We start from the raw sequence: 56504 nt of genomic DNA on the forward strand, positions 1-56504 counted from the left end.
GGCCTCCGTGTCGAAGAGGCGGACCGAGACCGTGTCGCCGTCGTCCACCAGCGCCGGGTACGCCTTCACCGGCTGCCCGGCCCGGCGCGTCTCGAGCCGCGCGCCCGCGGGCCGCCGCGGCCATGGGACTCGGCGTCGGCGGCTCGATGCGGCAGGAGGTGTACCGGGACGACCGGCCGCTCGGCGACTGGTCCGAGGAACCGGCCGGCCGGGTGTTCGTCCACCTGGTCACGCCCCCGGAGTGGCGCCGGATCACCGGCGAGGCGCCCCCGCCGTCACCGGTGGACCGGGCGGCGTACACGCGGGCGGGCCTGCCCTGGTACGACTACTACGACGAGGACGCCGAGGACCTGGCCCCGGCGGACACCCTGGAGGGCGTCAAGCCGGTCGGCGAGTGGCTCGGGGACGATCTGGACCCGTGGCAGGCGCCGTCCGCCGGCCAGGTGACTCCGCTGAAGGACGCGCCGGGCAAACCGGTCGAGGACGGGGAGTGGTGAGCCCGCTCGCTCCCGCCCCCGCGATTGCACCTTGCGCAACGCCCGTTGCCCGGCTTGCCCTTGGTGGTGTCCGCAGGCCAAGGTGACTGTCACGAGCGGGGTGACCGACGACCTGGGGTGCGGCATGGACACGGAGGCACGGACGGCGGGAGATGGATCTCCTCCGCCCCGGCGGAACCGGGAGCGCGGCGGCTGGACCAGACGCCGGTTCGTCGGGGCCGTGGCCGGTACGGCGGCCGTCGTGGCGGTGCCGGCCCCGGCGGCCCCGCCCGGGGACACGCCGGCCCCGGGCAGAGAGCCGAAGGCCGCCGTCCCGCCCCGGAAGCCGTCCGGGCCCCGCCCGCTGTACGTGGGGACCTACACCTCCGTCGAGGGCGGCGGCGCCGGCATCGGCCTGGCCTCGTACGATCCGGAGACGGGCCGGATCACCGGGTCCGGCACGCTCACCGGGGTCCCCGACCCGTCGTATCTCGCCGTGCACCCGGACGGCCGCACGCTGTACGCGGTGGACGAGCGGCAGGACGGCGCGGTGACGGCCGTACGCCTCGCGGACCGGCAGGTCCTCGGCACCCGGAGCACGGGCGGCGCGGGTCCCTGTCATCTGTCGGTGCATCCCACCGGACGCTGGCTGCTGAGCGCGAACTACGGCTCGGGCAGTGTCGCCGTGCACCCGATCGACGCCTCCGGCGCCCTGGGTGAGCGCACCGACCTGGTCACGCACACCTCCCCGGGGCCCGGACCCGGTCAGCAGGGCCCGCACGCCCACCAGTTCGTGACGAGCCCCGACGGCGGTCACGTCCTCGCCGTGGACCTCGGCACCGACACCGTCTACAGCTACCGCCTCGACCCGGGGAAGGGCACGCTCACGGAGGTGGCGCGGGCGCACACCCGGCCCGGCGCGGGACCGCGCCATCTGACCTTCCATCCGGGCGGGCGGTACGCCTACCTGGCCAACGAGGTGGACGACACCGTGGCCGTCTGCGTCTACGACCCGCGGTCCGGGCGGCTGGACATCGGCGAGCCGCAGCCGACGGGGTCGAGCGGCGGCACGAACTATCCGGCGCAGATCCTGGTGACGGCGAACGGCCGGTACGCGTTCCTCGCCAACCGGGGCCACAACAGCCTCGCGCGGTACGCCGTGGAAGCCGACGGGGCTCGGCTGCGGCTGCTCGGCACGGTGCCGGTGGGCGGGGACTTCCCGCGGCAGATCGCGTTCTCGCCCGACGGCCGGCTGCTGTTCGCGGCGAACCAGCGCTCCGGCACGGTCACCGTCTTCCACGTCGACGCGGACAGTGGCGAACTCCGCCGGGCCGGCGAGCCGTTCGAGTCACCCGTCGCCGTCTGCGCGCTGCCGCTGTAGCGCGCGGGGGCAGGTGGCGGCGGCCTGCGCCAGCAGGACGTGCATGCGCTCGGTGAGCTGGGAGACGTCATCGGCGGGGGCGTGGAAGGGCAGCCGTACGTCACCGTGGGCGCGGGTGCGCTCGATGCGCAGGGTGAGTCCGTGCCGGTCGACGGCGAGCGGTGCCACCCGGGTCGCGGCGTGCAGGCTCTCGGGCCGCACCAGGCGGGTGAGCCGCTCGACGGCGTCCGGGTGGGCGTCGGCGAGGTGGGTGAGCAGCCGGGACTCGGCACCGGCGAGGGGGTCGGGCCGGGCGGCGGTGAACTCGTCCAGGTCGACGACGACGGGCCCGGAGGACTGCCGGAGCACCACCCGGGTGGGCCGCAGGAGCAGGGTGCCCTCGGACGGGGCGAACCAGCCGGAGAGCCAGAGCCGGGCACGGACGCGGTTGCGCACGGGCACGGGGGCCACGTCGGCGAACTCCAGCAGGGCGGAGGGCTCCTGGCGCGGGGCGCACAGGGTGGCCGCGATCAGGCCGCTGTCGTCCGGCACGGTCAGCCGCACCGCGCCGTCCTCGGTCACGGTGTGCGCGCCGACGTACTCCTCGCGTACGCCGTCCGCGGTCACCGCGCACGACCACGCGGTGGCCAGCACCGAGCGTGCCCGTTCCGCCGCGCCGGGTGCGGCCGTCCAGTCCTGCGTGTCACCCATCCCGAGCCCTCCTTAGGTAAGCCTTGCCTAACCTATCGAAGATCGGGGCGCACGCCAACCACGCCCCACGGGCGGACAGGGTCAGGCGAGAACGCCGAGGAGGGCGCGGGCGCACAGGTCCCGCACCTGCTCCCGGCTCAGCTCCCCCTCGCCGCGCAGCCACTCCAGGCAGACGGCGGTGGTGAAGGCGAGCCAGCCGCGCACCGCCAGCCGCACCTGAGGAGCGGCCTCGACGACGGGCCCGAACTCGGGGTCGGCGGCGAGCGCGGCCAGGATCTGCTTCTCCTGCGCGGCCAGGGCCCGTTGGTAGACCCGGCGCACGGCCTGGTCGCCGGCCGCGTCGGCGCGGTGGAAGGCGCGGAAGCCGTGGGCGTGGGCCTCCACATAGCCCAGGTAGGTGTCGAGGCCGGCGGAGAGCTGCTCACGCGCCGGCACCCCGGGCACGGCCTCCGTCATGCGCAGCATGCGCTCGCTCTCCCGCTCCACGACGGCGGCGAAGAAGTCCCGCTTGGTCGGGAAGTAGTGGTACAGCAGCCCGCGCGACACCCCGGCGATCTCGGCGACCTGCTCGATCCACACGTCGTCGTAGGGGCTCTCCGAGAACAGCCGGGCGCCGACCGACAGCAGCTGCTCACGACGCTCTTCGGTGCTGAGTCTGCGCCGGGCGCGCTCCCCCTGGTTCGCGGGCATGCCGTCACTCTACTTGACGCCGGTTCAACAAGAGGACCACACTGGGACCACGCTATTGAATCCACGTACAACACGCGCGCGTCACAGCTTCAACCGTCCGCTGGATCAGGTTCGACCATCCGCTGGATCAAGGGAGATCGCGTCATGGCGGAGACGATGGAGACCGGGCTGCCGAAGGGTTTCCGCAGCGCCGAGCACGGCTGGCCCGAACTGCACCGCATCCCGCATCCGCCGCACCGGCTGCCACTGCTCGGCGATGTGCTCGGCGCCGACCGGCGCACGCCGATGCAGGACTCCGTGCGCTTCGCGCGCGAGCTGGGCCCGATCTTCCGGCGCCGGGCCTTCGGCAAGGAGTTCGTGTTCGTGTGGGGGGCGAAGCTGGTCGCCGACCTCGCGGACGAGTCGCGGTTCGCCAAGCACGTCGGGCTGGGGGTGGCCAATCTGCGGCCCCTGGCCGGGGACGGCCTGTTCACCGCCTACAACCACGAGCCCAACTGGCAGCTGGCGCACGACGTCCTGGCGCCCGGCTTCAGCCGGGAGGCCATGGAGGGCTACCACGGGATGATGCTGGACGTCGCCGAGCGGCTGACCGGCCACTGGGACCGGCAGCGGGCGGCCGGGCGCACGGTGGACGTGCCCGGTGACATGACCCGGCTGACCCTGGAGACGATCGCGCGGACCGGGTTCGGGCACGACTTCGGCTCCTTCGAGCGGGAGCGCCCGCACCCCTTCGTCACGGCCATGGTCGGCACGCTGACCTACGCGCAACGGCTGAACACCGTGCCCGGACCGCTGGTCCCGCTGCTGCTCCGCGCCGCCGCCCGGCGCAACGCGGCCGACATGGCCCGCCTCAACCGCACGGTCGACGGACTGGTCGCGGACCGGCGCCGGTCCGGCGGCGGCGAGGGAGACCTGCTGGACCGCATGCTGGCGACCGCGCACCCGGTGACCGGGGAGCGGCTGTCCGCGGAGAACGTCCGCAAGCAGGTGATCACCTTCCTGGTGGCGGGCCACGAGACCACCTCGGGCGCGCTCTCCTTCGCCCTGTACTACCTGGCCCGGCACCCCGAGGTCGCCGCCCGGGCCCGCGCCGAGGTGGACCGCGTCTGGGGCGGCACCGAGCGGCCCGGCTACGACCAGATCGCCAAGCTGCGCTACGTCCGCCGGGTGCTGGACGAGTCGCTGCGGCTGTGGCCGACCGCGCCCGCCTTCGCCCGCGAGGCCCGGCAGGACACGGTTCTCGCCGGGGAGCATCCGATGCGGCGGGGCGCGTGGGCGCTGGTGCTGACGCCGATGCTGCACCGGGAGCCGGAGGTGTGGGGCGAGGACGCCGAGCGGTTCGACCCGGACCGCTTCACCGCGGCGGCCGTGCGGGCCCGGCCGCCGCACACCTTCAAGCCGTTCGGCACCGGCGCGCGGGCCTGCATCGGCCGCCAGTTCGCCCTGCACGAGGCGACCCTGGTCCTCGGCCTGCTGCTGCGCCGCTACGACCTGCACACCGACCCCGGCTACCGGCTGACCGTCGCCGAGCGGCTGACGCTGATGCCGGAGGGGCTGCGGCTCCGGCTGGAACGCCGGCCCGCACCGGCCCCGGCGGTCGTACCGGTACCGGAGGAGGAGGCGGAACCGGCGGATCGCTGCCCCGCCCACGGCGAGACCGAACCGGTGACCGTCCCCGGACCGGCGCCCCGCTGTCCGGTGCACCGGGCGGGTGACTGACCGGGGCAGCCCGGTCCCCGGCTGCCGTCCGAGGGCGAGCGCGCCGAGCCGGCCGCCATCGGCGACGGCGCGGCTGCGCCCGCTGCCGCCCCGGGGCGGATCCGTCTCCTTCGGCACCGCCTCAGGCGAGCCGTTCGATCGTCTTGACCGCGAGGCCCGCCCCGTCCTCGCCGTCCATGTGCCGGGCTACCCGCGCGGCAGCCGCGGTGTATGTCTGCCGGCCGGTGACGAGGCCGAGTGCGGCGGCGAGCCGTTCGGCGGTGAGGTCGGGCAGCGGGAGCGGGTCGGGAGCGGCTCCGAGCGAGGCGAGCCGGGCGGCCCAGAACGGCTGGTCGGCGGTGACCGGTACCGCGACCGCGGGCACGCCCGCGCGCAGGGCGGCGGCCGTGGTGCCCGCCCCGGCGTGGTGGACGACGGCGGCCAGCCGCGGGAACAGCAGGGCGTGCGGCACCTCGCCGACGGTGAACACGTCGTCCCCGGCGGCGGCCAGCCCGGCGGCCCCGGACTGCAGGATGCCGCGCAGTCCGGCGCGCCGCAGCGCCTGTACGGCGATCTCGCTCAGGCGCTCGCCCTCTCCGGACGCCATGCTGCCGAAGCCGACGAGGACGGGCCGGGGCCCGGCCCCGAGGAAGTCCTCCAGGGCGGCGGGCAGCCGTGCGCCGGGGTCGACGTGGGGCCACAGCGTGCCGACGACGTCCAGGCCGGGCCGCCAGTCGGCGGGCCGGGGCACGAGCGCCGTGCTGAAGCCGTGCAGCACGGGCCAGTCCTCCCGCTCCCGGCGCCGGCGCATCGCGGCGGCGGACAGCGGGGGCAGCCCGAGCCTGCGGCGAAGTTCGGCGACCGCCGGTGCGTAGACGCGGTCGGCCATGCGCAGGGCGAACCGGCCCGCCGCCCGGTTGCCGGCCCGGCCCAGCGAGCGGGTGCCCATGACCACGGGCGGGAAGTCACCCGTCGGCGCGGTCGGCTGGAGGTACACGCCGATGCCCGGGACGCCGGTGGCCTCGGTGAGCTGCCAGCCGAGCGGGGCCGTCGTGGCCGACAGCAGGAGCAGGTCCGTACCGTCGTCGACGGCGTCGGCGAACCCCCGCCCGAGTTCCGTGACGAACGCGGCGGCCGTGCGCATCAGTTCCCGTCGGCCACCGGTGCCCCCGCGTGCCCTCGGGTCGGCGGGCAGCCGCCGGAAGCCCAGCCCGGCCTCGTGCGCGAGGGAGGCGAAGCCCTCGGTGGCGGCCAGCGTCACCTCGTGCCCGGCGCGGACCAGTTCGGCGCCCAGGCCGGTGTAGGGCGCGACGTCGCCGCGTGATCCGGCCGTGGCGATCAGGATTCTCATGGGTGCTCCTCGGGATCGGTGCGGGAGCCGTCACGGCGGGAGGCGTTGGCGTGGATCGCCTTGCTCACATAGGCGGCGAGGCCGGGGCGTTGCTGTGACGGCGGGACGAGGAGGGCGAAGGCGCGCGGGTCGGCGGCGAGGTCGTCCGCGATGCGCCGGTGCGCGTCCGGCGGGCAGGGGGTGAACCAGCGGATCAGGTGACGGCGGTGGTCCTCGGCGAGCTCCATGGCCCGCTCGCCGTCGGCGGGCTCGTCCGCGTCGAAGGCGGCGAGCAGCTCGGCCCGCCAGGCGGCGGCCTCGCTCATCAACTGCCGCCAGTCCTCCTTGGTATGGGCCCCGGCCCGTGCCATCGCCTCGCGGTACACGGCCGAGTCCTGCCATTTCAGCTGTGCCTCGGTGGCGTAGCTGAGGTCGAAGGAGATCTCGCCGAACACCTCGAAACGATCCTCCGGGGTGAGCGCCACCCCGGTCCGCTGCACCTCGATGGCCTGCTCGGCCACCTCCGCGAGGCGTTCCAGCCGGGCGATCTCCTCGCGCAACCGCCGCTGCCGGTCCCGGAGATGGTGCAGGGCGTTGGCCCCCGGGTCCCGCAGGATGACGGCGATCTCGTCGAGCGGGAAGCCCAGTTCGCGGTAGAAGAGGATCTGCTGCAGCCGGGCCAGGTCGGCGTCGCCGTAGAGGCGGTAGCCGGCGGGGCTGCGTTCGCCGGGCGAGAGCAGCCCCACCTTGTCGTAGTGGTGCAGCGTCCGCACGGTCACCCCGGCGAACCTCGCCACCTGCCCCACCGAGTAGCCCATCCGCTCGCCCTTTCGTCCGGTCACAGCCTCAAGCCTGACGCAAGGGGAGGGTCAACCCGGAGCGGGCGCCCGGCTACCGGCCGAACAGCTCGAAGGCCACCGCGGGTCTGCCGCCGAAGCGCTTGCCGGTGGCGGCGGTGGTCTCGGTCATGAAGTCCCGTACGTAGACCTCCGGGTCCTGGTCGGTCAACGCCTCTATGTAGGTGCGGTGTTCGAGCAGCGAGCGCACCGCCCGTTCCAGGCCGGGCGTGGCGTCGACGGCGTGGGTGGGGTTGCTGGAGCCGGCGACGGCCACCCAGCGGACGCCGTTCCACGGTTCGAGGCCCTGCTCGGTGAGTTCGGGGAAGATCCAGCGGTTGCCGGCGTCGGCCGCGGCGTCCAGGGTGGCGCGGCCGACGGCGACATGGTCGGGCGTGTTCCAGGCGACGCCGCCCCAGGTGTCGCGGTGGTTGAGGGTGATGACGAGTTCGGGGCGGTGGCGGCGGATCGCGGCGGCGATGTCGCGGCGCAGCGCGAGGCCGTACTCGATCACGCCGTCCCGGTGGTCGAGGAAGTCCACGCTGGTGACGCCGACGACGGCCGCGCTGGCCCGCTGCTCGCGCTCGCGCAGCGGGCCGCACACGGCGGGGTCGACGGTGTCGATGCCCGCCTCGCCGCGGGTGGCCAGCACATAGGCGACCTCGCGGCCGGTGTCGGTCCAGCCGGCGACGGCCGCCGAGCAGCCGTACTCCAGGTCGTCGGGGTGGGCCACCACGGCCAGGGCGCGCTGCCAGTCGTCGGGCAGGGGCTGGAGCTCGGTGATCTTCGCCTCGGTCATGGGCGGCAGACTAGCTGTTCCAACGCCCCGCAAGGAGCGCGGGGACCCGCGCGACCGGCCACGACGGACCCGCGGACGAACGACGGCTCACACCTCGTCGCGCACCAGCGCCAGCAGCCGGTCCAGGACGCGGGGCGCACCGGCGCGCAGGCCGTCGTGCTCGTACTCGTCGGTGACCCAGGTGCGCAGGCCGCGGATGGAGCGGGCGGTCTCCAGGGAGTGGGCGGTGTCGACGTACATGTCGTCGTGGTAGACGGCCGCGGCGACGGGGACCTCGTTGGCGGTGAGGCGGGCGGGGTCGTACAGCGGGCGCCAGTCGGTGCGGGTGGCGAGCAGCTCGGCCGTCTCGCGCAGGGGCCGCAGGGCCGGGTCGGCGTCGAACATCCAGGGGTGGACGGTCTCGCCGGTGAAGAGCACCGGGCCGTCGCCGGTGAGCGCCTTGGCCGCGTCGAACTGCGGGAACTCGGCGCGGACGCGCTCGGCGGCCCAGCCGGTGGGGCGGGCGTCCTGGCCGTAGATCGACTCGTGGACGAGCGCGTAGAGCGGGTGCGCGGCGTACGACAGCAGGGCCTGCGCCTGCTCCTGGAAGGCGTCGGAGAGGTCGAGGCCGCCGGGGGTGCGGACGAAGGCGTCCTCCAGCAGGTGGTGCAGGCGGTGGCTGCCGTCGCTCGCGCCGAGCATCAGGCCCAGGGACTGGAAGGCCTCCACCGTGAAGCGGTAGCCGTTCGGCAGGACCACGTCGTGGGTGAGGAGGTGGTCGGCGATCCGGCGGGCCCGCTCCACGTCCTGCGGGTAGCGGGCGTAGTGCGCGGTGACCTTGCGCTCGATGCGCGGGTAGGCGGCCCGGTAGACGTCGTCGGCGTGGGCGTGCAGGGAGGGCAGGCCGCCGGTGATGATCGCGGTGTGGACGCCCTCGGGGGCGAGGGAGAGGTACGACACCGTGCAGAAGCCGCCGAAGCTCTGGCCGAGCACGGTCCACGGGGCGCCGCCGGTGAGCTGGGGGCGGATGGCCTCGCAGTCACGGACGATGGCGTCGGCGCGGAAGCGGGTGAGGTAGTCGGCCTGGGCGGCGGGGCCGCCGCGCAGCGGGAGCGTCTGCCGGGTGGCGGGTGTGGAGCGGCCGGTGCCGCGCTGGTCGAGCAGCAGGACGCGGTACTCCTTCAGGGCCCGGTCGAGCCAGGCCTGACGTCCGACGAAACGATTCGCCCCGAATCCGGGACCGCCCTGCAGGTACACCAGCCAGGGCAGATCCTGCCCCGCCTTGTCGCTCGCCACCGCCTCGCGGGCGTACAGCTCGATGGTCTCGCCGCCCGGGTCGGCGTGGTCGAGGGGCACGGTGAAGTGGCGGTCGGTGAGGACGACGCCGGGCTGGCGGTAGCTGAGGCTCAACGAATCTCCCGGGACGGACGGTACGGACGCGTCCCAGTTCAGCACATGACCGGGCGCGGGCCGAGACCCGGGATCATGGATTGTTACTGAACTTCCGGTCAGCACGCGACCAGCTGGAGCGTCAGCGCGCGACCAGGCTGGAGCGGCGCACCACCAGCTCCGGCTGGAGCACCACCCGGCGGTGCTCGTGCGTCCGTCCGCCCTCGCCCTGCTCGGTCTCCTCCAGCAGCAGTTCGGCGGCGAGGGCGCCCATGGTCACGGCGGGCTGGCGTACGGAGGTGAGGGGGACGGCCGCCGCGGCGGCGAACTCGATGTCGTCGTAGCCGACGATCGCCAGCTCGTCCGGGACGGTCACGCCCGCCGCGTACATGGCCTGCAGCACGCCCAGGGCGAGCAGGTCGTTGGCGCAGAACACGGCGGTGGGGCGGTCGGTGAGGCCGAGCAGGCGGGCGCCCGCGTCCCGGCCGGCGGCCACGTCGAGCCGCTCGGTGGGCAGCTCGCGCAGCGCCTCGGGACCGAGCCCGGCCTCGGCGAGGGCGGTCAGCGCGCCGGTGCGCCGGTCACGGACCTGGTTGAGCCCGGGCGGCCCGCTGACGTAGGCGATCGAGCGGTGACCGGCGTCCACCAGATGCCGTACGGCGAGCGCGCCGCCCGCGACGTCGTCCACGGAGACCGAGCACTCGGTGGTGCCCTCGGCGACCCGGTCGACCAGCACGAACGGGATGCCGTGCCGGCGGAAGGCCTCGATGTTGCGGCCGGTGGCGTCGGCCGGGGTGAGCAGCACGCCCCGCACCCGCTGCTCGGCGAAGAGCGACAGGTACTCCGCCTCCTCGGCCGCGTTCTGCGCGCTGTTGCAGACCATCACGCCGAGCCGCGCCTCCCGGGCCGCGCGCTCGGCGCCGCGTGCCACGTCCACGAAGAACGGGTTGCCCATGTCGAGCACGAGCAGTCCCATGATCCGGCTGCGGCCGGCCCGCAGCTGGCGCGCCGACTCGCTGCGGACGTAGCCGAGCCGGTCGATCGCGGACAGCACCCGGGCCCGGGTCTCGCCGGCGACGGTGTCCGGGCGGTTGATGACGTTGGACACCGTGCCCACCGACACTCCGGCGGCGCGGGCGACATCCTTGATACCCACCGACTGGGCCATCGGGCTTCAGACCTCCAGGGAACGAGGGCGGCGGGACGACCTTCACATTACCGTCACGCAGGCAGGGCGAAGTCGGCCACGTGCAGCGCCGAGGGCGTCGTGCCGGTGGATTTCTGCTGGTACAGGAACGACAGGACGTTGTCCGCACGGACCCGGGTCTCGTCGACGACGACCTCGCCGAACGCGTTCAGCCCGCCGCCGTCGAACAGGAGCGTCCAGTCGGTGTACCCGGAGGTCTTCGACGCCGCGGCGATACGGCCGAACGGGAACACGGCGTAGGCGTTGTCGTACCGGTCCAGGACCAGCCTGGTGCGCTGGCTGGAGCCGAGCGGGACGGGGATCTCGGTCTTCTGCCAGCCGCCGGAGGCGTTCTTGCGCAGGTGGAAGGCGCGTCCGTGGGCGGTGCGGTCGGCGACGTAGTCGGTGGTGCACTGACCGAAGCGGCCGGGGACGTAGGAGATGATCGCGTGCGGCCGGCCGGCCGAGTCGGTGGACTGGCTCTCCTGGTTCATCAGGGAGTGGTCCGGGTTCAGCGGGTCGACCACGAGACCGCTGTCGCCGACGGAGACCTTGTCGGATCCGCCGGTGGTGCCGACGACGGCGCCCGCGTCGTTGCGCCAGGTCCGGCCGCGGTCGTCGGACCAGACGTAGCCGGTGTCGTGGTTGGTGATGCCGCCGCCGCTGCACATGACGGCCGCGTTCTGCTCCCGCCAGGTGAACAGGGCGTGCAGCCGGCCCCGGGTGTCGTAGTCGATGCCGTGCAGGTACATGTTCCGGGCGGTGCTGGAGCCGTGCTCGCTGGTGTACGTGCCGGTCGCGACGGTCCACTCCCCCAGCGCGGTCCAGCGCGCACCGTCGTACTCGGCGAGGGCGTTGCGGCCGTTGCCGGAGACGCCGGCGCGGTAGCTGAGCTGGAGCCGGCCCTCGGGTGTGGCGATGAACTGCGGGTAGGTGAACTGCGAGGCGAGCGCGAGTCCGTCGAGCGTCGTCCGTACGGCGCCGAAGACGGACGGGGTCCAGGCCGTGGTGGCGGGGTTGTCCAGGAGGCCGGCGACCGACTTGACGTAGAAGAAGCCGTCGCTGTGGGAGTCCATGTTCAGGTGCAGGCGGCCGTCCGTCGCGGAGACGCCCATGGAGATGACGTTGTGGGAGTCGTCGGCCTTGAGCCGGTGCGGCAGGGTGACCGTGGACCAGGTGGCGGAGCCCAGGGCCCGGCGGGCGACGACCGCGTCGCGGCTCGCCGTGTACCAGGCGGCGTACTGGTGGCCCTTGTGTGTCAGCAGGCCGTTCTTCTGGAAGGAGTTGTTGTTGACCAGGCCGTCGTAGGAGACGAAGTAGAGGGCCCTGGCGTCGAGTTGTGTGGTTCCTTCGCTGGCGACAGACGGGCCGGGGACGGCCGCCCGCGCGGTTCCGGCGGCCGGGACGGAGGCGGCGAGGGCGCCGGCCGGCACGGTGCGTCGTCTCATGTTCGGCTCCAGGGTCAGGCGAGGTGGAACACTTCGGTGAGCGGTTTCATGGCCTCGTCGGGGCGGGCGCCGTCCAGTGCTTCGAAGAACGGTGCCATCTCCTTCTGCCAACGGGCGTTGACGTCGGTGGCCTCCATGCCGGCCAGGGCGGCTTCGAAGTCCTCGGTCTCCAGGTAGCCGACGAGCAGGCCGTCCTCGCGCAGGAACAGCGAGTAGTTGCGCCAGCCGGTCGCTCTCAGGGCGTCGAGCATGTCCGGCCAGACGGCCGCGTGCCGCTCACGGTACTCGTCCAGCCGGTCCGCCCGGACCCTCAGCAGGAAACACACGCGTTGCATCAACGGCCCCCGTTGGCTCAGAAGTCGAACTGGTCGATGTTCTCGGCGTCGAACACGGTCGGCTTGCCGAGGTTGATCACGCCGTCCTTGCCGAGGGTGTACGTCGTGGCGCCGGCCTTGAAGGTCTCGCCCTCCTTGCCGCTGATCTGCCCCGAGGCCAGCGCGACCGCCGTCCGGGCCGCCAGGTCGCCGAGCTTGGCCGGGTCCCACAGCTCGAAGGCGTCGACGGTGCCGTTCTTGACGTACTTGCGCATGTCGTTGGGGGTGCCGAGGCCGGTCAGCCTGACCTTGCCCTTGTACTTGGAGCCGGACAGGTACTGGGCGGCGGCCTTGATGCCCACGGTGGTCGGGGAGATGATCCCCTTCAGGTCCGGGTGCTCCTGGAGCAGGCCCTGGGTCTGCTGGAAGGACTGCTGGGCATCGTCGTTGCCGTAGGCGATCTTGACGAGCTCGACGTCCTTGTACTTCGGATCCTTCAGCTCGTCCTTCATGTAGCCGATCCAGGTGTTCTGGTTGGTGGCGGTCTGCGCGGCCGAGAGGATCGCGATCTCGCCCTTGTAGCCGATCTGTTCGGCCAGCAGCCGCACCTCGGTACGGCCCAGGTCCTCGGCGGAGGCCTGCGAGACGAAGGCGTTGCGGCAGCCGGGGCTGGTGTCGGAGTCGTAGGTGACGACCTTGATGCCGTTGCTCATGGCCTGCTTCAGCGCGGTGCACAGGGCGCCGGGGTCCTGCGCGGAGACGGCGATGGCGTCCGCCTGCTGCTGGGTGAGCGTGTTGACGTAGCTCACCTGCCCGGCGGTGTCGGTGGCGCTGCTCGGCCCCACCTCCTTGTACGCCGAGCCGAGTTCGGCGAGCGCCTTCTCACCGCCCTTGTCGGCGCTGGTGAAGTAGGGGTTGTTGACCTGCTTGGGCAGGAAGCCGACGGTCAGCCCCTTCTTGGTGGCGGCGTTCGGATCGGCCTTCCCGGCGGAGGCGGCGGCGGAGTTGTCGTCCTTGACGTCGTTCCTGGTGGTGCCACCGCAGGCGGTGAGGGCGAGAGCGAGGGAGGTGACGGAGAGGAGGGTGACGCGCGACTTGCCCATGGCGGAGGGTTCCTTACAGGGAGGAGGAGTGGGGCGCCCCGTGAGGGGCGCGGGGGGAACTGCGCGACCAGCCACAGACGGCCGCACCTATGAAACGGACCGCTGCGAAACGGCGATCTGCCGGGCAACCCGAGGCCCGAGCACAGACACAACAAGCAGCACACCAGTCACCACAATCTGCGACTGGGCCGGAACATTCAGCAGACTCATCACGTTCTGCGACGCGCCGAGCAGGAAGACACCGGCGATGGCGCCGAAGATCGTGCCCTTGCCCCCGTCGAAGTCGATCCCGCCCAGCAACACCGCGGCGACGACCGAGAGTTCGAGCCCCGTCGCGTTGTCATAGCGAGCGCTGGCGTAGTGCAGGGCCCAGAAGACGCCCGTCAGCGCCGACATGAACCCGGTGGCCACGAACAGCACGAGCTTGGTCCGCCGCACCCGGATCCCGGCGAACCGCGCCGCCTCCTCCCCCGCTCCGATCGCGAACAGCGACCGCCCGAACGGCGTGGCGTGCAGCACGACGACGGCGATGGCCAGCAGGACCAGGAAGGGCAGGAATGCCTGCGGAAGGAAGGAGTCACCGACGCGACCGGCGGCGAAGTCCAGGTACTGCGAGGGGAAATCGGTCACCGCGTCGGAGCCCAGCACGATCTGCGCGATCCCGCGGTACGCGGCCAACGTGCCGATGGTGACCGCGAGCGACGGCAGCCCGAGCCGGGTCACCAGGAGGCCGTTGACCAGCCCGCACACCACGCCCAGCAGCAGGCACAGCGGGATGATCGTCTCGATGGCCATGCCCTCGTTCCACAGCTTGCCCAGCACCGCGCCGGACAGCCCGGCCGTGGACGCGACGGACAGGTCGATCTCGCCGGCGACGACGAGCAGGGTCATCGGCAGGGCGATCAGCGCGATCGGGAGCGTGTTGCCGAGGAGGAACGACAGGTTGAGCGCGTTGCCGAAGCCGTCGACGAAGCCGGACGACAGCAGCAACAGGACGATCAGCAGCGCGCCGACGACCGTGTCCCAGCGGACCGCGCGGGTGAGCGACTCAGGCACCGGCCTTCTCCTTCGCCATGGCGGTCCTCCTCGGGGCCGGCTTCTTCTTCAGGGCGGCGGCCACCCGCAGCGCGACGACCCGGTCGACGGCGATGGCGAGCAGCAGCAGGACGCCGTTGATGGCGAGCACCCACACGGAGCTGACGCCGAGGGCGGGCAGCACGCTGTTGATCGAGGTGAGCAGCAGGGCGCCGAGCGCGGCGCCGTAGACGCTGCCGGAGCCGCCGGTGAAGGCGATGCCGCCGACCACCACCGCGCTGACGACGGTGAGTTCGTAGCCGTTGCCGGTGCCGGAGTCGACGTTGCCGAACCGGGCCAGGTACATCGCTCCCGCGAGTCCGGCGAGCGCCCCGCAGCAGGTGTAGGCGGCCAGGATCCGCTTGCGCACCGGGATGCCGGCCAGCCGGGCCGCCTCGGGGTGGGAGCCGAGGGCGTACAGCTCCCGCCCGCTGCCGTAGTGCTTGAGGTAGTACGCCGTCGCCACCAGCACGGCCAGCGCGATCACCGCCAGCCACGGCACCGCGGAGATGCCGCCGGAGCCGAAGTCGACGAATCCGCCGGGGAGGTCGGCCGCGGTGATCTGGCGGGAGCCGACCCAGATGGAGTCGACGCCCCGGACGATGTACAGCGTGCCGAGGGTGACGACGAGGGCGGGGACCTGGCCGAGGCTGACCAGCAGGCCGTTGAGCAGTCCGGAGCCGATGCCCAGCAGGACGGCGAGGAGGACCGCGACGACCGCGTTGCCGCCGCCGTGCAGATAGGTGCCGGCGGCGAAGGCGCTGATGCCGAGCGTGGAGCCGACGGACAGGTCGACGTTGCGGGTGAGGACGACCAGTGACTGGCCGGTGGCGACCAGCACCAGGATCGTGGCGTTGAGCAGCAGGTCCTTGATGCCCTGCTCGGACAGGAACGCGCTGTTGCCGGCCTGGGTGACGGCGATCATCACCAGGAAGACGGCGAGGATGGCGAGTTCGCGCATCCTGAAGACGCGGTCGACCAGCCGGGTGCCGGCCGACCGGGGCACCCCGGCGACGGGGGGCTCGTCCGTGGTGGTCACCGTCATGCGGCGGCCCTCCCGGTGGCAGCGGCCATCACGGTCTCCTCGGTGGCGTCGGCGCGGGGGATCTCGGCGGTGATCCGGCCCTCGTGCATCACGAGGACGCGGTCGGCCATGCCGAGGATCTCCGGCAGATCGGACGAGATCATCAGGACGGCGACGCCGTCGGCGGCCAGCTCGCCGAGCAGCCGGTGCACCTCGGCCTTGGTGCCGACGTCGATGCCCCGGGTCGGCTCGTCCACGATCAGCACCTTCGGGCCGGTGGCGAGCCACTTGGCGAGGACGACCTTCTGCTGGTTGCCGCCGGACAGGGTGGCGACGGTGTCCGCGATCCGGGCGTACTTCACCTGGAGCTTCACCGCCCAGTCCAGGGACCGGCCGCGTTCGGCGCCCCGGTGCATCAGCCCGGCCCGGGCGGTCGTACGCAGGCCGGTCAGGCCGATGTTCCGCTCGATGGACAGGTCCATCACCAGGCCCTGGGCCCTCCGGTCCTCCGGTACGAGGGCCAGCCCCGCCGCCATCGCGGCGGACGGCGCTCCGCCGGTGAGCCGGCGCCCGGCGACCTCGACCTCGCCCGCGTCCCAGCGGTCGACGCCGAACACGGCCCGGGCGACCTCGGTGCGGCCTGCGCCGACCAGTCCGGCGAGGCCGACGATCTCACCGCGCCGCACCTCGAAGGAGACGTCCGTGAAGACGCCCTCGCGGGTCAGCCGCCGTACGCGGAGCGCGACCTCACCGGCCCGGACCTGCTGCTTCGGGTACAGCTCGGCCAGGTCACGGCCGACCATGCGGCGCACCAGGTCGTCCTCGGTCATCCCGGCGAGAGGCTCGCCGGCGATCCGGGCGCCGTCCCGCAGCGTGGTGACCTTCTGGCAGATCTGGAAGATCTCCTCCAGCCGGTGGGAGATGAACAGCACCGCCGCGCCCTGCTCGCGCAGGGTGCGGACGACACCGAAGAGCCGGGCGACCTCGCTGCCGGTGAGGGCCGCGGTCGGCTCGTCCATGATCAGGACGCGGGCGTCGAAGGACAGCGCCTTGGCGATCTCCACGATCTGCTGGTCGGCGATGGACAGCCCGCGGGCGGGCCGGTCGGGGTCCAGGCCGACGCCGAGCCGCCGCATCAGGGCCGCCGTCGCCGCGCGGGTGGCCTTGTGGTCGATCCGGCCGAACGCGCGCTTCGGTTGCCGGCCCATGAAGATGTTCTCGGCGATCGACAGGTCGGGGAAGAGGGTGGGTTCCTGGTAGATCACGGCGATGCCGGCGTCACGGGCGTCGCCGGGGCCGTGGAAGACGACGGGCTCGCCGTCGAGCAGCACCTGGCCGGCGTCCGGCCGGTGCACTCCGGCGAGGGTCTTGATCAGCGTCGACTTGCCCGCGCCGTTCTCCCCGGCGAGGGCGTGCACCTCGCCGGGCAGCAGCTCCAGGGAGACGTCCCTGAGGGCGCGTACGGCACCGAAGGACTTGGAGACGCCCTGCAGCGCCAGCACCGGGGCCGGTCCCGTGTCAGGCGGGTGGGTCATGGGGGCTCCTCGACGACACCGACGGAGCGGCCACGAGGACGCCACGGTGTCGTGAAAGGTTTCAACTGGATTGCCGGGACCGTAGGCACCGCAGCCATGTCACGTCAATGGGTCCGCGTCGAAAATGTTTCGATAGCCAAAGGCCACGGCGGATCACGGCGAACGGGGTCGGCCGGAGTTCTTGACACCCCTCTGGGTGACCCCTAGCTTGCCGTTCTGAATCGTTTCACATGCTCAGTCGTTCCGGCCGACATCACAGGAGCCCCGAAGTGACCGACCTCGCCGCGGTGAAGGCCGCGCTCAAGACCCAGGCCGTCGAGACGCCGTCGTGGGCGTACGGGAACTCCGGGACGCGCTTCAAGGTGTTCGCACAAGCCGGGGTGCCGCGCTCCCCCTGGGAGAAGGTGCAGGACGCCGCCCAGGTGCACGCCTTCACGGGGGCCGCCCCGACGGTCGCCCTCCACATCCCGTGGGACACGGTGGAGGACTACGCGGCGCTCGCGAAGTACGCCGAGGAGCGGGGCGTGCGGCTGGGCGCGGTCAACTCCAACACCTTCCAGGACGACGACTACAAGCTGGGCAGCATCTGCCATCCGGACGCGGCGGTGCGGCGCAAGGCCGTCGGCCACCTGCTGCGGTGCGTCGACATCATGGACGCCACCGGGTCGCGGGATCTCAAGCTGTGGTTCGCGGACGGTACGAACTACCCCGGGCAGGACGACGTCCACGCCCGGCAGGACCGGCTGGCGGAAGGCCTGGCCGAGGTGTACGCGCGGCTCGGGGACGGGCAGCGGATGCTGCTGGAGTACAAGTTCTTCGAGCCGGCGTTCTACACGACGGACGTCCCGGACTGGGGGACGGCGTACGCGCACTGTCTGAAGCTGGGGCCGAAGGCACAGGTGGTCGTGGACACCGGGCACCATGCGCCGGGCACCAACATCGAGTTCATCGTGGCGGTGCTGCTGCGGGAGGGGAAGCTCGGGGGGTTCGACTTCAACTCGCGGTTCTACGCGGACGACGACCTGATGGTGGGGGCCGCCGATCCCTTCCAGCTGTTCCGGATCATGTACGAGGTGGTGCGGGGCGGGGGGTTCACCTCCGAGGTCGCCTTCATGCTCGATCAGTGCCACAACATCGAGCCGAAGATTCCGGCGATCATCCGGTCGGTGATGAATGTGCAGGAGGCCACGGCGAAGGCTCTGCTGGTCGATCGGTCGGCGTTGGCCGAAGCTCAGGCTGCTGGGGATGTGCTCGGTGCCAACGCCGTGTTGATGGACGCGTACAACACCGATGTACGGGGGCTTCTTGCCGAGGTTCGGGAGGAGCTGGGGTTGGATTCCGATCCCATGGCGGCGTATGCCCGGTCCGGGTGGGCCGAGAAGATCGTCGCTGAGCGGGTTGGCGGGGAGCAGGCCGGGTGGGGGGCGTGAGCGTCCGCCTCTTGAGCGCCGTTGCGGGGTGCCGGTGCGTTGTGGCTTGTCGCGCCCACGCGGCGGAGCCGCAAATCGCTACAGCCCCGCGCCCCTTCGGATACTTCCCCCTTCTGACAAAGGAACCGTACTCATGACGACCCATCCCTCAGTCGCCGATCTTCTCGATCGCTGCCACCGACTCGGCTCCGATCCCCGAAACACCAACTACGCCGGCGGAAACGCGTCCGCGAAAGGCACCGGCACCGATCCCGTCACCGGCGGTGACGTCGAGCTGATGTGGGTGAAGGGGTCCGGGGGTGACCTCGGCACGCTCACCGAGTCGGGGCTGGCCGTGCTGCGGCTGGACCGGCTGCGGGCCCTCGTCGACGTCTACCCCGGTGTCGAGCGCGAGGACGAGATGGTCGCCGCGTTCGACTACTGCCTGCACGGCAAGGGCGGGGCCGTGCCCTCCATCGACACCGCCATGCACGGGCTGGTGGACGCCCCGCACGTGGACCATCTGCACCCGGACTCCGGTATCGCGCTCGCCTGCGCCGCCGACGGGGAGAAGCTGACCGCCGAGTGCTTCGGGGACCGCGTGGTGTGGGTGCCGTGGCGGCGGCCCGGGTTCCAGCTGGGGCTGGACATCGCCGCGATCAAGGAGGCCAACCCGGGGGCCATCGGGTGTGTCCTCGGCGGCCACGGGATCACCGCCTGGGGATCGACGTCCGAAGAGTGCGAGCGGAACTCGCTGCACATCATCCGCACCGCCGAGGCGTTCCTCGCCGAGAGGGGCAGGGCGGAGCCGTTCGGACCGGTCGTCGCGGGGTACGAGGCGCTGTCCGAGGGCGAGCGGCGGGAGCGGGCCGCCGCTCTCGCGCCGTACGTCCGCGCGCTGGCCTCGCAGGACCGGCCGCAGGTCGGGCACTTCACCGACTCCGACGCCGTCCTGGACTTCCTCGCCCGCGCCGAGCACCCCCGGCTGGCCACCCTCGGCACCTCCTGCCCGGACCACTTCCTGCGCACCAAGGTACGGCCGCTCGTCCTGGACCTGCCGCCGGCCGCGCCCCTCGAGGACGCCGTCGCCCGGCTGAAGGAACTGCACGCCGCCTACCGCGAGGAGTACGCCGCCTACTACCGGCGGCACGCCCGGCCCGGCTCCCCCGCCATGCGCGGCGCCGATCCGGCCGTCGTGCTGGTCCCCGGGGTGGGCATGTTCTCGTTCGGCAAAGACAAGCAGACCGCCCGGGTGGCGGGCGAGTTCTACGTCAACGCCGTCAACGTCATGCGGGGCGCCGAGGCCGTCTCGTCGTACGCGCCGATCGAGGAGGCCGAGAAGTTCCGTATCGAGTACTGGGCGCTGGAGGAGGCCAAGCTCCGGCGGATGCCGGGGCCCAGGCCGCTCGCCACGCGCGTCGCGCTGGTCACGGGGGCCGGCAGCGGGATCGGGAGGGCGATCGCGCACCGGCTGGTCGCGGAGGGGGCGTGTGTCGTCGTCGCCGACCTGAACGCCGAGGGCGCGGCGCGGGTCGCCGAGGAGCTGGGCGGGCCGGACAAGGCCGTCGCGGTCGCCGTGGACGTCACGTCCGAGGAGCAGATCGCCGCCGCCTTCCGGGCGGCCGTGCTCGCGTTCGGCGGGGTCGACCTCGTCGTCAACAACGCCGGGATCTCCCTCTCCAAGCCGCTGCTGGAGACTTCGGTGCGGGACTGGGACCTGCAGCACGACATCATGGCCCGCGGGTCGTTCCTGGTGTCGCGGGAGGCGGCCCGGGTGATGATCGCGCAGGGGCTGGGCGGTGACATCGTGTACATCGCCTCGAAGAACGCCGTCTTCGCCGGGCCGAACAACATCGCCTACTCCGCCACCAAGGCCGACCAGGCCCATCAAGTACGGCTGCTCGCCGCCGAGCTGGGTGAGCACGGGATCCGGGTGAACGGGGTCAACCCGGACGGTGTGGTGCGCGGTTCCGGGATCTTCGCCGGGGGCTGGGGGGCGCAGCGCGCCGCGGTGTACGGGGTGCCGGAGGAGAAGCTCGGCGAGTTCTACGCGCAGCGGACGATCCTCAAACGGGAGGTGCTGCCCGAGCACGTGGCGAACGCGGTGTTCGCGCTCACCGGCGGCGACCTCACGCACACCACCGGGCTGCACATCCCGGTCGACGCGGGTGTGGCGTCCGCGTTCCTGCGATGAGCGCGGGCGTGAAGTCGTACGCCGCGGTCGACCTCGGTGCCTCCAGCGGGCGGGTGATGGTGGGCCGGGTGAGCCCGGACTCGGTCGAGCTGAGCGAGGCACACCGGTTCCCGAACCGTCCGGTGCGGGTGCCGGAGGGACTGCGCTGGGACATCCTCGCGCTGTACGACGGTGTCCTGGCCGGGCTGCGGGCGGCCGGTCGGGTCGACTCCGTGGGCGTCGACAGCTGGGCGGTGGACTACGGCCTGCTGGACGCCGACGGGGCCCTGCTCGGCAACCCGGTGCACTATCGCGACGCCCGCACCGAGGGGGTCGCGGAGAAGGTGTGGGCGACCGTGCCGGCGGCGGAGCTGTACGCGGCGACGGGCATCCAGTACGCGCCGTTCAACACCCTCTACCAGCTCACGGCCGCCCGGGCGTCCAGCCAGTTCGCCCGCGCCGAGCGGCTGTTGCTCGTCCCGGACCTGCTGACGTACTGGCTCACCGGCGAGCAGGGCACCGAGCTGACCAACGCCTCCACCACCCAGCTCGTCGATCCCCGGACCCGGACCTGGTCGTACGGGGTCGCCGAGCGGCTGGGCATCGACCTCGGCCTGTTCGCGCCGCTGCGGCAGCCGGGCGATCCGGCCGGGACGCTGCGCCCGGAGGTGCTGGCCGCGACCGGGCTCACCGGTCCGGTGCCGGTGACGGCCGTCGGCTCGCACGACACCGCGTCGGCGGTCGCCGCCGTCCCGGCGACCGGTGAGCGCTTCGCCTACATCTGCACCGGCACCTGGTCCCTGGCCGGCCTCGAACTGTCCGCTCCGGTGCTCACCGAGGAGAGCCGGGCCGCGAACTTCACCAACGAGCTGGGGCTCGACGGCACGGTCCGCTATCTGCGCAACATCATGGGGCTGTGGCTGCTCCAGGAGTGCGTACGGTCCTGGGGGGAGCCGGATCTGGGGCTGTTGCTGCGGGAGGCGGCGGGTGTGCCGACGCTGCGCTCGGTGGTGGACGCCGGGGACGAGGCGTTCCTGGCGCCGGGGCGGATGCCGGAGCGGATCGCCGAGGCGTGCCGGGCGTCGGGGCAGCCGGTGCCCGGCACGCGGGCCGAGGTCACCCGGTGCATCCTCGACTCGCTGGCCCTCGCCCACCGGCGGGCCGTGCTGGACGCGCAGCGGCTGGCCGACCACCCGGTCGACGTGGTGTACCTCGTCGGCGGCGGCACCCGCAACGCGCTGCTGTGCCAGCTGACGGCCGACGCCTGCGGGCTGCCGGTGGTGGCCGGTGCGACCGAGGCGACGGCCCTCGGCAACGTCCTCGTGCAGGCCCGCGCGCACGGACTCGTCGGCGACCTCGCCGATCTGCGCCGGCTGCTCACGCGGACCCAGCCGCTGACCCGGTACACGCCCCGCGGGGACGCCGGGCGGTGGCGGGCGGCCCAGGCCCGGCTCGCCGCGCGGTGAGCCGCGGTCTCCCGTCGGCGGGGGCCCGCCCACTACCCTGCACTCGTCCGATGACCCATACCGAGGAGCTGCGATGCGTGTCGCCCTGTTCCTGACCTGTGTCAACGACACGCTGTATCCGGACACCGGCCGTGCCGTGGTGAAGTTGCTGACCAGACTGGGTGTCGACGTCGATTTCCCGACGGCCCAGACGTGTTGCGGGCAGGCGCACTACAACACCGGCTACCGGCACGAGGCCGAGCCGCTGGCCCGGCATTTCTCCGATGTCTTCGGGGAGTACGAGGCGATCGTGACCCCGTCCGGATCCTGCGGGGCGATGGTGCGGGAGCTGTATCCGCGGATGGGCGAACGGGCCCGGGCGGAGGGGCGCGGGGACGCGCTCGCCCGGACGCTGGCACCGGTGGTGCCGAAGACGTACGAGCTGACGGAGTTCCTGGTGGACGTGCTCGGGGTGACGGACGTCGGCGCCTGCTACCCGCACAAGGTCACCTACCACCCGACCTGCCACGGGCTGCGCGGTCTCGGGCTCGGCGACCGGCCGCGCCGGCTGCTCCAGGCCGTCAAGGGGCTGGAGTTGGTGGAGCTGCCGGGCGCGGAGGAGTGCTGCGGGTTCGGCGGTACGTTCGCGCTGAAGAACGCGGACGTGTCGGCGGCGATGGGCACGGACAAGGTGCGCAACGCGGAGTCGACCGGTGCCGAGGTGCTGTGCGCGGCCGACAACTCCTGTCTGATGCACATCGGCGGGACCATGACCCGGCTCGGCACGGACATGCGGCCGGTGCACATCGCGGAGATCCTGGCGAGCACGGAGGAGGAACCGGCCGTATGAGCGGGACGTTCGTGGGAATGCCGGCCTTTCCGAAGGCCGCGCACGACGCCGTGGGCAACCGGACGCTGCGCGGGAATCTCCGCCACGCCACGCACACCATCCGCGCCAAGCGGGCCAGGGCCGTCGCCGAGGTGTCCGACTGGGCGGAGCTGCGTGAGGCGGGCCGGCGGATCAAGGACCACACCCTGCGCCATCTCGACCGGTACCTCGTGCAGTTGGAGGAGTCGGTCACGGCGGCGGGCGGTACGGTGCACTGGGCCGCCGACGCCGACGAGGCCAACCGGATCGTCGCCCGGCTCGTCAGGGAGACCGGCGAGTCGGAGGTCGTGAAGGTCAAGTCGATGGCCACGCAGGAGATCGGGCTCAACGAAGCCCTCGAAGCCGAGGGGATCCGCGCCTACGAGACCGATCTCGCCGAGCTGATCGTGCAGTTGGGCAAGGACCGCCCCTCGCACATCCTCGTTCCGGCCATCCACCGCAACCGGGGCGAGATCCGGGACATCTTCCGCACCGAGATGGGCGAGTGGGGCCGCCCGGCCCCGGAGGGCCTGACGGACGCGCCCGCCGAACTCGCCGAGGCGGCCCGGCTGCATCTGCGGGAGAAGTTCCTGCGCGCCAAGGTCGGCATCTCCGGCGCCAACTTCATGGTCGCCGAGACCGGCACGCTGGTCGTCGTGGAGTCCGAGGGCAACGGCCGGATGTGCCTGACCCTGCCCGAGACGCTGATCTCGGTCGTCGGCATCGAGAAGGTGGTGCCGGCCTGGCGGGACCTGGAGGTCTTCCTGCAGACCCTCCCCCGCTCCTCCACGGCCGAGCGGATGAACCCGTACACGAGCATGTGGACCGGCACCACCGACGAGGACGGGCCACGCGCCTTCCATCTGGTCCTGCTGGACAACGGCCGCACCGACACCCTCGCCGACCGGGTCGGCCGCCAGGCGCTGCGCTGCATCCGCTGCTCGGCCTGCCTGAACGTGTGCCCGGTGTACGAGCGGGCCGGCGGCCACGCGTACGGCTCGGTGTACCCGGGCCCGATCGGCGCCATCCTCAGCCCCCAGCTCCGCGGGACGGCGAGCGAGATCGACGCCTCGCTGCCGTACGCGTCGAGCCTGTGCGGGGCCTGCTACGAGGTGTGTCCGGTCGCCATCGACATCCCTGAGGTGCTGGTGCATCTGCGGGAGCGGGTGGTCGAGGGCGGCCCGGCGGTGCGGCAGGGCAACAGAGTGGTGCTCCGGCCGGCGAAGGGGCACGCGGCCGAGCGGGCGGCGATGCGGGCGGCGCGCTGGGCGTTCACCCACCCGGGCGCCCTGCGCGCGGGCCAGCGGCTGGCCTCCCGGACCCGCCGGCTGCACCCGCGCACCCTGCCGGGCCCGGGCAGGGCGTGGACCGGCACCCGGGATCTGCCGGCCGTGCCGGAGGAACCGTTCCGGGACTGGTGGCAGCGCACGCGCGGCGGAGAGGACGGCGGCAGGTGAGCAGCAGGGAGAGGATCCTCGGCCGGGTGCGGCGCGCGCTCGCGGACGTCACGCCGGACGAGAGGCCGTACGAGGAGGCCGTGCCCCGGGGCTATCTGCGCGAGCACGGGGAGCGGACCACCGAGCGGACGGTGGAGCTGCTGGCGGAGAACCTGGCGGACTACCGGGCGATCGTGCACCGCAGTACCGCCGAAGGCCTGCCGGGCCTTGTCATGCGGCTGCTGGCCGAGCGCGGCTCCCGGCAGGTGCTGGTGCCGCCCGGGCTGCCGCCACAGTGGCTGTCCGCCGCGGACCCCGAGCGGATCCAGGACCGGGCGGTGAGCACGCCGCGGGAGCTGGACCGGGTGGGCAGCGTGGTGACCGGCTGCGCCGTGGCGATCGCCGAGACCGGCACGATCGTTCTCGACGGCTCCCCCGACCAGGGCCGGCGCCGCATCTCGCTCGTCCCGGACCACCACATCTGTGTCGTCCGCGTCCCGGACCAGGTCGTCTCCTCCGTCCCGCAGGCCCTCGAACGCGTCGACCCCGCCCGCCCGTTGACCTGGATCTCGGGCCCGTCGGCCACCAGCGACATCGAGCTGGACCGGGTGGAGGGCGTACACGGCCCGCGCACGCTGGAGGTGATCCTGCTCGGGTGAGCCCCGGTGACGCGGTCACCGGGGGGCCACGGTGACCCGTTTCCCCTCACCGGCGGGCATGCCCCGGGTGGCGCCGTTAGCGTGAGGTGATGATCCGGTTCGAGCAGGTCACCAAGCGGTATCCGGACGGTACGACGGCCGTGGACGACCTCTCCTTCGAGGTGTCCGAGGGGGAACTGGTCACCCTCGTCGGGCCCTCCGGATGCGGCAAGACGACGACCATGATGATGGTGAACCGGCTCATCGAGCCGACCTCCGGAAGGATCTTCGTCGGCGGTGAGGACATCGCGGCCGTGGACCCGGTGCGGCTGCGCCGCCGCATCGGGTACGTCATCCAGCAGGTGGGCCTCTTCCCGCACCGCACCGTCCTGGACAACACCGCGACCGTGCCCGCGCTGCTCGGCTGGAAGCGGGCGAGGGCGCGGGCCCGGGCGGCCGAGCTGCTGGACCTGGTGGGACTCGATCCGAGGACGTACGGGCCGCGCTATCCGGAGCAGCTGTCCGGCGGGCAGCGGCAGCGGGTCGGCGTGGCGCGGGCGCTGGCCGCGGATCCGCCGGTGCTGCTGATGGACGAGCCGTTCGGGGCGGTCGACCCGGTGGTGCGCGAGCAGTTGCAGGACGAGTTCCTGCGGATGCAGGCGGCGGTGCGCAAGACGGTGCTGCTGGTCACGCACGACATCGAGGAGGCCGTCCGGCTCGGCGACCGTATCGCCGTGTACGGGCAGGGCCGCATCGAGCAGTTCGACACGCCCGGTGCGGTGCTCGGGGCGCCCGCGACCCCGTACGTGGCCTCCTTCGTGGGCGCCGACCGCGGGCTGAAGCGGCTGTCGGTCACCACGATCGAGCCGGACGACCTGGAGCAGCCGCCCGTGGCCCGGCTGGACGAGTCCGCCGAACGGGCCGTCGAGCGGCTGCGGGCCCAGCGTGCCCGGTGGGCCGTCGTCCTCGACGCGCACGGCGATCTGCACGGCTGGGCCGGCATCGACGAACTGGCGGCGGGCGGCACGGTCGGGGACCTCGCCCACCGGATGACCGCCTGGGTGCCGGTGGGCGCGCCGCTGAAGCAGGCGTTCGGGGTGATGCTCCAGTACGACGCCGGGTGGGTCGCCGTGCTGGACGGGGCACGCTTCCTGGGCGTGCTGACCCCGGCGAAGCTGCACGAGGCGCTGCGCCGCTCGGTGGACGCGGACGCGCGGGGTGTGGCGCGGGGGCAGGTGCCGTTCGACTCGGTGTCGGACGCCTGAGGATCATTTCAGCAGGCCCTTGTCCTTCAGGTAGGTCCGGGCCACGTCGGCGGGCAGCCGGCGCCAGCTGTCGACCTGCTGGTTCATGGCGGCCAGGTCGGCGGTGGTGAGGACGTCGTTGAGCCTGCCGAGCGCCTTCGCCACGCCCGCGCTGCCCGCGCGCGAGCGGTTGACGACCGGGACGACGTAGTCCGCGTTCTGCAGGTGTCTGTCGTCGGCGAGCAGGACCAGGCCGAACTGGTCGAGGGTGGCGTCCGTGGTGGTGGTCAGCACCATCTGGTCCCGGCCTGCCTGGACGGCCCGCTTGGCCTGGGTGGTGCCGACGCCCTTCGGGTCGACCGCGGTGATGTCGATGCCGTACACCTTCTTCAGCCCCGGTGCGCAGTACGGCCGTTGCACACACTCGTCACCGGCGGCGAGCCGCACCCTCAGCCCCGACGCGCCGAGGTCGCTGAGGGTTCTGAGGCGGTGCTGCCGGGCGTAGCGGCCGGCGACCGCGAAAGCGTTCTGGTCCACGGCCCGGCCGGGCGGGAGGACGGTGAGCCCGCGCGGCGTGGCGAGGGCGCGCAGGGCCTTCATGGTGGCGTCGAGGTCGGGTGAGCCGACCGGCCGTGCGTCGGCGCCGTGCGTCTTGGCGTTCAGCCAGTCGGCGAAGGTGGCCGCGTACTCCGGTACGACGTCGATCTGGCCGGACTCCAGGGCCGGTTCGTACAGCTCCCGGTTGGCGACCGTGATGATCGAAGTCCGGTAGCCGGCCTGGTTCAGCAGCTGCGCGTACAGCTGGGCGAGCAGGTCGCTCTCGGTGAAGCCCGCCGAGCCGATGGTCAGGTGACGGCTGTCGCCGGGCGGTGCGGTGACCGCGCCGCGGTTCTCCAGCGAGGGGCCGGTGGAGCAGGCGGTGAGGGCGAGGAGCGCGGCCACGGTCACCGGGGTGCGGCCCCTCATCGGCCGCCCCGGACCCACACCGGTGCCAGGCGCTCGACGGCCTCGAAGACGCCTTCCACGAGCAGGGCGAACACGGCGACGAGCAGCGCCCCCGCGACCACCTGGGGGGTGCTGGCCAGATTGAAGCCCGCCGTGATGATCCGGCCGAGGCCGCCGCCGCCCGCGAGCGCGGCGATGGTGGCGGTGGCGACGAGCTGGACGGCGGCGATCCGGACCCCGTTGAGAACCAGCGGGAGCGAAAGGGGCAGTTCCACGTGAAACAGCAGCTGGCGCCCGGTCATGCCCATCCCGCGCGCCGCCTGTACGACGCTGCGGTCGACCTCGCGCATGCCGACGTAGGCGTTGGTGAGCAGCGGTGGTACGGCGAACAGCACCAGGGCCACCACCGTGGGTCCCTCGCCCCAGTTCCCGATCGGGGTCAGCAGGAGCAGGACCAGGACCGCGAAGGTGGGGACGGCCCGGCCGACGTTGGAGATGTTCACGGCGAGCGCGCCGCCCTTGCCGAGGTGGCCGAGGACGAGGGCGACGGGCAGCGCGATCAGACAGCTGAGGACCAGGCAGACGACGGTGAGCAGCAGGTGCTGGAGCAGCCGGTGCCGGATGCCGTCGTCGCCCGACCAGTGGGCCGGGTCGGTGAGCCAGTCCCAGGCGGCGGTGAGGGTGCTCATCCGCGGGCCGCCCTGGTCCAGGGGGTGATCAGTCGCTGCACGCCCAGCAGGAGCAGGTCGGCGGCGACGGCGATCAGCACGCACAGCACGGACGCGGTGAGCACCTGGGCCTTGAAGTAGGTGTTCATGCCCGCGTAGATCAGGTTGCCGAGGCCGCCGAAGCCGACGATCGCGCCGACGGTGACCAGGGAGACCGCCGAGACGGTGGCGATGCGCAGGCCGGCCATCGCGGCGGGCAGGGCGAGGGGCAGCTCCACGGTGAGCAGCAGGCGGACGGGGCCGTAGCCGAGGCCGCGCGCGGCCTGCCGGGTCTCCTCGGGGACCGCGCGCAGGCCGGCCAGGATGTTCCGCACCAGCAGGGTGAGCGAGTACAGCACGAGCCCGGCGACGACCAGGGTGGCCGAGAGGCCGTAGAGGGGCAGGAGCAGGGAGAACATGGCCAGCGACGGGATGGTGTAGAGGATCGTCGTCAGGGCGAGGACCGGTCCGGCCGCCCAGCCCCAGCGGCGGGCGAGGATCGCCAGCGGCAGCGCGATGACCAGGCCGGTCAGGACCGAGAGGACGGTCAGCTGGAGGTGCTGGACGACCGCGTCGAGCAGGATCTGGCGGCGGGTGCTCAGATAGGCGCCGCAGATCCATTCGTTGCGCGCGAGGCAGTCGTCCGGGGGCGCGGTCACGCATTCATTGGACCGGGGAGCCGGCCGGGCGGCGCGCTGGGCTGGCCCGTATGGACGGCCGACGGCCTGCTCAGTCCATCCCCGCCGCGTCCAGCAGCACGGTCACCGTCGTCGTGGCCAGGCCGTCGCCCAGGTGCTCGACCTTCGCGCCGGCCCGGGCGCTGGCGCCGTCGAAGACGAGGACGAGCTGGCGGGCGAGCAGCTCGGGGTCGCGGGCGCCGCCCGCCTCCGCATCGGCGCGGAAGCGGGCCGCCAGCCCCGCCTTGACCTCGCGGGCGATCACGCTCGCCGGGTGCTCGGGGTCCTTCAGTTCGACCAGCACGGCCAGATAGGGGCAGCCGTGGTAGTCGGCGTCCTGGGAGGCCTGCTCCAGCCGTTCGAAGACGTGCAGGATGCGCTGGCGCGGGGTCGCGGTCTCGGGATCGGGGTGTGCGAGCAGGGCGTCGTACCACGGGATGCGCCGCTCCAGGCTCGCGGCCAGCATCGCGTCCTTGCTGTCGAACAGCTGGTACATCGACCGCTTGGACACGCCCGCCGCCCGGCACAGGGCCTCGATGCCGACGGAGACGCCGTCCTGGTAGGAGAGCCGGGCGGCGGCGTCGAGCAGTCGGTCGCGGGGGGACGCCTTCTCGGTGGTGGCCATACGGCGAGGTTACCGCGGCCCGGCCGGCCGGAAACCGATCGGTGTATACCGTGGCGCGAGGGCTGAACAAGCGCTTAGATAGGAGATCGGAACCTGCCCGACCCCGGGACCCTGCTCCCCGACCCGCCGGAGGCCCCGTTGTTCACGTCCGTCGACGACGTCTCCGCCCGTCTCGCCGAGACCGGCTACCTCGCCTCCCCCGCCGTCGCCACGACCGTGTTCCTCGCCGCCCGGCTGGGCAAGCCGCTGCTGGTGGAGGGCCCCGCCGGGGTCGGCAAGACCGAGCTGGCCAAGGCCGTCGCCCAGGTGGCCGACGCCCGGCTGGTGCGGCTCCAGTGCTACGAGGGAGTGGACGAGTCCCGGGCCCTGTACGAGTGGAATCACGCCAAGCAGCTGCTGCGCATCAGCGCGGGCCGCGACGAGAGCTGGGACGAGACCCGCACCGACATCTTCAGCGAGGAGTTCCTGCTCCCCCGCCCCCTGCTGACCGCCATCCGCGGCGACGAGCCGACGGTGCTGCTCATCGACGAGACCGACAAGGCCGACATCGAGATGGAGGGCCTGCTGCTGGAGGTGCTCAGCGACTTCCAGATCACGGTCCCCGAGCTGGGCACGGTCACCGCGACCCGCCGCCCGTTCGTCGTCCTCACCTCCAACGCCGGCCGGGAGCTGTCCGAGGCGCTGCGCCGCCGCTGCCTGTTCCTGCACATCGGCTTCCCGGAGGAGGAGCTGGAGCGGCGGATCGTACGGCTGAGGGTGCCGGGCCTCGGCCAGGCGCTGACCGAATCGGTCGTCCGGGTGGTCGGGGCGCTGCGCGCGATGGACCTGCGCAAGGTGCCGTCCGTCGCCGAGACCATCGACTGGGCGCGCACCCTGCTGGCCCTGGGCGCCGGCACCCTGGACGAGACCGTCGTACGGGACACCCTCGGGGTGATCCTCAAGCACCAGGACGACATCCAGAAGGCGGCGGCCAAGCTCGACCTGGACGCGCTGTGACCGCCGTCGCCGACCGGATCACCGGCCTGGCCGGTGCGCTGCGCGCGCACGGGGTGCGGATCGGCACCGGGGAGACCGTGGACGCGGCCCGCGCGGTGGAGGCGCTCGGCCTCGCGGACCGGGAGCTGCTGCGCGAGGGTCTTGCCGCGACACTGCTGCACGGCCCGGGCCAACGCGCCTTGTTCGACTCGGTCTTCGACCTGTACTTCCCGCGCGGTGTGGGCGGCCCGCAGGACCCTCCCCAGGACCGGGAGACCCTGCGCGACCGGCTCGCCGAGGCGCTGGCCGCCGACGATCGGGCGCTGATGGCCCGGTTGGCGGCGGAGGCGGTCGACGGCATGGGCGGGTACGGGAGTTCACCGGGCTCGGACGGCTGGTCGGCGTACCAGACCCTGGACCGGCTGCGCCCGCAGACCCTGCTGGCCCGGGTACGGGCCGACGTGCGGGGCCGGGACGGGAGCGGCGCGGGGTTCGCGGACCGGCTGCTGGACGACGAGATCCGGCGCCGTATCGAGGAGTTCCGGCGGATGGTCGGGACGGAGGCCCGGCGCCGGGTCGCCGAGCGGCGCGGCCGGGACGAGATCGCGCGGCGCGGCGTCCGGCCGACCGCCGACCGGGTCGACTTCCTGTTCGCGAACCGGGACCAACTGGCCGAGCTGCGCAGGGCGGTCCAGCCGCTGGCGCGCAAGCTGGCCACCCGGCTCGCCGCGCGCCGCCGCCGGGCCGCGCGCGGCACGGTCGACCTGCGCCGCACCCTGCGCTCCTCGCTGTCCACGGGCGGGGTGCCGATGCGCCCGGTGCTGCGCCGGCGCCGCCCGGTCCGCCCGGAACTGGTGCTGCTGTGCGATGTGTCCGGCTCGGTGTCGGGCTTCTCCGACTTCACCATGCTCCTCGTGCAGGCCCTGCACGACCAGTTCAGCAAGATCCGCGTGTTCGCCTTCGTCAACCGGCTCGACGAGGTGACCGGCCTGCTCGACCACGGCCGCGCCGACCCCGACGGGCTCAGCGCCCGCATCCGCGCCGAGGCCACGCTCACCGGCTGGCACGGCAGCAGCGACTACGGCGTGGCCCTGGGCGAGTTCGCCGAGCGGTACGGCGGTGCGGTCGGCCCGCGGACCACGGTGTTCGTCCTCGGCGACGCCCGGACGAACATGAGCGACCCGAACCTGCCCGCCGTACGCGAGATCGCCCGGCGGGCCCGGCGCGTCTACTGGCTGAACCCCGAACCGGGCGACCGGTGGGGCACCGGCGACTCGGCCGCGCCCGCCTACGCCGACCTGGTCGAGATGCACGAATGCCGCACCGCCCGGCAGCTCAGCGCGCTGATCGGCCGCCTGCTGCCGGTGTGACGCGGGGCGGCCGGCCGTGATCGACTGGGCATCCGTCGCCCCATGGACCAGGAGACCCGCGATGAGCCACCCGCCCGTGCCGCTCGGCACGTACCCCACCCCTCTCGAACCGGCGCCCCGGCTGGCCGCCGCGCTCGGGCTCGGACCGGACGACCTGTGGGTGAAGCGGGACGACCTGACCGGCCTGGGCGGCGGCGGGAACAAGATCCGCAAGCTGGAGTGGACGGTGGGCGCGGCCCTCGCCGAGGGCGCGGACACGCTCGTGACCACGGGTGCCCCGCAGAGCAACCATGCCCGGCTGACCGCCGCCGTGGCCGCCCGGCTCGGCCTGGACGCCGTCCTGGTGCTGCGCGGCTCGCCGGGCGTGTCACGGTCCGGGAACCTCGCCCTGGACGGCCTGTTGGGGGCGCGGCTGCACTGGGCGGGCCAGGTGGACCAGGCGGGGCTGAACTCCGCGGCGGCCGAGGTGTGCGCGCGCCTCGGCGAGCGGGGCGCCCGGCCGGCCCTCGTCCCCTTCGGCGGGTCCAGCACGCTGGGCGCGCGGGGCTATGTGCGGTGCGGCGAGGAGCTGCGCGCGCAGCTGCCGGACCTGCGGACCGCGGTCGTCGCGCTCGGCTCGGGCGGCACCATGGCGGGGCTGGTCGCCGCCCTCGGCACGGAGTCGGTGCTCGGTGTCGACGTGGGCGCGCTGGCCGACCCGGCCGCCGCCGCGGCGGAGTTCGCGGCCCCGCTCACCGCCGAGACGGTCACGGCGGACCGGCTGCGGGTGCGCCGGGACCAGGTGGGCGCCGGGTACGCGACGCTGACCGGTCCGGCGGCCGAGGCGCTCCGGCTCGCCGCCCGCACCGAGGGGATCATCCTCGACCCCGTCTACACCGGCCGCGCCCTGGCCGGTCTCGCCGCGGCCGTCCGGGACGGCGCGGTACGGCCGGGCGAGAAGACCGTGTTCGTGCACACCGGCGGGCTGCCCGGCCTGTTCGGCCACGCCGAGGCCGTCGCCTACGCGGAGGAGTCGGCCGTCCGCCACGAACTCTGACGACCGTGGCCCGGCCCCCTGGGGCAGCACGTACGCGTGCCCCGCGGTGCGCGTGCGTCACCGCGGGGCGGGTATGGTCCGGCTCACTCCCCGGAAGCCTTGGCGTAGTCCTGTGCCATGCCTCCCGCGAAGTCGTAGACCACGGCCGGCTCGTCACCGACCACCCAGGCGTCGTGGCCGGGCGAGCAGACGAAGACGTCGCCGGGGCCGATCTCGCTCTCACCGCCGTCGTCCATGCGGATGTGCATCCGCCCCCGCACCATGTACCCGTTGTGGTGGACCATGCAGCTGTCCGTGCCCGCGATCGGTGACACGGACTCCGACCAGCGCCAGCCCGGTTCGAAGGTGGCCACCGCGAAGTCCAGCCCCGTCAGGTGGAGGGCTTCGAGGTGGCCGCGGGGGAAGTCACGCCGTTCGTCGGGCTTCTCGACCGTCTTCACTTCCAGCATGACGGTGTCCTCTCTTACGTACCCCCACGACACCATCGTCGGCCCGGCGACCCGGCCCCGCCATCCACGCCAAGGGGGACAACGATGTCAGCCACCGCAGTGATTACTCTGGCGCCATGACAGCCGGCGGCACAGCGTCGATCGCGACGGACGACACCACCGATCCGCCCCTGCGGCCCCTGCCCGCGCGGGCCGCTCTGCTCCTGGAGCAGGTCGACGCCCCGCCACGGCTGGTGGCCCACCTCAGGGCGGTGCACGACGTCGCGGCACAACTCGTGGAATGGGTCCGACGGCACTGCCCGCAGCTGGAGTTCGACGCCGAGGCGGTGCTGTTCGGCGCCGCGACGCACGACATCGGCAAGGCCCTGCACCCGGCCGAGTTGTCCGGTCCGGGCGCCCGGCACGAGCCGGACGGACGGCAGTTGCTGCTGGCGCACCGGGTGCCGGCCCACCTGGCCCGCTTCGCCGGCACGCACGCCTCCTGGACGGCTCCCGGGATCGCCGTGGAGGACCTGCTGGTGAGCCTGGCCGACAAGATCTGGAAGAACAAGCGGGTCTCCGAGCTGGAGGACCTGGTGGTCGCCCGGCTGGCCGGTGCCGACGGGCGGCAGCCCTGGGAATGGTTCATGGAACTGGACGAGGCCCTCACGGCCGTCGGGGAGGGCGCCGACCGTAGGCTGGCGTATCAGATGTCCCATCCCCTCACCCGAAGGTGACCATGTTCGCGACCTCTCTCGGCGACGACGGCGCCGAGCTGTCCCCGCTCCAGCCCTGGCAGGCCGAGGAGTTCCTCGCCCATATGGACCGGGGGCGGGAGTTCATCGGGCGGTTCAACGGGCTGCCGGACGTGGTCACGGACCTGGCCTCCAGCAAGGCGTTCCTGGAGGCGTACGCCGGGAAGGAGGCGGCCGACGCAGGGCTCATCCGCGCGATCCGCCTCGACGGCACGCTGGTGGGGGCGGTGATCCTGCGCCGGCTGGACGTGTCTCAGGGCATCGCGGAGGCGGGCTGCTGGCTGGAACCGGCCGCGGTGGGCCGGGGTCTGGTCACCCGGGCGGCGCGTCTGCTCATCGACTGGGCGATCCGGGAGCGGGGCGTCCACCGCGTGGAGTGGTGGGTGTCGGCCGGCAACGCGCCCAGCATCGCGGTCGCCCGGCGGCTCGGCATGCGCAAGGAGGCCGTGCTGCGGGAGAGTCACCCGCACCGGGGCGAGCGGCACGACGAGGAGATCTGGGCGGTACTGGCACCCGAGTGGACGGGCGACCCCGCGCACTGAACAACTCCGGCCGTGCGGCCACCGGTTGCGCGCGGCGCGTGCGGCGGAGCGGCGAGGAGGCGGGCCACGCCGGGGGCGCCGGTTCACGGCACGAGGAACCGGCGATGACCGGCGGACCCTCCGGCTCAGGCAGCGCCACGAGCGCGCCGGACTCCAGCAAACGCCCGCCGCCCGCCGCCCGGGTGACGCGGCGGCGGATGGTGGCCATCGCCGACAGCGGCAGCGGCAGCGGCAGCGGGCCATCACGGACGACGGAAGCGGGCCATCGCCCAAAACAGCCGACCATCGCCCACGGCAGAAGCGGACAAGCACGGACGGCGGAAGCGGGTCATCGCCGACGACGACAACGGGCGATCCTCGACGACGGAAGCGGGCCATCACCGACGGCGACAGTGGGCCGGCGCGGACAGCGACAGCAGGTGATGACCTCGCACCGGAAAATTCGTCGGCCGTCACCTGCAACCTCGCCCGGGGTCGGACGTCTGTCGGGGTGGAGGCCTCCACTTCGACCAGATGTCCGACCCCGAGCGACCGAAGGAACCCATGTCCGCACACCATGCCCCGCGCCCGCCCCGCAGCCGCCGGCTGCGCGCCGTCCTGGGGGTCTCCGCCGTAGGCGCGGCCCTGGCCGTCGCCGGCACCCTGACCGCCCAGGCGGCGCAGGACGACAGCCACCGCACCACCCACTCCCCCGCCCACTCCGGGCCCTCCGCCGCGCCGGCCCCGGGCCCGAAGGGCGACCACGCGACCCCGTCGCCCGTGCCGTCACCGGTCCGCACCAAAACCCCCTCGCCGGTGCCCTCACCCGTACGGACGACCAGCCCGGCACCCGCCCCCGCCACGGCCACGCCCTCCCCGGTGCCGTCCACCGCCACTCCCGAGCCCCGGCACCCGGCGCCCGGACCGCACCACCGTCACGCCACGCCGGCGCCGGTTCCGCAGCAGCACTGAGGCAGGGCCGGGTGCGGGGGAGCCGTCGCGCGGCGGCTCCCCCGCACCGGCCCCGGGAGATCCATGACGACAGCGACACCACCGGCGGCGGCCCTGCCCTGGGAGCGGCCCGGCACCCTGAGGCCCCCGGCCTCCTGGCGGCGGTTCACCCGGGCCCTGGGCATCCACGCCCTCGCCCGCACCGGCACCCGCACGGGTACGACTCCGACGGCCCCCGTCGCCGGCGCCGAACCGTCCCCCGGCATCGAGGAGCTGTACCACCACCGCCGGCTCTCCCTGGTGCGCCTGGCGGTGCTGCTGGTGGACGACCTGCCCACGGCCGAGGACGTCGTACAGGACGCGTTCACCGCGCTGTTCCGGCGGCACGGCCACCGGCTCGCGGCGCTGGACGACCCCGAGGCGTATCTGCGGACCAGTGTCGTCAACGCGGCCCGCTCGGTGCTGCGCCGGCGCAGGACCGTACGGGCGCACATCCCCGCACCCGAGGAACACGCGCCCGCCCCGGAGGAGGACGTGCTGCTGCACGAGGACCACCGTGAGGTGCTGGCGGCGCTGCGCACGCTGACCCGGCGGCAGCGGGAGGTGCTGGTGCTGCGGTACTGGTCGCATCTGACCGAGGCCGAGATCGCGGCGACGCTCGGGCTGTCGCGCGGTGCCGTCAAGTCCACGGCGAGCAGGGCCCTGGACGCCCTGGGCCGGCGCCTGGAGGGACTGCGGTGAACGAGTCCGGTACGGGGATCACGGCGACGCCGGTCGAGGCGCGGCTGCGGGCCGCGCTGGCCGCGCGGGCGCACTCCGTCGGCCCGGCCGACCTGCGGCCCCTGCGCCCGCCGACCGGGCCGGTGCGGTCCCGGCGGGTGCTGGTGCGCCGTGCGGTGGTGGGTGTGCTGGCCCTGGCCGCGGTGGCGGCGCTGGTGTTCTTCACGGTGCGCGGCGGACAGTCCCGTCCGGCCGGGCCGGCCCGCTCCCCCCACGTGCCGACCGGCACACCGTCCCAGGTCCCGAGCCCGGTGAGCCCGTCCACGGCCCAGCCAACCCCCAGCGCACGGCACCCGTGAGCCGCTCCGCCCGAGCGCCCGGCGCGGCACCCGACATTCCGCTCTTGTGCGCACCCCGGTCCGGCTCCCGCACCGATAGGTTGGGCGGCATGAGCAACCTTGACCGCGCGCCCGTGCCCAGTGTCTGCGGTGGCCGCGGATTCGTCGTCGCCGAACCGGTCCGCGAACTGCTGAGTCCCCGTCATGTGCGGCTGGGCGAGTCGACCGAGGTGCGCCGGATGCTGCCGAACCTCGGCCGGCGCATGATCGGCGCGTGGGCCTTCGTCGACCACTACGGGCCGGACGACATCGCCGACGAGCCCGGCATGCAGGTCCCGCCGCACCCGCACATCGGGCTGCAGACGGTCAGCTGGTTGCACGAGGGCGAGGTGCTGCACCGGGACTCGACCGGCAGCCTGCAGCGGATCGAGCCACGGCAGCTAGGCCTGATGACGTCGGGCCGCGCGATCAGCCACTCGGAGGAGAGCCCGCGCCCGCACGCCCGCTTCCTGCACGGCGCCCAGCTGTGGGTCGCCCTGCCCGACGAACACCGGCACACCGACCCGAAGTTCGAGTACCATCCCGAGCTGCCCACGGTGACCGCGCCCGGCCTGACGGCCACGGTGATCCTCGGCAGCCTGGACGGCTCGGTCTCACCCGGTACGACGTACACCCCGCTCGTCGGCGCCGACCTCGCCCTGCGCCGGGGCACGGAGGCCCGCCTCCCCCTCGAACCCGACTTCGAGTACGGCGTGCTGGCCATGTCCGGCGAGGTCCACGTCGACGGCGTACCGGTGCTGCCCGGCTCGATGCTCTACCTCGGCTGCGGACGCTCCGAACTCCCACTGCGCGCGGAGTCGGACGCCGGGGTCATGCTGCTGGGCGGCGAGCCGTTCGCCGAGGAGTTGATCATGTGGTGGAACTTCGTCGCCCGCTCCCAGGAGGAGATTGCACAGGCTCGCGAGGACTGGATGAAGGGGACCCGTTTCGGCGAGGTGAAGGGCTACGACGGGGCCCCGCTGCCCGCACCCGACCTGCCGCCGGTGCCGTTGAAGCCACGCGGAAGGGCGCGCTGACCTGGGCCAACGCCGGAACTGTTGTTCAGAGTTCCCGACCATGCCTCCGCATGGGCAGCCGCCACAGAATCTCGACTTTACTGACGATCAATCAGGTACCCGCGAAGCGAGGTCTGCATCACTGCGAGCGTGGCATGGGATACATCGACCGTGTGACCTTGACGGCTACCGCCGGCCCCTCAGTCGGTCTTCTTCACCGGCGCGGTCGCCGCGAGCCCGTCCGTCCGGATGCTTGTCGACACCCAACGAATCCGGGAATCGTAGAGAGGATGTCCGACGCAAGTCCGCAGCCCTGGCCCCTCGCCGTCATAAGGAGCGTCCTGTGTCTCGCCCGACAAGGGCTTCGGCACCGAACCTCTGGAAGTCGGCGAGATCCAGCCCTGCGTCCGGGGTGCCAGACGTACTGGGAGCTCTTCAGGGACCGAAGCCGCACGCGCGGCCTGGTCACCGAGCCCGGTTCGGCGGAAGACACGGGCTTCCCGACGCTGCTGGTGTGCTGCTGAGCGCCGTCAGGTGTCGTGAGCCAGCCCGTGGCGCCGTTGCTCAGTCGGCCGTTGTGCGTAGTGCCGTTTCGGCCTGGCGGATGCGCCATTCCTCCACGGTGTCCTGCTGTCGTCGAGCTCGCTCCAGCAGCCTGTCGAGCAGTGCTGGATCGAGGCGTTCGTCCGTCCCGGTGAGCCGGCGCAGGGTCTGCCATCCGGCCACCTTGCCCTCCACCCCCAGCCGCAGCGCCTCCAGCTCCAGCACGGTGCTCAGGGGAGAGCGTCGCACCAGCCGGCCGTTGCCCTTCAGCCGTGCCAGCTTTTCCGCGACCCAACCCGCGGACACCTTGTAGCGGTGTACGGGGACGCCCAGGTCCCGCATGATGCCGACAAGCGCCGTGCGGTCCTGGGCGATTTCGGTGGCGACAGGCCCGAGCGCGCGGCCGAGCGCCGAGCCACGGGCAACACGTGCCAGGTGGCCGGCCCGCTGGGTGCCTGCGGTGGCGCCGGCGAGGTGGTCGTTCAGATAGATGCCGAGCAGCTTCATGTCGGCACCGTGGGCGGGCGGGTGGCGCGGAGGTGAGCTCCGTGGTGGGGCGTTCATCAGAAGCCTCCTTCTTTGTGCGCGTGGCTGCCGTGTAACCGGGGATGCAAGAGATTCGGGCGTGCGCGGTGTGCTCACCGTCGTCGTGACGCGTACGAGGCAGGGGGTGCGGGGCGTGGAGCCGAAGCCGAATCGCACGGGTGGTTCCACCGCGCTGAGGGCGCCGAGATGGCGGCCCTCGAGGATTGCGGTCGCCGCGGTGATCAGATGCAGATCGCGGGCGCCGTACCACTCGTACCGGCCGGCGCCGACCGTGCCACGGGTGCGCACGCCCAGGAGGAGGCGGGCGACCGGATCCGTCACCACCGTCCAGAAGGGCCGAGCGGCCAGGACACCGGGGACCGCCCGCAGCAGCAGTCCCAGGGGGCCGCGCCGACCGGCGGTGAACCGGAGGTCGAGCAGCGGGCCTGCGGTGACCGTCCAGTCGGCGCCGGTGACGCGCACACGTACGGGTACGATGCGGACCTCGTCGAAAGCATAGGTACCGGCGATGAAATCCGCAGTCCGCCGGGTGGGGGCCAGCAACAAGCGGTGGCCGTCGGCCCGTTCGAGCATCAGATCGCTGAACGGCCCGAAGGGCGAGCGGGGCCAGTGGCCGAGGACAAGGCAGGCGCCGGACGCCGTGCCGATCCCGGCGATCCAGCCGTCGAAGCGCCACCAGGTGGTCCGCGGGGATCGGCGCATCAGGGTGCCTCGGTGGCGGTCCGGTTCATCCGCCCGCGGGCGACCCGAGCCTGCCGCACCGGCGCCATGCCAGGAGCCATCCGGCCTGCATCGCCGCGTCCAGCAGATAGGTCGGACGGATCCGGCCGATGGGCACGTACACCAGGTCGACGGCCAGCAGGGTCACGGCCGTCCCCAGGCCCGTACGGCGGGCATGGCGCACCCCACCGGGTGTGGTCGGGGCGAACAGCATGCTCCCTCCCGTCGTGGCCAGCAGCCCGGCCGTCGTGTACTGGAGCCATTCCTCGGACTTGGGTCCGAAGACCCACTCGAAGCTGCGCAGGTGCAGCAGCGGCCAGCCGCCGCCGACCAGGTTGAACAACCCCTGGGCCCGCGCCACGAGCACCGGGTTCATCCCGGTCTCCTCCCTGTCGGCCGCACCGGGCGTGAGACGCCGAAGCGGACCTTGTGGACGCCGTCGGAGAAGTGCACGAGCGGCTCCTGCGCGGGCCGCGGCAGCCGGCCGCCCGGGTGAGGGTCTCCTCGAGGTCTTCCAGGCGCGCCGCGCCAGCGGCCAGGGCTCGTGCTCGACGGGCGTCTGCCAGAGCACGTCGCAGCCCCGTGTGAAGGCCCGCCACCTCGACGCCACCCACACGTCCCGCCGGCTCGGCCGGAGCGGCTCGTCCGGACGGACCACCACGCGGTACGACGGCCCGCCACGCCCCGCGCCCCGGCGTAGGTCACTGCATCACCGCGGCGCGACAGCATCAGGTGCCCGAGGTGGTACGGCGCACCGATCGCACGGGCGGCCAGCATGACCGGGGAACTCACCTCGGGGGTCAGGAAACACAGCCCGTCCCCGCCGCCCCGTTCACGTACATACGTGCGCAGGTCGGTCTCCGCGAAGGAGGGCAGAGCAGCAGGTACACCCGGCAGGCGCACACCGGCCATCACGAACGGTGTAAGGCTCACCCATGCCCACTGCTCGCAGGTGTCCACGGTCAGCCCCTCCGGCAGCAGGCGCTGTACCTGCTCGGGAGAGGAGGCCCAGTGCACGAACGTCTGGGTGAGCCAGCCGGCGCGCAGTGCCGGGAGATACACACGCTGCTCCGGCGCATACGACCCCACGCGCACCGACTCCCCAGGAGGTCCGCATCAAAACTCGGCACGACCCGATGCGGACGGGCCTGGGTCTCTCACCTGCCCCCAACAGACCAGGCCGGAGTTCGGCCGACAGCGCGGGCAGCGCCCCACTCGTTGTACGCGTGTGGACGACGTACGGGGTGTTCTGGGCCAGCCGCGCCCGCGCTGCGGTTCCGCACCGAGCCGTCCTCGCCCGGCGCCTGGGGGTGATGACCCAAACCCTCGCCGTGGCGCGCCCCTGCTGGGACGTGCGGTCGACCGGGCCGTCGTCGGGGGCCGACCACCGCCGAGGTCCGGGGTGATGACTGGCCGGCCTCCGGCACGGGACAACTCGTCGTGCGGGCCGTTTCGCCGGCGACTGCCCGGGAACTCCGGAGCGGAAGAGCAGTCGACGGAGGAGTGCCCATGTCCTCGCGCCGCGACAGCCCCGACGGCCGGGCTCGGCTGACCGATGCGCTGCGGAACAAGGGGGTGGCTTTCACCCGGCGGGAACGCGAGCGGTACGGCCTGATAGGAGCGCTCCCACCCGGTGTGCTCTCCCTCGACCAGCAGGCCCGCCGGGCCTGGGAGCAGGTACAGGCGCAGTCGGACGACCTGGCGAAGAACGTCTGCCTGGAGCAGTTGCACGACCGCAACGAGGTGCTCTACCACCGCCTGCTGACCGACCACCTGACGGAACTGCTGCCCATCGTCTACGACCCCACGGTGGGGCAGGCGATCAAGCGGTACAGCCACGAGTACCGGAGTCCGCGCGGTGTGTACCTGTCCATCGACCACCCGCAGGACGTACGGCCCGCGTTCGAGGCGCTCGGCCTCGGCCCGGACGATGTCGACCTGGTGGCGGCCACCGACGGCGAGCAGATCCTCGGCATCGGCGACTGGGGCGTGGGCGGCATGCAGATCTCGGTCGGCAAGCTGGCCGTCTACACGGCCGCGGCCGGCATCCACCCGGGCCGCGCGGTGCCCGTCGTGCTCGACGTCGGCACCGACAACCAGGCACTGCTCAACGACCCGCTGTACGTGGGCAACCGGCACAGCCGGACGCGCGGCGAGGACTACGACGCGTTCGTCGCCGCGTACGTGGACACCGTCCGGCACCTGTTCCCGCACGCGCTGCTGCACTGGGAGGACTTCGGCCCCGGCAACGGCCGCAGGCTGCTGGAGACGTACGGCGAGCAGGTCTGCACGTTCAACGACGACATGCAGGGCACCGGTGCCATCACCCTGGCCTGCGTGCTGAACGCGGCGCGCCTGTCCGGCACGCCGATGCGCGAGCAGCGGGTGGTCGTCTTCGGCGCGGGCACCGCCGGCGTTGGCATCGCCGACCAGCTGCGCGACGCCATGGTCCGCGACGGCCTGGACCGCGAGGGGGCGGTGGCACGCATCTGGTGTGTGGACCGGCAGGGCCTGCTGTTGCGCTCCACCGACGGGCTGCGTGACTACCAGCGGCTCTACGTCCGCCCCGACGAGGAGTGGTCGGGCGACGGCGAGCAGCCGATCGGACTGCGGGAGGTCGTGGACCGGGTACAGCCGACCGTGCTGGTCGGCACCTCGACCGTGCACGGGGCCTTCGGCGAGGACATCGTGCGGTCCATGGCCGCGCACGTGGAGCGACCCGTGGTGCTGCCGCTGTCCAATCCCACCGACAGGATCGAGGCACTGCCGGAGGACGTGCTGAAGTGGACCGGCGGCAAGGCCCTCGTCGCGGCCGGTGTCCCGTTCCGCCCCGTGGAGCTGGACGGCACCTCGTACGTCATCGGCCAGGCCAACAACGCCCTGGTCTATCCGGGGATCGGCCTGGGGGCCGTCGTGGCGCGCGCTTCCCGGATCACGGACGGCATGCTCCAGGCGGCGGCCGAGGCGGTGGCGGGCCTGGCCGAACTGTCGGCTCCGGGTGCCCCGCTGCTGCCGCAGGTGGAGAACCTGCGGGCCTCGTCGGCCACGGTGGCCGTGTCCGTCGCCCGCCGCGCCGCCGAGGAGGGGGTGGCGCGCGCCGCGCTGGACGACGTCATCCAGCAGGTGCAGGACGCCATGTGGCAGCCGGAGTACGCATGACGCGGCACAGGCACCTTCCCCCCCGGCCGGGCGCTCGGGGACGTCGACGCCGCCCACGGCTGTCCCGCCGTCCCCCGGGGCCGGGCCCGAGCGGCCGGCCGGTGCACCGGCCTCCCGGCGGGTCCCGCGACAGACCCGCACGCGACAGCCGACCGTACCGGCGGGAAGAGGACGTGCTGAGCCGCAGGTCGGCGGCGGTGACGGCGAACCGGTGGCGGCTCGGCGAGGTGCTGGGGCGGGCCGGGGACACCGACTGGTCGCGGGCGCTGCCGGGTGCCGGGCTGGGGTACGCCGTCGGGGCCGGTGCGGTGCTCGCCGCCGCCACGGCTCTGTGGGGGCCGCGGCCAGGCATGATTGTCGCCGCGGGCGCGGTCAACGCGGGCACGGTGGGCACCACGCCGGGGCTCGCCCGGCCGCGCGCCGCCATGGGGGTGTCGCTCGCCGCGCTGGCCGCGGCGGCCTTCCTGGGCATGGTCACGGCGCGCCGGCCCGCCCTCTCCGTCGTCACACTGGTCCTGCTGGGGGCCGTCGCGGGGCTGCTCGCCCGCACCGGGCAGGCGGCCTCCACGACAGGAACACAGGCCATGGTGGGCTTCGTCATACTGGGCCGCTCGCCCCAGCCGCCGGACACCGCCGGCGTGCTGGCAGCGGGGATCGTGGCCGGAGGCCTCGCCCAGATCCTGCCGGGTCTGGTGCTGCGCGGTGCCACACCGGGCAGCGCGGTGCCACACCGGGCGTCCGCCGTGCGTCCGGGCCCCGCGCCGGACGTCGGGTGTCCGCCAGTCGGGGAGGCGGTGCGGTCGACGGGCCGCGCGCTGGTGTCCACGGATCCGCAGGCCCGCTGGCACGCCGTCCGGCTCGCCCTGGGGCTGGCGCTCGCACAGGCGGCTGCGGTGTGGCTGCTGCCGGCGCAGCGCGGGTACTGGATCACGCTGACCGTGCTGAACGTGCTCAAACCGGCCTGGGTCACGACCGCGAGCCGGGGTGTGGACCGCTGGGTGGGCACGCTGATCGGGGTGCTCGTGGTGGGAGGCGTGGCCGACGCCGTCGGCCTGCGGGGCGTCGCCCTGGTGGCAGCGGTGACGGCGCTGCTGTGGGGCGCCTTCGCGCTGCAACCGGTGAACTACGCGCTCTTCTGTGCCTGCATCGCCGGGTACGTCGTGCTCTTCCTCCAGGTCATGGCCGCTCCCCCGGGCGATTCGGCCGTCTACCGCGCTGTCGACACCACGCTCGGCGGACTGCTGGCCCTGTTTCTGCACGCCTGGGTGCGCCGGCCGGGAAGTCGGCCGAGCAGTGACCGACCGGGCCCCGGGGCGACGAGGAACGGGTGATCCGAGCGGTTTCTCCGCAGCGTTCCAGGCAACCCGTGCCCCAGGTGTCCGGGGACGGAGCAGGGCGGTGCCGCCTTGCGCCCCGTGTCATGTCTCCCGCACAGGACCAAGGATGTGATGTGTCATGTCGCAGCCCGCGCAGCAGCAGCGACCCCCCGGTACGGAAGCGGAGATGCGGCCCAGGCCCGATCACGGGGAGCACAGCTACCAGGGGTCGGGCCGGCTGTCCGGGAAGGCCGCGGTGATCACGGGCGGTGACAGCGGCATCGGCAAGGCGGTGGCCATCGCCTTCGCGCGGGAGGGCGCGGATGTGCTCATCTCCTATCTGCCCGAGGAGGAAGAGGACGCCCGCGACACCGCGCGCTGGGTGGAGCAGGCCGGACGCGAGATCGTGCTCGTGCCGGGCGACTTGGCCGACCGGGCACACTGCGGCGAGGTGATCGACCGGGCGGAGGAGGCGTTCGGCCGCATCGATGTCCTGGTCAGCAACGCGGCGTTCCAGATGACCCACACGTCGCTGGAGGAGATCCCCGACGAGGAGTGGGACCGCACCCTGGCGATCAATCTCAGCGCGATGTTCCACCTGTGCAAAGCTGCGGTGCCCCGCATGCGGCCGGGGGCGTCCATCATCGCCACCACCTCGGTCAACTCCGACATGCCGCCGCCCGCTCTCCTGCCCTACGACGTCACCAAGGCGGGCATCGCCAACATGGTCGGCGCCATGGCGCAGCTGCTGGGCGAGCGTGGGATCCGCGTCAACAGTGTGGCCCCCGGGCCCATCTGGACACCCCTGATCCCCGCCACGATGCCGCCGGAGCAGGTCGAGAGCTTCGGCTCCCAGGTGCCGCTCAGCCGCCCCGGCCAGCCGGCCGAGGTCGCCCCGGTCTATGTGCTGCTCGCCTCCGACGAGGGGTCGTACGTCTCCGGCGCCCGTATCGCGGTCACCGGCGGCCAGCCGATCCTCTGAGGCCGCCGAGGAGAGCGCACCCGTGGAGTGGTACCCGCTGCGCCTGACCACGCCCGTCAGGCAACACGTCTTCGGCGGCCGCGTCCTGGCCGACCGATGGGGCCGTGCGGGGCTGCCGGACGGTCCGGTCGCCGAGACGTGGGAAGTCAGCGACGTCGACGGCGAGGTGGCGACGGTGACCGCGGGCCCGCTGGCCGAGCACAGCCTGCGCCGGCTGGTCGAGGAGTACCCGCAGGAGCTGGTGGGGCGCGGCTGGCGCGGTGCGCGCTTCCCCGTGCTCACCAAGCTCATCGACGCCACGGGGATGCTCCCGGTCCACCTGCACGCCGACGACGAGACCGCCCGGCGTCTCGAAGGCGAGCCCAACGGCAAGACCGAGGCGTGGCACATCCTCGAAGCAGCCCCGGGAGCCACCGCCCTGGCCGGTACCCAGCCGGGCGTCGACCGCGACCGGCTCAGGCGGGCGCTGGTGGCTCAGGACTTCGACGCCGTCCTGCGCCGCCTGCCCGTGCGCGCCGGGCAGACCCTCTACGTCCCCGGCGGCACCCTGCACAGTTTCGGTCCCGGCACCGTCGTCTACGAGATCGAGCAGACGTCCGACATCCAGCAGCACGCCATGCGCCACCGGATGGAGGACGGCTCGCCGATCGCGGACGGGGAGTGGCGGGCGAACATCGAACGGCTTCTGGAGGAGTGGCGTCCCGAGCCGCGTCCCGACTTCCGCTCCGGGCTCGGCGTGCCGGTGGACGACGGGGTGGAGCGCACCGTGCTGTGCGCCGGACGCCACTTCGCCCTGGAGCGGTGGCGGGCCGGCACCGCCGCGCCGCTGATACACCGGTTCGCCACCGCCATGGTGCTCACGAACGCGGGGCTGCCTGTCACCGTGGACACCCCCGCGGGAGGCGAGCGACTGGCCCGTGCGGAAAGCCTGTTGCTGCCCGCCGCGCTGGGCCGCATGCGCATCGAGGGCCCGGCCGACGTCCTGCTCGGCTACCTCCCCGACCTCGACACCGACATCCGCACGCCTCTGCTCGCCGCCGGCCACGGAATGGACGCGATCGCCGCGCTGGGCGAATGACGGCACGTCTCGGCGCGCGAGCGTGGCCACCGGCAGCGCACCGGGCCCTGGCGCACCGGCATCCGGGATGCTCGCCGCCCGCGAACTGGAAGACGTCATAGTGGAGGCACGGGCCCTTGTGGTCCGGGATCCCACGGCCGTCGACAACGTCATGGGGCTGAGGCCCTGGGCCCACACCGCCGCCGCTCGCGGACACCTCGACCCGTCCGAGGCTGAGAGGGTCGTCGTCGAGTTCGACCAAGCGGTCCGCACCGGACGCTTCACCTACGCCGTGACCTTCTTCCTGACCTCGGGGCACGCTGCCGGCCGCCGGTGCCCCGACGGCCTCCGCCCCCGACAGCGAGTCCCGCGCGGGCCGAACCACGAGACTCCGTCTTCCGTCGCTTCCGGCCGACCCGGGGAACCGTCCCTCCGAACAGCCGGGGCAGTCTTCCCGACGTCAGGCGGTGACGAGCGAGTCGTCCTCGGGACGCGCTCCCGGCAGCTGGTGACGTGCGGCGATGAGCGCCGCGTCGATGTCGCGGGTGCCCGTGGACACGCACAGCGCGTACGCGACATCCTCCATACGCTGACGGGCCTCCGAAGTACCGTCCTCGGCACACAGGATGCGCAGGGTGTCGTGCTGCTCGACCAACTTCCTCAGCACGGCGGGATGCGCCATCAGCATCGGAAAACCTCCCAGGCTGTCGCTTTCAACGCCACTACACCGCACCGCATGCCCCGGCGCTCCTCCGTCATTCCACCGGACCGGGACCGACAGGGCCTCGTGGCCGAAGGCCCAAACTAGTGCCCTCCGGCTGCCTCTGCGCGCTGTACCGTCTGTGGAGACGATCACCAGAAGGGGCGGGATGACGAATGATCTCCGGTTCAGTTGGGAGCTGACCGGCAGCGGCTGGGCAATCTGCCATACAAGACGACTCCGCGAAGCGGAAGGATGTCGTCAGCTACTGCCCGGACGCCCTGGCCGACGTGCTCCAGGGTGTGGCCGGTCTCTATGGGCCCACCGCTGTCCGGCCCTTCTCCTTCGATCTTGAACCGGCCGAAGTACCGGGCGAAGTGGGTTCGGCCCCGTTCCCCCTCGCGGCACTGCAGGACCTGCGCCGACTGCCCCTCCGGCACGACACGTGCGAACGCGGACACGACGCGCGGAGCGGACGGTCCGGCAAGGAGCGGCCGCGGTGAGGGGCGTTCCTCCGGCAGGTGTCCCGGTCGGCGGACGGCCGCGAAGCCCGACCGCCGACCCCCGCGGCAGCGCCGGTCTCGACCGAGCGGGTGTCCTGCGGCGTGCCGGGCGGTGCCCTGCCGCACCCGTCCGCACGCGGCTCCCGTCAACTGTGACCATCCGGCGAGTTGCGGCGGGGCAGTTTCGCGCCTTGGGTCGGCACGGGAACGCTGCCCGGCTGCTGGCCGAGCAGATTCCCGTCGGCCCCAACGCGATGGCACTGCGGGAACGCTGTGTCGCGGTCCTGCTCAAGGCGGGATTCGAGGCCTCACCGGCCACACGCGCGTATGTGACGCCGGCTCGCTACGCATGTGGCCTGGCAATACAGCTCAACCATGAGAACGGCGCCGGTGGGCGGCGCAACCAGGTGTCGGTCGCTGCCCTGCGGGGCGTGGATCCGGCACAGTTCCCCGTTGTCGACTCGATCGCGGAGGCGTTGTCGGTGCCGGCCGAAGAGGTCTTCTCCTTTGGGCTGGATCTCATCCTCAGCGGGCTGCGAGCCTTCCGTGATGGCGGCTGACCAGGGCAACAGCTGCGTCGAGCGTCAGGACGATCACCGCCGCCGCGGCACGACGCATCCACGGGTCACATGCCCCCACTTCCCGTGGGCGCTGCTCCCCACCGGCCCGGCTCCACCCGGCCCACCGAGGCCTCTCCACCGTGATGCCGGACGACGGCAAGCACCCCGCCGGCTGGCGGACCGCCCGGCCCGAGACCGTGCTGGTGCTGCCCCTGTCCGGGCTACCCGAGCCGCCGTCCGCAGCACCGGCCAGCACCGCCCCCGAAGCACGCCGCGTACCTGGTGCGTGGGGAGATCCACTGAGCAGGTGCGGGCTCACCCCCCGAGCAGGGGGTGGTGAGATTCAGATATCCCCATCAACTGACACGAGGGCTCTCGGACAGTGCAATGTCGATCACCTGCTGGAGTGCGGCCCGGTACGCCGCGGCATTGCCCGGCTCCTTCTGCCATATGCGCATCAGCAGGGTGGTCGACTACAGGGTTCCTGGCGCCATGCCGAGGAAGCGGGCGGCAGAGGCTCGAGGTCGTCCGCTGACCATCTGAACCAGGCGGATCGCGGCGTCCCGCTGCAGCGCGCGGACCGGAGCGTTGAGGTGGCCGAGCGGGGCAGTCCAGTGCGCGGGCAGGACGGCCGAGACGCTGCTGGGGTCGAGCAGGCCCAGGTGGGAGGCCGGTTGTGGGAAGAGCTCGGGGGGCCCGCTGGCGCCTCGGCGGATGACTGCCTCGTCGGCGAGGATCGCGCGTAGGGCAGGTGAGCAGTGTGGGGTGAGACGCCGCAGGCGCGGCCGACCCGGGCCGACGGCCGGGATCCGGCCGAGGAGACGAGCCAGGAACGTCTCGGCGTCGGGGTGATCGAGCAGGCGGACGACGGTGCTGAACAATGCGGCTGCCGCACGTGGGTCGGCGGGCGGAGCGTCGTGGGAGCGGGCGACCCAGCCATCCGTACGAGCGCCGGAGTTGAGAGTGCTGGTGTCTTCCGCAGGGCCGTAGGCGGCGAGCAGGTCAGATGGTCGCCGCGACCATCCGCACCATCTTCGTCCAGCCCACCGCTGGGGCAGTCCGGGCCCAGCTGGATACTGTCGCCGACATGCTCAGCAGACAGTTCCCCAAGGTCAAAACCCTGCTGCTGGAGGCGAAAGAGGACCTCTCCGCCTTCGCCGACTTCCCCCAGCAGCACTGGAAAAAGATCCAGTCCACCAACCCGCTGGAACGGATCAACCGCGAGATCAAACGCCGCACCGACGTCGTTCAGGTCTTCCCCAACCACGAGGCCGTCCTACGACTGGCCACCGCAGTGCTGGCCGAAATGCAGGAAGAATGGATCGCCTTTCCTCGCCGCTACCTCTCCGAAGAGAGCATGGCCACCGTCTACGCCTCCGTCGACACCGAGGCCCTCCCCGGCATTACCGAGGGCTGATCCCCTCCATCACGGCAGGGGGAAACGATCGACAAAAGCCGCTCATGTGCGATGCCGGACCTGTGCAGCTCACCCAGCCGCGCGGCAACCGGGTCAACTCGCCGGGCTGGTCAGGACGCAGTTCGGATAATCGTTGTCCGGATCGCCGACGGCGACCCAGAGCTTCAGGACCTTGCCTTGCCTCAAGGCGGCGTAGGAGTCGGGCCGTCGCTCAACCCTTTCGGGGTGATAGGTGTCGACGGGGTGATCGGCGTCGAAGGACACAGCGACGATGCTTTGCTCCTTGTTGGAGCCTTGCTCCCAGGTGCCTGTTCCGGACCAGGTCAAATCCTCGTACCAGCGGACGGCGACGCAGACTTTGTCGGCGATGAACGTCCCGTCCTGCTTCAGCGTGAGGGTGCCGCCCTCGGCATCGGTCCACGTGATCGCAAGCTCGGCTGGTTTCAGCACGGCCGGTTCGCCCTCGGGTGGCGGCATGACCGTCAACCTGCCGCAGGCCGTGAGAGCAAGAGCCAAGGCGAGCAAGATCAGCGCAGTACGACAGCAACGCAACACACTCCACCCCTAACCGGTTCCGCAGGCCACGTGCGCGACCGATGGGCTCAAGAACTCATGCCGTACCCTGGCACGGAGTTTGAACACGTTCAAGTCTCAATCGTCGGCGGGCACTCTTCGCTAGGCGTGAGGCGGTATGGCAGCGAAGCACCGTAACCACAGCGGCCGATCGCGGTCGGGCCGCACATAGCCCATGGATTACCTTCATCGCGAACAGATTCCTGGCCCGGCGCACGCGACGGTCCACGCCATCACCACTTGACGCGACGGGCGCCGCAACAGGTTGCTGACCACCCAGGGCAGAGAACAGCTGCCCGCCGCTACACCACACCAGGGGACATGACCCACTGATCGCCGCCGCTGAGAACGACGGACACTCCAGTTCGGCAGGACAGACTGGCCTCGCACCCCCGTCTCATCGCCGCCGCAGGGCATCTCCCCACTTCACCATCACCGCGCCAGACCGTAGGGTTCCTCGTCCTCCAGGAGCGGGACCGGACGGAGCACGTCGCCACCGAGAAGGAACTCACCGAGGCGAAGAAGTACTCCTGGGTCAGGATCCCCCCGCTTCGACTACACCCCGTCCGAGCGTCTCCGCTTCGTCCTTAGCGGTGGCCAACCGCACCGGGCGAGCGAGTGGGCCGACGCTCTCGGACGCTCTCTCGAAGACCAGCTCGCCGAGAGCGCGCAGGAGGTCGCCCTCCGCGGCGAAGCCGCAGAACGCAGACGTCTCGACGAGATCGAAGCGGCACGCCAGAAGCGCGTCCGCTGGGAAGCTGCCATGGAGGGTGCTCGCGTCCGGTAGGCGGAGGCGTACCGCGTCAGGCATTCCGAAGCCCAGGAAGCGGCATGGTGCCACGCCATCCGACTGACTGAATATGTGAGGACCGTGCGCACGCGAATCGCGGCCATGCCGCCGGGGAAGGCGAGAACCGAAGCCGAAGCATGGATCAGCTGGGCGGCGGACACCGTGGAGCGTCTCGACCCCCTGGAAACTCCGCCCCAGTTACCCGACATCCCCGAGCCGCGAGCCGGCGACCTGAAGCCCTTCCTCGGGCACTGGAGCCCCTGCGGCCCCTGACGCGCCCCCCGCCCGACGGCTCGCCCAGCGTCGTAGCGAATTGCAACACGAGGCGTTCGGCAACGGCTGCTTCACATCACCGTGAGACCAGGCACATAGCCGGCCCCACGGTGACCGCACCACGGTTCGTCAGGGCCGGCAGGACGGCCGGATGCGGAGCAGCTCGGTCCGCAGCACGGGCGTGCCGTCGACAAGCTGGGGGTCCTGCGTAGTCGGCTCGATACCGCCGGCAGCGATCTTGTCGAGCGTCTCCAGGCCGGCGGTACCGACCGTGCCGAACACCGTGTAGTTCGGTCGCAGCGCGGAGTCGCCGTAGACGACGAAGAACTGCGAACCGTTCGTGTTCGGCCCGGCGTTGGCCATCGCCAGCACACCGCGCCCGTAAAGGCGACGGACGCCGGTCGGATCGCTCGGTGCCGGCGGCAGGTCCACCGGCAGCTCGTCCTTGTACGCGTACCCCGGCCCACCCTCGCCCGTGCCGGTCGGGTCGCCACACTGCAGGACCTTCAGCGTCGGATACGCCGTCAGCCGATGGCACACCGTACGGTCGTAGAACCGGTGCCGCGCCAGGTGCACGAAGCTCTGGACCGTGCACGGCGCCTTCGCCCGGTCCAGACGCAGCGGGAGCGGGCCCTGACTGGTCGGGACAGCCATGTCGACCGTGCCGTGACCGGGGGTGTGCCGCGGGGCGGGCGGCAGGGGAACCGGCCGCGCCGCCGGCTCGTCCGGGGTCTGGGTGTACTGGCAGGGACCGTGCGTCGTGCCCGGCGGGGCATCGGAAGCGGAGGCGGTGGTGCTGCCCCCGGACACGACCAGCGCTGCTGCCGCCCATGCGGTCATGAGAGCTCGGTTCATCCTGCACACCCTCCAAAAGATCGTCAGATTTCGGAGCGGTCGCAGCCTAAAGCGCGGCCCGGCGGGCGAGAACCCACCCGCAAGCCACATCCGCCTCCCAGCCTTCGGCCCGCGGCCACAGGCCACTACGTTCGGATGCGGCACAGCGTCGGCTGGCCGCTCAGGGCGTCCACCCGGTGCACGGCGGATGCTCCCCGAACCCGGTCGAGCGGCCTCCCCAGTCCACGCAGGTCGGCATGCCGGCCCTCGGCAGCGACATGACCATCCTCGACGGCGATCCGGCGAAGCGCCGGACCGTCGCCAGGTACACCCGCCCCGGTCCGGACGGCACGCCCCTCCTGGTCGACGCGGTCTGCCCGCCCTGCCCCAGAGCCGTGGAGCCGCCTGACGGCTCGGCGTCCACCGTCGTCGTAGGGGCTCTGGTAACGGAGAACCGGCCGGCTGCGCTGCAAGTAGTGAAGTGTGCCGTCACGGCGGGAGACCGAATGGCGAACGAGGTCGTTTTTGAAATCGTTACGTTTGTCAGGCTATAAATTTGCTGTAAACCCCTGGGGTTGAAGGCGTGCACGGCAGTACGGTTCCGGCGCTCGGCAGTAGGAGATCAAGTGCGACCGTAGGGGCGGCCGCCACTTACGCCGAAGAAGCCGGAGACAGTCCATGCGTGGGTATTCCGCACGGTGCAGACCGCGCCGCGGGGCGGAGAGCGGCGGCAGGAGAGCACTCGCCGCCGCAGCCGCCGCACTCCTGATAGCGGGGACGGGACCCGTCGCCGCGTTCGGGGCGAGCGACACGGATGCCGGCCGCCATGACGTGGCAGGCGAGGAGTCCCATGAACTGATGGAGTCCCTCGACGCGTTCAACGAGCCGAGGCTCTCCCCCAGCGGCCAGCTCGCGCCGGGCGCGTACGCCGACGCCTGGGCGCACATCAAGAACATGCCGCTGAGGTCCGGCATTTGGTCCGAGGTCACCACCTCCCCGTACAACGAGGACGCAAGGCACTACCGCGACCAGTCGGCCTCCAACTCCGGCGGCGGTGCAGGCCACTCGGCGGGCCGTATCGCCGCCCTCGCCACCGACCCGACGCACCAGGGCGTGGTCTACGCGGGCGCCGCCGGCGGTGGCGTGTTCCGCTCCACCGACGACGGCAGGACCTGGACGCCGATCGCCGACCGGCTGCCCGCCCTGTCCGTGGGCGCCCTCACGGTCGCGCCCGACGGCTCGCTGTGGCTGGCCACCGGCGAGGCCACCACCGCCTCCGACAACTACCTCGGCAGCGGCGTCTACCGCCTCGCGGACCCGGTCACCGGCACCTTCAGCGAGAGCGACAAGGTGGGTGGTACCGAGCTGGACAGCAGCTCCATCCACACCCTGACCCTCGACAAGGCGGCTGGTTACGTGTTCGCGGCCTCCTCGCACGGCGTCTTCCGGCGCCCGCTGTCGGCCGGGCAGTCCACCGCCTGGACGAAGGTCCTCGCCCCGTGCGCGGGCGTCGGCATCAGCGGCGTGAGCTGCGGCGTGGACAGCCACTACGCGGACATCGCCAACGACATCGCCGTACAGCCCGGCAGCGACGGTACCAAGCTGCTGGCCAATGTGGCCTGGCGCAGCGGCGCCGCCTACAACGGCTTCTACTACTCCACCGACGCGGGCACCACCTGGAAGCGTGCCAACCCGACCGGTGCGATCAACCCCGCCGAGATCGGCAACGCCGCCTTCGCGTACGCGGCCGACGGCAGCAAGCTGTACGTCTCGATGGAGTCCCCGAAGCTCCTCAACAAGTCCTCCGGCTCCGGCGTGTACTCGGTCCTCGCCGGCGTGTACGTCAGCCAAAGCGGCAACGCCAGCGGCTCCTTCAAGCAGATCGCGACCTCCTCGTCGCTGTCGACGACCGGCTCCGCGATGAAGATCAAGGAGATCGGCACCGGCTACCAGCCCGGCTCCCAGTCCTGGTACGACCAGGTCATCGCGGTCGACCCGAGCGACCCGAACCACGTCTACCTCGGCCTTGAGGAGATGTTCGAGTCCCGCGACGGCGGCGCCACCTGGAAGGCGATCGGCCGCTACTGGAACTTCGGCATGCCCTGCTTCTCGTACGATCCGGCGCAGAACTCCTGCGACGGTGACGTGATGCACTCCGACCAGCACGCCCTCGCCTTCTCCCAGTGGAAGGGCAGCACGCCTCAGGTGTTCGTCGGCAACGACGGCGGCGCCTACGCCCGCACCACCACGCAGACCACCGCTGGCTGGCGCAATCTCAACGAGTCGGGCACCCTGCGCAACCTGCAGTACTACTCGGTGCGCGCGGGGAAGATGACCGACGGCAGCGGCGAGGCCGTCTGGGGCGGCCTGCAGGACAACGGCGTCTCGCTGCTCGCGCCCAAGGGCGCCAGCTACCAGGGACAACAGCTCAACCCGGCCGGCGAGATGGTCTCCCCGTTCGGCGGTGACGGCGGCGACCAGCTGGTCAACCCGGACAACGGCTGCCAGACGGTCGGCGAGTACGTCGACTTGGCGCTGCAGATCACGAACAACTGCGGGTACACCGCGAGCGACGACGGCTCCGAGGACGTGATCACCGACATCGCGCCCGGCGACCCGGGGGCCCGCTTCATCGCCCCGTTCAGCGCGGACGAGACCGACCCGAACGGCCTGTGGGTCGCGGGCGGCCAGTACGTCTGGGGCAACACCAAGACCTGGAACAGCACCTCCGGCGCCGACTGGACCAAGCTCTACGACCTGGGCGCCGGCCACTCCGCCTCAGCGGTCGCCAGCCGCGGCCATGTGACGTGGGCGGCCTGGTGCGGCCCCTGCTCCAAGGTCGACGGCACCTTCGGGCGCGGCATCGCCACCAACTACGGCGGCACCTGGCACCAGGTGAACCTACCCGCCGCCTTCCCGAACCGCTACATCTCCGGTCTGGCCATCGACCCGTCCGACGCCTCCGGAAAGACGGTCTACGCGGTGATCAACGGCTTCTCGCGGCACTGGAACGAGGGCCCCGGCGCCGGCTACGGCCACGTCTGGAAGACCGCCGACGGCGGCACGACCTGGACGGACACCAGCGGCGATCCCGCGGCCACGGACTCCTTCCCGGACGCCCCGGCCAACGCGGCGCTCGTCACCAAGAACGGCGCCCTCGTGGTCGCCACCGACCTGGGCGTGTTCACCAGCACCTCGGCGGGCCACTGGGCGCGCCTGGGCACCAACCTGCCCACCTCGCCGGCGGTCTACCTCTCGCCGAGCCCCGACGGCAGCCAGGTGTACGTGGCCACGCACGGCCGCGGCATCTGGAAGACACCGACGCCGTAACGCGACACCCGGCCCCTCCACGCCGTGCCCGGCATGGACCCGGCGGCGCTGTGGCCCCCGGACCGCTCAGGTCTGGGGGCCACAGCCGTCCGGCCATCTCAGCGAAAGCAATCGACCGGCCCGGGCACCTCCACACGCGGCCCAATACAGCCCTGCCCACATCCGCGCCACGTATTTACAGCGGCCGACCTCGATCGTGTGTGGAGCGAGCTGAGGTGTGCGCGATTTCGATGGCTCCAGACGACGGCGCACACGGAGCGCGTGGCGTCCAGCGGCTCCTGCATGCCGGCCACAATGCAGGCGAAGACGATGCCCTGCGAATCGGCACACCGCGTCATTCCGAAGGAATGCGAAACTCGAATTCGGGACGGTCCCACGGCACCGCGGGCGGGTTCGCGAGCGCGGTCCCGCTCCGCACTGCACCGACGCGGTGGTAGAAGTCCTCGGCGGGACGATGCGACACGACCTTGACACGGTCGAGCCCGGCAGCACGAGCCTCGGACTGCATGTGCGCGACGAGCAGCCGTCCAATACCACGTCCTTGCGCCTCGTCGGCGACGAACAGCAGGTCGAGCTCCGGTGGAGCGAGCACGAGCGAGTAGAACCCGATGACCCGGCCCCCATGCTCGTCGGCGCCGACGGCTACGAAGGCGCGGTGGGCCTCGATGTAATCAGGACCGACCCGGTAGCCCGCGACTGCCGCTGCGTACTTACCCTCGTAGGCGCCGGAGCCACGCACGAGCCGCGTGAGCCGTTTGGCATCCCGCGCGACTGCCCTCCGTATCGTGATCGGCTGACTTATCGGGGAAGTGCGTGAACTCATCGGGAGAGTATTTCGCACCGGGGAGTGCCTTCCTGCGGCGGGTCGGCTGCTCGGGCAGGCGTTCCTTCCCCGCTCCCGGGAGCCATTCGCCCAGGCCCCGATCGACCACGTCACTGCCGCGTCGCCCGCCAGCGAGGAGAGAGCTCCAGTCCTTTGAGGATCTTTCTCGTCTGCCGTGGGCGAATGCCGGGCGTAGCGGCAGACTGACCGGAGGGAAACCGGGAAGGTCAGTCGTCACACCAGTCAGGCCACCCGGTCGGCGGTGCGCGGGAGGAGCCGAGGGCGGCGACGCGATTGGCATGGATCATGGACAGCTGCCGTGACCGGCGTGACGGCCTCCTCTCCGCCCCCGGCCTCGTCCTCCGTGCCCGGCCGCCTCCGCAGAACCCTGACCTCCGCTTCATGTGCCGGAAGCGAACATCCTCGCTTCCCCGTCGGCATCTCTGAATCATTGCCGAGAACCGACCCCACGGAGGACCGACGTGATCGTGGAGTACATCCGGTACCGCATCGCCGATCAAGAACGCCGAGCCGAGTTCGAGAAGGCGTATGTGACCGCTGCCAAGCAGCTGGATCGGGCTCCGCAGTGCCTCGGGTACGAGCTCTCCCACGGCCTCGAGGAGCCCGAGCGGTACATCCTGCGGATCGAGTGGACCTCCGTGACGGACCACGAACAGGGCTTCCGTGGCGGCCCGCACTTCCCGTCCTTCCTCGCCGCCGTCCGTCCGTACATCGGGGACATCGAGGAGATGAAGCACTACGCCCGGACATCGGTCGTGTCCGCGGCCGCCGGGGACACGACGGGCGGGCAGACGCCGTGACCGAGCGTGCCACCACCCTGTACGAGGCCGTGGGCGGCATGGACGCACTCCGCCGGCTGAGCAACACCTTCTACGACGGTGTGCTCGCGGACCCGCTGCTCGCCCCGGTCTTCGCGGACTTCACCCGGGCCCACACCGAGCACGTTGCCGTCTGGCTCGCGGAGGTCTTCGGCGGGCCCGCAGGCTTCACCGCCGAAAACGGCGGCCACCAGGCCCTGCTCCGGAGCCACCTCGGCCTGTCGATCACCGAGGAGCAGCGGACCCGGTGGATGGAGCTGATGACCGACGC

Annotated in this window: 53 protein-coding genes and 4 pseudogenes (1 of these 57 running past the window's edge); 29 read left to right on the forward strand and 28 right to left on the reverse strand. The window is 72.3% G+C overall.

From position 1 onward, the window contains the following. A pseudogene (locus ABZ937_RS05955) lies at nt 1-84 on the reverse strand (DUF3418 domain-containing protein); the annotation flags it as partial. A 5-nt stretch (nt 85-89) separates the two neighbouring features. Here ABZ937_RS05955 and ABZ937_RS05960 point away from each other — a divergent pair. Continuing rightward, a pseudogene (locus ABZ937_RS05960) lies at nt 90-497 on the forward strand (hypothetical protein); the annotation flags it as partial. Nucleotides 498-717: 220 nt separating this feature from the next. After that, the gene (locus tag ABZ937_RS05965) at nt 718-1857 is read left to right on the forward strand and encodes a lactonase family protein (protein WP_361687018.1); all 1140 of its coding nucleotides are present in this window, start codon (nt 718-720) and stop codon (nt 1855-1857) included. Here ABZ937_RS05965 and ABZ937_RS05970 read toward each other — a convergent pair. Beyond that, on the reverse strand, nt 1825-2547 hold the full coding sequence (locus tag ABZ937_RS05970; protein ID WP_361686139.1) for a DUF2470 domain-containing protein: 723 nt from the start codon (nt 2545-2547) through the stop codon (nt 1825-1827). The two genes, ABZ937_RS05965 and ABZ937_RS05970, sit on opposite strands and share 33 nt — an antisense overlap. Nucleotides 2548-2628: 81 nt before the next feature. Beyond that, on the reverse strand, nt 2629-3237 hold the full coding sequence (locus ABZ937_RS05975; protein ID WP_361686141.1) for a TetR/AcrR family transcriptional regulator: 609 nt from the start codon (nt 3235-3237) through the stop codon (nt 2629-2631). 144 nt (nt 3238-3381) lie between these two features. On the opposite strand from ABZ937_RS05975, the gene ABZ937_RS05980 reads away from it, so the two are divergent. After that, complete coding sequence (locus tag ABZ937_RS05980; protein WP_361686143.1) at nt 3382-4956, forward strand: cytochrome P450; 1575 nt, start codon at nt 3382-3384, stop codon at nt 4954-4956. A 121-nt stretch (nt 4957-5077) separates the two neighbouring features. Here ABZ937_RS05980 and ABZ937_RS05985 read toward each other — a convergent pair whose 3' ends face one another. The 11 genes from ABZ937_RS05985 to ABZ937_RS06035 form a co-directional block, all read right to left on the reverse strand. Further along, the gene (locus ABZ937_RS05985; protein ID WP_361686145.1) at nt 5078-6286 is read right to left on the reverse strand and encodes a glycosyltransferase; all 1209 of its coding nucleotides are present in this window, start codon (nt 6284-6286) and stop codon (nt 5078-5080) included. Further along, nucleotides 6283-7083 (reverse strand): MerR family transcriptional regulator, encoded by an 801-nt coding sequence (locus ABZ937_RS05990; RefSeq protein ID WP_361687021.1) that lies wholly within the window; start codon nt 7081-7083, stop codon nt 6283-6285. Before ABZ937_RS05990 ends, ABZ937_RS05985 begins: the two co-directional genes overlap by 4 nt. A 73-nt stretch (nt 7084-7156) precedes the next feature. Continuing rightward, nucleotides 7157-7900 carry a PIG-L deacetylase family protein gene (locus tag ABZ937_RS05995; protein ID WP_361686147.1) on the reverse strand — a complete coding sequence of 248 codons (744 nt, stop codon included), beginning with the start codon at nt 7898-7900 and terminating at the stop codon, nt 7157-7159. 87 nt (nt 7901-7987) lie between these two features. Beyond that, nucleotides 7988-9289 carry an alpha/beta fold hydrolase gene (locus ABZ937_RS06000; RefSeq protein WP_361686149.1) on the reverse strand — a complete coding sequence of 434 codons (1302 nt, stop codon included), beginning with the start codon at nt 9287-9289 and terminating at the stop codon, nt 7988-7990. Nucleotides 9290-9410: 121 nt separating this feature from the next. Further along, nucleotides 9411-10436, reverse strand: coding sequence for a LacI family DNA-binding transcriptional regulator (locus tag ABZ937_RS06005; RefSeq protein WP_361686151.1), 1026 nt, complete (start codon nt 10434-10436; stop codon nt 9411-9413). Nucleotides 10437-10489: 53 nt separating this feature from the next. Continuing rightward, nucleotides 10490-11902: a BNR repeat-containing protein gene (locus ABZ937_RS06010; RefSeq protein WP_361686154.1), complete on the reverse strand. Its 1413-nt coding sequence runs from the start codon at nt 11900-11902 to the stop codon at nt 10490-10492. 14 nt (nt 11903-11916) lie between these two features. Next, entirely contained in the window at nt 11917-12237 is a 321-nt protein-coding gene (locus ABZ937_RS06015; protein WP_361686157.1) for an L-rhamnose mutarotase, read from the reverse strand. A 17-nt stretch (nt 12238-12254) separates the two neighbouring features. After that, entirely contained in the window at nt 12255-13319 is a 1065-nt protein-coding gene (rhaS, locus tag ABZ937_RS06020) for a rhamnose ABC transporter substrate-binding protein (protein ID WP_361686160.1), read from the reverse strand. 87 nt (nt 13320-13406) lie between these two features. After that, the gene (locus ABZ937_RS06025; protein ID WP_361686163.1) at nt 13407-14375 is read right to left on the reverse strand and encodes an ABC transporter permease; all 969 of its coding nucleotides are present in this window, start codon (nt 14373-14375) and stop codon (nt 13407-13409) included. Then, on the reverse strand, nt 14368-15438 hold the full coding sequence (locus ABZ937_RS06030) for an ABC transporter permease (RefSeq protein ID WP_361686166.1): 1071 nt from the start codon (nt 15436-15438) through the stop codon (nt 14368-14370). Before ABZ937_RS06030 ends, ABZ937_RS06025 begins: the two co-directional genes overlap by 8 nt. Then, entirely contained in the window at nt 15435-16952 is a 1518-nt protein-coding gene (locus tag ABZ937_RS06035) for a sugar ABC transporter ATP-binding protein (protein WP_361686169.1), read from the reverse strand. The genes ABZ937_RS06030 and ABZ937_RS06035 overlap by 4 nt, the downstream gene beginning before the upstream one ends. Nucleotides 16953-17221: 269 nt before the next feature. Between ABZ937_RS06035 and rhaI the strand changes: the two genes are divergently transcribed. From rhaI to ABZ937_RS06070, 7 genes are all read left to right on the forward strand, one after another. Next, nucleotides 17222-18382, forward strand: coding sequence for an L-rhamnose isomerase (rhaI, locus tag ABZ937_RS06040; protein ID WP_361686172.1), 1161 nt, complete (start codon nt 17222-17224; stop codon nt 18380-18382). Between the two features lie 133 nt (nt 18383-18515). Further along, nucleotides 18516-20555 (forward strand): bifunctional aldolase/short-chain dehydrogenase, encoded by a 2040-nt coding sequence (locus tag ABZ937_RS06045; protein ID WP_361686175.1) that lies wholly within the window; start codon nt 18516-18518, stop codon nt 20553-20555. Then, on the forward strand, nt 20552-22000 hold the full coding sequence (locus ABZ937_RS06050; protein ID WP_361686178.1) for a rhamnulokinase family protein: 1449 nt from the start codon (nt 20552-20554) through the stop codon (nt 21998-22000). Before ABZ937_RS06045 ends, ABZ937_RS06050 begins: the two co-directional genes overlap by 4 nt. Nucleotides 22001-22073: 73 nt before the next feature. Continuing rightward, nucleotides 22074-22829: a (Fe-S)-binding protein gene (locus tag ABZ937_RS06055; protein ID WP_361686181.1), complete on the forward strand. Its 756-nt coding sequence runs from the start codon at nt 22074-22076 to the stop codon at nt 22827-22829. Next, nucleotides 22826-24304: a LutB/LldF family L-lactate oxidation iron-sulfur protein gene (locus ABZ937_RS06060; RefSeq protein WP_361686184.1), complete on the forward strand. Its 1479-nt coding sequence runs from the start codon at nt 22826-22828 to the stop codon at nt 24302-24304. The genes ABZ937_RS06055 and ABZ937_RS06060 overlap by 4 nt, the downstream gene beginning before the upstream one ends. Next, the gene (locus ABZ937_RS06065) at nt 24301-24942 is read left to right on the forward strand and encodes a lactate utilization protein C (RefSeq protein ID WP_361686187.1); all 642 of its coding nucleotides are present in this window, start codon (nt 24301-24303) and stop codon (nt 24940-24942) included. The genes ABZ937_RS06060 and ABZ937_RS06065 overlap by 4 nt, the downstream gene beginning before the upstream one ends. Nucleotides 24943-25031: 89 nt before the next feature. Then, nucleotides 25032-26186 (forward strand): betaine/proline/choline family ABC transporter ATP-binding protein, encoded by a 1155-nt coding sequence (locus tag ABZ937_RS06070; protein ID WP_361686190.1) that lies wholly within the window; start codon nt 25032-25034, stop codon nt 26184-26186. A gap of 3 nt (nt 26187-26189) precedes the next feature. Here ABZ937_RS06070 and ABZ937_RS06075 read toward each other — a convergent pair whose 3' ends face one another. From ABZ937_RS06075 to ABZ937_RS06090, 4 genes are all read right to left on the reverse strand, one after another. Further along, entirely contained in the window at nt 26190-27131 is a 942-nt protein-coding gene (locus ABZ937_RS06075) for an ABC transporter substrate-binding protein (RefSeq protein WP_361686193.1), read from the reverse strand. Then, nucleotides 27128-27799: an ABC transporter permease gene (locus ABZ937_RS06080; RefSeq protein WP_361686196.1), complete on the reverse strand. Its 672-nt coding sequence runs from the start codon at nt 27797-27799 to the stop codon at nt 27128-27130. The genes ABZ937_RS06075 and ABZ937_RS06080 overlap by 4 nt, the downstream gene beginning before the upstream one ends. Next, nucleotides 27796-28476: an ABC transporter permease gene (locus ABZ937_RS06085; protein ID WP_361686199.1), complete on the reverse strand. Its 681-nt coding sequence runs from the start codon at nt 28474-28476 to the stop codon at nt 27796-27798. The genes ABZ937_RS06080 and ABZ937_RS06085 overlap by 4 nt, the downstream gene beginning before the upstream one ends. Before the next feature lie 70 nt (nt 28477-28546). Then, entirely contained in the window at nt 28547-29119 is a 573-nt protein-coding gene (locus tag ABZ937_RS06090; protein ID WP_361686202.1) for a TetR/AcrR family transcriptional regulator, read from the reverse strand. Between the two features lie 138 nt (nt 29120-29257). Here ABZ937_RS06090 and ABZ937_RS06095 point away from each other — a divergent pair, with 138 nt between their 5' ends. The 3 genes from ABZ937_RS06095 to ABZ937_RS06105 all read left to right on the forward strand — a co-directional run bounded on the left by ABZ937_RS06095 (nt 29258) and on the right by ABZ937_RS06105 (nt 32500). After that, the gene (locus ABZ937_RS06095; RefSeq protein WP_361686205.1) at nt 29258-30115 is read left to right on the forward strand and encodes a MoxR family ATPase; all 858 of its coding nucleotides are present in this window, start codon (nt 29258-29260) and stop codon (nt 30113-30115) included. After that, nucleotides 30112-31464 carry a VWA domain-containing protein gene (locus tag ABZ937_RS06100; RefSeq protein ID WP_361686208.1) on the forward strand — a complete coding sequence of 451 codons (1353 nt, stop codon included), beginning with the start codon at nt 30112-30114 and terminating at the stop codon, nt 31462-31464. The genes ABZ937_RS06095 and ABZ937_RS06100 overlap by 4 nt, the downstream gene beginning before the upstream one ends. A gap of 61 nt (nt 31465-31525) precedes the next feature. Beyond that, entirely contained in the window at nt 31526-32500 is a 975-nt protein-coding gene (locus tag ABZ937_RS06105) for a pyridoxal-phosphate dependent enzyme (protein WP_361686211.1), read from the forward strand. Between the two features lie 83 nt (nt 32501-32583). On the opposite strand, the gene ABZ937_RS06110 is transcribed toward ABZ937_RS06105, so the two are convergent. Then, nucleotides 32584-32949, reverse strand: coding sequence for a cupin domain-containing protein (locus ABZ937_RS06110; protein WP_361686214.1), 366 nt, complete (start codon nt 32947-32949; stop codon nt 32584-32586). A gap of 116 nt (nt 32950-33065) precedes the next feature. Between ABZ937_RS06110 and ABZ937_RS06115 the strand changes: the two genes are divergently transcribed. From ABZ937_RS06115 to ABZ937_RS06140, 6 genes are all read left to right on the forward strand, one after another. Next, on the forward strand, nt 33066-33665 hold the full coding sequence (locus ABZ937_RS06115; RefSeq protein ID WP_361686217.1) for an HD domain-containing protein: 600 nt from the start codon (nt 33066-33068) through the stop codon (nt 33663-33665). Nucleotides 33666-33667: 2 nt separating this feature from the next. Continuing rightward, nucleotides 33668-34225, forward strand: a complete 558-nt coding sequence (locus tag ABZ937_RS06120; RefSeq protein ID WP_361686220.1) for a GNAT family protein — start codon at nt 33668-33670, stop codon at nt 34223-34225. Between the two features lie 543 nt (nt 34226-34768). Beyond that, complete coding sequence (locus ABZ937_RS06125) at nt 34769-35176, forward strand: hypothetical protein (RefSeq protein ID WP_361686223.1); 408 nt, start codon at nt 34769-34771, stop codon at nt 35174-35176. A 63-nt stretch (nt 35177-35239) separates the two neighbouring features. Further along, nucleotides 35240-35896, forward strand: a complete 657-nt coding sequence (locus ABZ937_RS06130) for a SigE family RNA polymerase sigma factor (protein WP_361686226.1) — start codon at nt 35240-35242, stop codon at nt 35894-35896. After that, entirely contained in the window at nt 35893-36234 is a 342-nt protein-coding gene (locus ABZ937_RS06135) for a hypothetical protein (RefSeq protein ID WP_361686229.1), read from the forward strand. Before ABZ937_RS06130 ends, ABZ937_RS06135 begins: the two co-directional genes overlap by 4 nt. An 89-nt stretch (nt 36235-36323) precedes the next feature. Further along, on the forward strand, nt 36324-37289 hold the full coding sequence (locus ABZ937_RS06140) for a pirin family protein (RefSeq protein WP_361686232.1): 966 nt from the start codon (nt 36324-36326) through the stop codon (nt 37287-37289). A 543-nt stretch (nt 37290-37832) separates the two neighbouring features. On the opposite strand, the gene ABZ937_RS06145 is transcribed toward ABZ937_RS06140, so the two are convergent. The 4 genes and pseudogenes from ABZ937_RS06145 to ABZ937_RS06160 form a co-directional block, all read right to left on the reverse strand. Further along, nucleotides 37833-38375 carry a hypothetical protein gene (locus ABZ937_RS06145; RefSeq protein WP_361687024.1) on the reverse strand — a complete coding sequence of 181 codons (543 nt, stop codon included), beginning with the start codon at nt 38373-38375 and terminating at the stop codon, nt 37833-37835. A gap of 75 nt (nt 38376-38450) precedes the next feature. Then, nucleotides 38451-39059, reverse strand: a pseudogene (locus ABZ937_RS06150) (hypothetical protein); the annotation flags it as partial. A gap of 25 nt (nt 39060-39084) precedes the next feature. Beyond that, the gene (locus ABZ937_RS06155) at nt 39085-39453 is read right to left on the reverse strand and encodes a hypothetical protein (RefSeq protein ID WP_361686234.1); all 369 of its coding nucleotides are present in this window, start codon (nt 39451-39453) and stop codon (nt 39085-39087) included. Further along, a complete protein-coding gene (locus ABZ937_RS06160) occupies nt 39450-40172 on the reverse strand; it encodes a DUF2071 domain-containing protein (RefSeq protein ID WP_361686237.1) in 723 nt (240 codons plus the stop codon). Before ABZ937_RS06160 ends, ABZ937_RS06155 begins: the two co-directional genes overlap by 4 nt. Nucleotides 40173-40586: 414 nt before the next feature. Between ABZ937_RS06160 and ABZ937_RS06165 the strand changes: the two genes are divergently transcribed. The 4 genes from ABZ937_RS06165 to ABZ937_RS06180 all read left to right on the forward strand — a co-directional run bounded on the left by ABZ937_RS06165 (nt 40587) and on the right by ABZ937_RS06180 (nt 45612). After that, entirely contained in the window at nt 40587-42236 is a 1650-nt protein-coding gene (locus ABZ937_RS06165; RefSeq protein ID WP_361686240.1) for an NAD-dependent malic enzyme, read from the forward strand. A 173-nt stretch (nt 42237-42409) separates the two neighbouring features. Beyond that, the gene (locus tag ABZ937_RS06170; protein WP_361686243.1) at nt 42410-43567 is read left to right on the forward strand and encodes an FUSC family protein; all 1158 of its coding nucleotides are present in this window, start codon (nt 42410-42412) and stop codon (nt 43565-43567) included. 124 nt (nt 43568-43691) lie between these two features. Further along, a complete protein-coding gene (locus ABZ937_RS06175) occupies nt 43692-44534 on the forward strand; it encodes an SDR family oxidoreductase (protein WP_361686246.1) in 843 nt (280 codons plus the stop codon). Nucleotides 44535-44556: 22 nt separating this feature from the next. Then, nucleotides 44557-45612, forward strand: a complete 1056-nt coding sequence (locus tag ABZ937_RS06180) for a class I mannose-6-phosphate isomerase (protein WP_361686249.1) — start codon at nt 44557-44559, stop codon at nt 45610-45612. Nucleotides 45613-46051: 439 nt separating this feature from the next. Here ABZ937_RS06180 and ABZ937_RS06185 read toward each other — a convergent pair whose 3' ends face one another. Then, nucleotides 46052-46279: a DUF5133 domain-containing protein gene (locus ABZ937_RS06185; RefSeq protein WP_361686252.1), complete on the reverse strand. Its 228-nt coding sequence runs from the start codon at nt 46277-46279 to the stop codon at nt 46052-46054. 667 nt (nt 46280-46946) lie between these two features. Between ABZ937_RS06185 and ABZ937_RS06190 the strand changes: the two genes are divergently transcribed. Beyond that, nucleotides 46947-47354, forward strand: a complete 408-nt coding sequence (locus ABZ937_RS06190; RefSeq protein ID WP_361686255.1) for a TetR/AcrR family transcriptional regulator C-terminal domain-containing protein — start codon at nt 46947-46949, stop codon at nt 47352-47354. A 473-nt stretch (nt 47355-47827) separates the two neighbouring features. On the opposite strand, the gene ABZ937_RS06195 is transcribed toward ABZ937_RS06190, so the two are convergent. Next, nucleotides 47828-48235 (reverse strand): hypothetical protein, encoded by a 408-nt coding sequence (locus ABZ937_RS06195; protein WP_361686258.1) that lies wholly within the window; start codon nt 48233-48235, stop codon nt 47828-47830. An 82-nt stretch (nt 48236-48317) separates the two neighbouring features. Here ABZ937_RS06195 and ABZ937_RS06200 point away from each other — a divergent pair. After that, nucleotides 48318-48771, forward strand: a pseudogene (locus ABZ937_RS06200) (transposase); the annotation flags it as partial. A 93-nt stretch (nt 48772-48864) separates the two neighbouring features. Here the strand turns inward: ABZ937_RS06200 and ABZ937_RS06205 are convergent. After that, nucleotides 48865-49248, reverse strand: coding sequence for a hypothetical protein (locus tag ABZ937_RS06205; RefSeq protein WP_361686261.1), 384 nt, complete (start codon nt 49246-49248; stop codon nt 48865-48867). Between the two features lie 967 nt (nt 49249-50215). On the opposite strand from ABZ937_RS06205, the gene ABZ937_RS06210 reads away from it, so the two are divergent. Further along, nucleotides 50216-50407, forward strand: a complete 192-nt coding sequence (locus tag ABZ937_RS06210) for a hypothetical protein (RefSeq protein WP_361686264.1) — start codon at nt 50216-50218, stop codon at nt 50405-50407. Nucleotides 50408-50536: 129 nt separating this feature from the next. Here the strand turns inward: ABZ937_RS06210 and ABZ937_RS06215 are convergent, their stop codons facing one another. Then, a complete protein-coding gene (locus tag ABZ937_RS06215; RefSeq protein WP_361686267.1) occupies nt 50537-51262 on the reverse strand; it encodes a peptidylprolyl isomerase in 726 nt (241 codons plus the stop codon). 837 nt (nt 51263-52099) lie between these two features. On the opposite strand from ABZ937_RS06215, the gene ABZ937_RS06220 reads away from it, so the two are divergent. Beyond that, entirely contained in the window at nt 52100-54571 is a 2472-nt protein-coding gene (locus tag ABZ937_RS06220; protein WP_361686270.1) for a glycosyl hydrolase, read from the forward strand. Nucleotides 54572-54905: 334 nt separating this feature from the next. Here the strand turns inward: ABZ937_RS06220 and ABZ937_RS06225 are convergent, their stop codons facing one another. Continuing rightward, nucleotides 54906-55394: a GNAT family N-acetyltransferase gene (locus ABZ937_RS06225; protein WP_361686273.1), complete on the reverse strand. Its 489-nt coding sequence runs from the start codon at nt 55392-55394 to the stop codon at nt 54906-54908. A 482-nt stretch (nt 55395-55876) separates the two neighbouring features. On the opposite strand from ABZ937_RS06225, the gene ABZ937_RS06230 reads away from it, so the two are divergent. Then, the gene (locus ABZ937_RS06230) at nt 55877-56215 is read left to right on the forward strand and encodes an antibiotic biosynthesis monooxygenase family protein (RefSeq protein WP_361686276.1); all 339 of its coding nucleotides are present in this window, start codon (nt 55877-55879) and stop codon (nt 56213-56215) included. Then, nucleotides 56212-56504: the 5' portion of a group II truncated hemoglobin gene (locus ABZ937_RS06235; protein ID WP_361686280.1), read on the forward strand. The gene runs 163 nt beyond the window's last position; the window shows 293 of its 456 coding nt (coding positions 1-293); it begins with the start codon at nt 56212-56214; the stop codon falls past the right edge of the window. The genes ABZ937_RS06230 and ABZ937_RS06235 overlap by 4 nt, the downstream gene beginning before the upstream one ends.

The organism is Streptomyces sp. NPDC046727, assembly GCF_040645635.1.
In the GTDB taxonomy this organism is placed as follows: Bacteria; Actinomycetota; Actinomycetes; order Streptomycetales; family Streptomycetaceae; genus Streptomyces.

Coding starts and splice junctions, on each gene's coding strand:
- ABZ937_RS05970 (WP_361686139.1), bottom strand. CDS start 2,547: ATGGGTGACACGCAGGACTGGACGGCCGCACCCGGCGCGGCGGAACGG.
- ABZ937_RS05975 (WP_361686141.1), bottom strand. CDS start 3,237: ATGCCCGCGAACCAGGGGGAGCGCGCCCGGCGCAGACTCAGCACCGAA.
- ABZ937_RS05980 (WP_361686143.1), top strand. CDS start 3,382: ATGGCGGAGACGATGGAGACCGGGCTGCCGAAGGGTTTCCGCAGCGCC.
- ABZ937_RS05985 (WP_361686145.1), bottom strand. CDS start 6,286: ATGAGAATCCTGATCGCCACGGCCGGATCACGCGGCGACGTCGCGCCC.
- ABZ937_RS05990 (WP_361687021.1), bottom strand. CDS start 7,083: ATGGGCTACTCGGTGGGGCAGGTGGCGAGGTTCGCCGGGGTGACCGTG.
- ABZ937_RS05995 (WP_361686147.1), bottom strand. CDS start 7,900: ATGACCGAGGCGAAGATCACCGAGCTCCAGCCCCTGCCCGACGACTGG.
- ABZ937_RS06005 (WP_361686151.1), bottom strand. CDS start 10,436: ATGGCCCAGTCGGTGGGTATCAAGGATGTCGCCCGCGCCGCCGGAGTG.
- ABZ937_RS06010 (WP_361686154.1), bottom strand. CDS start 11,902: ATGAGACGACGCACCGTGCCGGCCGGCGCCCTCGCCGCCTCCGTCCCG.
- ABZ937_RS06015 (WP_361686157.1), bottom strand. CDS start 12,237: ATGCAACGCGTGTGTTTCCTGCTGAGGGTCCGGGCGGACCGGCTGGAC.
- rhaS (WP_361686160.1), bottom strand. CDS start 13,319: ATGGGCAAGTCGCGCGTCACCCTCCTCTCCGTCACCTCCCTCGCTCTC.
- ABZ937_RS06030 (WP_361686166.1), bottom strand. CDS start 15,438: ATGACGGTGACCACCACGGACGAGCCCCCCGTCGCCGGGGTGCCCCGG.
- ABZ937_RS06035 (WP_361686169.1), bottom strand. CDS start 16,952: ATGACCCACCCGCCTGACACGGGACCGGCCCCGGTGCTGGCGCTGCAG.
- ABZ937_RS06045 (WP_361686175.1), top strand. CDS start 18,516: ATGACGACCCATCCCTCAGTCGCCGATCTTCTCGATCGCTGCCACCGA.
- ABZ937_RS06050 (WP_361686178.1), top strand. CDS start 20,552: ATGAGCGCGGGCGTGAAGTCGTACGCCGCGGTCGACCTCGGTGCCTCC.
- ABZ937_RS06055 (WP_361686181.1), top strand. CDS start 22,074: ATGCGTGTCGCCCTGTTCCTGACCTGTGTCAACGACACGCTGTATCCG.
- ABZ937_RS06060 (WP_361686184.1), top strand. CDS start 22,826: ATGAGCGGGACGTTCGTGGGAATGCCGGCCTTTCCGAAGGCCGCGCAC.
- ABZ937_RS06070 (WP_361686190.1), top strand. CDS start 25,032: ATGATCCGGTTCGAGCAGGTCACCAAGCGGTATCCGGACGGTACGACG.
- ABZ937_RS06075 (WP_361686193.1), bottom strand. CDS start 27,131: ATGAGGGGCCGCACCCCGGTGACCGTGGCCGCGCTCCTCGCCCTCACC.
- ABZ937_RS06080 (WP_361686196.1), bottom strand. CDS start 27,799: ATGAGCACCCTCACCGCCGCCTGGGACTGGCTCACCGACCCGGCCCAC.
- ABZ937_RS06090 (WP_361686202.1), bottom strand. CDS start 29,119: ATGGCCACCACCGAGAAGGCGTCCCCCCGCGACCGACTGCTCGACGCC.
- ABZ937_RS06105 (WP_361686211.1), top strand. CDS start 31,526: ATGAGCCACCCGCCCGTGCCGCTCGGCACGTACCCCACCCCTCTCGAA.
- ABZ937_RS06110 (WP_361686214.1), bottom strand. CDS start 32,949: ATGCTGGAAGTGAAGACGGTCGAGAAGCCCGACGAACGGCGTGACTTC.
- ABZ937_RS06115 (WP_361686217.1), top strand. CDS start 33,066: ATGACAGCCGGCGGCACAGCGTCGATCGCGACGGACGACACCACCGAT.
- ABZ937_RS06120 (WP_361686220.1), top strand. CDS start 33,668: ATGTTCGCGACCTCTCTCGGCGACGACGGCGCCGAGCTGTCCCCGCTC.
- ABZ937_RS06125 (WP_361686223.1), top strand. CDS start 34,769: ATGTCCGCACACCATGCCCCGCGCCCGCCCCGCAGCCGCCGGCTGCGC.
- ABZ937_RS06130 (WP_361686226.1), top strand. CDS start 35,240: ATGACGACAGCGACACCACCGGCGGCGGCCCTGCCCTGGGAGCGGCCC.
- ABZ937_RS06140 (WP_361686232.1), top strand. CDS start 36,324: ATGAGCAACCTTGACCGCGCGCCCGTGCCCAGTGTCTGCGGTGGCCGC.
- ABZ937_RS06145 (WP_361687024.1), bottom strand. CDS start 38,375: ATGAACGCCCCACCACGGAGCTCACCTCCGCGCCACCCGCCCGCCCAC.
- ABZ937_RS06155 (WP_361686234.1), bottom strand. CDS start 39,453: ATGAACCCGGTGCTCGTGGCGCGGGCCCAGGGGTTGTTCAACCTGGTC.
- ABZ937_RS06165 (WP_361686240.1), top strand. CDS start 40,587: ATGTCCTCGCGCCGCGACAGCCCCGACGGCCGGGCTCGGCTGACCGAT.
- ABZ937_RS06175 (WP_361686246.1), top strand. CDS start 43,692: ATGTCGCAGCCCGCGCAGCAGCAGCGACCCCCCGGTACGGAAGCGGAG.
- ABZ937_RS06185 (WP_361686252.1), bottom strand. CDS start 46,279: ATGCTGATGGCGCATCCCGCCGTGCTGAGGAAGTTGGTCGAGCAGCAC.
- ABZ937_RS06205 (WP_361686261.1), bottom strand. CDS start 49,248: ATGCCGCCACCCGAGGGCGAACCGGCCGTGCTGAAACCAGCCGAGCTT.
- ABZ937_RS06215 (WP_361686267.1), bottom strand. CDS start 51,262: ATGAACCGAGCTCTCATGACCGCATGGGCGGCAGCAGCGCTGGTCGTG.
- ABZ937_RS06220 (WP_361686270.1), top strand. CDS start 52,100: ATGGAGTCCCTCGACGCGTTCAACGAGCCGAGGCTCTCCCCCAGCGGC.
- ABZ937_RS06225 (WP_361686273.1), bottom strand. CDS start 55,394: ATGAGTTCACGCACTTCCCCGATAAGTCAGCCGATCACGATACGGAGG.